Source organism: Streptomyces filipinensis (assembly GCF_014649495.1).
Taxonomy (GTDB): Bacteria; Actinomycetota; Actinomycetes; order Streptomycetales; family Streptomycetaceae; genus Streptomyces; species Streptomyces filipinensis.
On the sequence record NZ_BMTD01000002.1, the window covers coordinates 511,881 to 568,621 of the forward strand.

Consider the following 56,741-nt stretch of genomic DNA (forward strand, 5'->3'; position numbering starts at 1 on the left):
CGCCCCACGCCGACCGCACGACGGTCACAGGACTCGCCCACGCAGGGGGTTTGAAACGGCCGGGCGCGGGTGCGGGCCCCTGGTGCCTGCCGGCGCCCTCGTCCGTGCCCCGTCGGGGCGCTCGCGGCCGGCGTCGGCGGTGCGGCTCAGGCCCCGGTGCGAGCCCGGCGCGAGACCACCGCCCGCAGCACCCGCCGGCCCTCGATCGAGAGGTCCAGCGCGCGGCGCAGGCCGTGCGGACCGTGTTCGGCGACCAGCTCCAGTACCGCCGTCTGCCGGCGCAGCTCGGCCGCGACCAGCGGAGGCAGATCCGCCGTGTCACCGGCGCGCCCGGCGGCCAGGCCGTCCGCCGCCGCCGTGCCGTCCGCGGCGGGATCGAGCAGCCGGTGGATCCGCAGCGAGGCGACCGAGCAGGCGTCGGCCCAGGGCCGTACCGCCTCGGCGGTGCGCTCGGCCGGGGCCGCCTCCAGCATGCGCCGGGCGAGCAGCGCGACCTCGTCGTCCGGCTGCCCGGCGCCGAGGGCGGCCCGGGCCCTGTCCAGGCCCGCGCTCCAGTCGGAGCCGTCGGCGAGGCTCGCCCACAGGGGCCGGAGCAGATCGTCGTCGGCGCCGAGCAGAGGCAGGCACCGGTCCAAACAAGCCAGCCCGCTGGCAGCCAGTCCGCGTTCGTCGGCCTGCGCGATGCGTTCCACCAGGCTCATGAATGTCTCCCTCGCCAGGGCACCGACCGGTACGGAGCCCGCACTTCCCCTTACTGCGTGCTACGGCGCGGGAGTGTCACAGCGGGCGTTTTCAGCCAAGCCGGTCCGCCAGGCTCCGGAAGTCCGGCCAGGACAGTGCCGGCTTGCCCGGGTCCCACAGCTTCTGCACGGTGGCCCGCAGCGGCAACCGGATCCCGGCCGCGACCTGCGCCTCCGTCTGCGCGTTCGGGAAGTCGGACCACACAGCGAACGAGCCGCCGGGGATCTGCCCGTCGTAGCGCGCCGGTACGGCGGCCGTGCCGCGCAGCACGCGCGGGTTCCACTGCTCGTAGATCCGCTGCCCGGTGGGATACACGAAGGTCTGCGGCTGGCCGAGGACGTAGTAGAGGAACTCGTCGTTGTGGTTGAGCACCCTGCGCCCCGCGGCCAGGTACTCCAGGGGCGGCCGGGCGCCGATCTCCTTGCCGGTCCAGTAGGCGACCTGGAGGTCCTTGGCGGCCTGCACGGAGGTCCCGCGGTAGAAGCCGTCGTTCCAGGCCCGCACGGTCCTGCCGTGGGCGCGGACGGTGGCGGCGCGGTCGTTCAGCCAGCCGGTGGCGAGGTCGGCGACGGTGCCGCCGGAGCCGTACTTCCGCCGGGCGGCGGCGGCCAGCTGCGGATACGAGGCCTGCGGGTCCTTCACGGTCAGCGCCTGGTACTCGTCGCCGCCGAGGTGCCACTGGTCGCCGGTGAACAGCCCCGCGTACTCGTTCAGCAGATCGTCGACGATCCTGGCGGAGGCGGGCTTGGAGATGTCGATCGCGCCCTTGGTGGGGGTTCCGCTCGCGTTGCGCAGCTGAAGGTCGGGATGGGCGGCGAGGACGGCGCCCAGGTGCCCGGGCGAGTCGATCTCGGGGACGACGGTGATGTGCCGGCTGTTCGCCAGGGCGACGATCCGCTCCACCTGTGCCTTGCTCAGATGGTCCGGCGAGACGATCTCGGGGTGGGTGCCGGACTCGATGCGGAAGGCCTGGTCGTCGGAGAAGTGCAGCCCCAGTTCGTTGAACTTCAGGTCGCCGAGCTCCCGTATTCGGTCCTCGATCCAGGACTCGGAGTACGGTTTGCGCGCGATGTCCAGCATGAACCCGCGCACCGGCTTGGCGGGCGCGTCCCGTACGACCCCCTCGGGCGCCGTACCGCCGCCGTGGACCTCCTGCTTCAGCGTGCGGGTGCCGTAGAAGACACCGGCCTCACCGGGGCCGCTGATGTCCACCCGCCCGTCGCGGACGGTCATCGTGTACGACTCCTGGTTCCCGCCCCCGCCGAGCGTGAGCCGGACGTCCCCCGGCCGCACGTCGTCCTTCCGGCCGGCGTAGGTGAGCCCGAGCTCGCCGGCTATCAGCCGCCCCTCGTCGGCCAGACCCGCGGCGCCGATCACCACGCGGTCCGCCTTCCGCGGCTGCCAGCCCGGTCCCCGCTCCGGGGTGTGGGAGCGCACCGCGGGTATCGTGCGCGGCGCCGGGGACAGCGGATAGGTCCGGCCGGGCCGCGGACTCGCCGGGGGTGTGGCCGCCGAGCCGGAGTCGGTGCCGGCCACCCGGGCGGACGACGACTGCTGCTGCCGCGCACCCCCTGCCGGTTTCCCGCCGCCGCCCGACGAGGCCCACACGCCGACCCCCGTGCCGAGCGCCACGGTCCCGACGAACGCGGCGGCCACGACCGCCCGTTTGCGTATCACCTGCTGCGCCGACGTGCGGCGCCTGTGCTGGGTCACCGTGCCAACGTACGACCGATCCGGGCTTCCTTCGTCATCGAGGCGTTCCGAAACTCTCCCGTCCGGGTGAATTTCAGGCATCGCACGGACACACAGTGACCACTCTCGATAACCTGACGACACACCTTTCACAGCATCCCCTGCCACGCCACATGTGACGCGAGGACCCACGCTGCCCGCCCATCGCCTCCCGTATCTCCCCAAGCCTCTCGACGCCTTCAACACCGCCCCCGCCGACGAGGCCCGCGCTGTGCTGCTGCACTGCCTGAACAGCCGGCGCTGGTCCCACCGCATCGCGGACCACCGCCCCTACCCCGACCTGGACTCCCTCCTGGCCGCGGCGGACGAGGCGGCGTACGACCTGTCGCCGGCCGACCTTTCGGAGGCCCTCGCCGGGGAATCGCTCCCCGACCTGCCCGAGGACACCTACTCGGCGGCCCATATGGCCCTGAGCGCGGCCCACGCCGCCTACGAGGCGAGATTCGGGCACGCGTTCGTCATCTATCTGGGTGACGCCCACCCGGACGAGGCCATCGACCGCATCCTCGAAGCGATCCGCACACGATGGGCGAACGACCCGGAAGACGAACGGGTCGTGGCGGCGGAGCAACTCCGGCGCCTCGCAAGAAGCAGGCTGGGCACCTGCCTAAGGGGCGCGACCAGCCACAACGCACCCGCAGTCGGTAAATAACGGGACACACCGCCGCGTAGCCGTACGCCCCCTAACCCATCCGGTGCCAATTTGATCACACAAGGTAGGCCCCCCGTAAAGCACGGCGCAGCGCATGGCTACGATGCTGGGGGCCGGTGGACCGTACCCGGCCGGGCCCGACCGACAGTGAAGCCGGCGCGGCCCTAGTCCCCGCTCCCGGAGGGTTCTTCCGTGCCGGCTGGAACGCTGTACCGCGGCCGGGAAGGAATGTGGTCCTGGGTGGCTCACCGAGTCACCGGCGTCCTCATCTTCTTCTTCCTGTTCGTTCACGTGCTGGACACCGCTCTCGTGCGTGTCTCCCCCGAGGACTACGACAAGGTCGTAGCCACGTACAAGACGCCGATCGTCGCGCTGCTGGAGTACGGCCTCGTCGCCGCCATCCTCTTCCACGCGCTCAACGGCCTGCGCGTCATCGCCGTCGACTTCTGGTCGAAGGGCCCGCGCTACCAGAAGCAGATGTTCTGGACCGTGATGGGTGTCTGGATCGTGCTGATGCTCGGGGCCGTCTACCCGGTCCTCGGCCACGCCGCCCGCGTTCTCTTTGGGAGCTGACGCCGATGTCCACGACTGAAACCACCCCGTCCGGCGTCGGCCCCGTCGAGGGCGCCGCCTACGACGTCGACAACCCCGCCCCGCTGATCGAGGCGCCGCGCAAGCGCACCAAGAAGACCCCGAAGTCGACCCGGGGCAACTTCGAGCTGGCGGCCTGGCTGTTCATGCGCCTGTCCGGCATCGTGCTGGTCGTCCTGGTCCTCGGCCACCTGCTGATCCAGCTCGTGCTGGACGGCGGTGTCTCCAAGATCGGCTTCGCCTTCGTGGCCGGCCGCTGGGCCTCCCCCTGGTGGCAGGTCTGGGACCTGCTGATGCTGTGGCTCGCGATGCTGCACGGCGCCAACGGCCTGCGCACGGTCATCAACGACTACGCGGAGCGCGCGAGCTCCCGCATGTGGCTGAAGGCCCTGCTGTACACCGCCACGGTGTGGACCATCCTGCTGGGCACGCTGGTGATCTTCACCTTCGACCCGAACATCCGCTAGGCACGGGGCTGCGAGAATCATGAAGATCCACAAGTACGACACCGTCATCGTCGGCGCCGGTGGCGCGGGCATGCGCGCCGCCATCGAGGCGACGAAGCGCAGCCGCACCGCGGTGCTGACCAAGCTGTACCCCACCCGCTCCCACACGGGCGCCGCGCAGGGCGGCATGGCCGCCGCGCTCGCCAACGTGGAGGAGGACAACTGGGAGTGGCACACCTTCGACACGGTCAAGGGCGGTGACTACCTGGTCGACCAGGACGCCGCCGAGATCCTGGCGAAGGAGGCCATCGACGCCGTCCTCGACCTGGAGAAGATGGGCCTGCCGTTCAACCGCACCAAGGACGGCACCATCGACCAGCGCCGCTTCGGCGGTCACAGCCGCAACCACGGCGAGGCGCCGGTGCGCCGGTCCTGCTACGCCGCGGACCGCACCGGCCACATGATCCTCCAGACGCTGTACCAGAACTGCGTCAAGGAGGGCGTGGAGTTCTTCAACGAGTTCTACGTCCTGGACCAGCTGATCACCGAGGTCGACGGCGTCAAGCGCTCGGCCGGTGTCGTCGCCTACGAGCTGGCGACCGGCGAGATCCACGTCTTCCAGGCGAAGGCCGTCATCTACGCCTCCGGCGGCTGCGGCAAGTTCTTCAAGGTGACCTCCAACGCGCACACCCTCACCGGAGACGGCCAGGCCGCCGTCTACCGCCGGGGCCTGCCGCTGGAGGACATGGAGTTCTTCCAGTTCCACCCGACCGGCATCTGGCGCATGGGCATCCTGCTCACCGAGGGTGCCCGCGGTGAGGGCGGCATCCTGCGCAACAAGGACGGCGAGCGCTTCATGGAGAAGTACGCTCCCGTCATGAAGGACCTGGCGTCCCGTGACGTCGTGTCCCGCTCCATCTACACGGAGATCCGCGAGGGCCGCGGCTGTGGTCCCGAGGGCGACCACGTCTACCTCGACCTCACGCACCTGCCGCCGGAGCAGCTGGACGCCAAGCTCCCGGACATCACCGAGTTCGCGCGTACGTACCTCGGCATCGAGCCGTACACGGACCCGATCCCGATCCAGCCGACCGCGCACTACGCGATGGGCGGCATCCCGACGAACGTCGAGGGTGAGGTCCTGGCGGACAACACCACCGTCGTCCCGGGCCTGTACGCGGCCGGCGAGGTCGCCTGTGTCTCCGTGCACGGCGCCAACCGTCTCGGCACCAACTCGCTGCTGGACATCAACGTCTTCGGCCGCCGCGCGGGCATCGCCGCCGCCGAGTACTCGGCGAAGGCCGACTTCGTGGAGCTGCCGGAGAACCCGGAGACCCTCGTCGTCGAGCAGATCGAGCAGCTGCGCAACTCCACGGGCAACGAGCGCGTGGCCACGCTCCGTCGCGAGCTGCAGGAGACCATGGACGCCAACGTCATGGTGTTCCGCACCGAGCAGACGATCAAGACGGCCGTCGAGAAGATCGCCGAGCTGCGCGAGCGCTACAAGAACGTGGCGATCCAGGACAAGGGCAAGCGGTTCAACACGGACCTCCTGGAGGCGATCGAGCTGGGCAACCTGCTCGACCTGGCCGAGGTCATGGCGGTGTCCGCGCTGGCCCGCAAGGAGTCCCGCGGCGGTCACTACCGCGAGGACTACCCGAACCGCGACGACGTCAACTTCATGCGCCACACCATGGCGTACCGCGAGGTCGGCGCCGACGGCTCGGAAACCGTCCGTCTCGACTACAAGCCGGTCGTCCAGACCCGCTACCAGCCGATGGAGCGTAAGTACTGATGGCAACCCCCGTTCTGGACAAGGATGAGGCCGCCGGCCGGCCCGAGCCCGGCTTCGCCGACTCCCCCTACATCACGGTCACCTTCCGGATCCGCCGGTTCAACCCGGAGGTCTCGGCGGAGGCGGTCTGGGAAGACTTCCAGCTGGAGATCGACCCGAAGGAGCGTGTCCTCGACGGCCTCCACAAGATCAAGTGGGACGTCGACGGCACCCTCACCTTCCGCCGCTCGTGCGCGCACGGCATCTGCGGCTCGGACGCGATGCGGATCAACGGCAAGAACCGTCTTGCCTGCAAGACGCTGATCAAGGACATCAACCCCGAGAAGCCGATCACGGTCGAGCCCATCAAGGGCCTGACGGTCCTGAAGGACCTGGTCGTGGACATGGAGCCGTTCTTCCAGGCGTACCGGGACGTCATGCCGTTCCTGGTCACCAAGGAGACGAACGAGCCGACGCGCGAGCGTCTGCAGTCCGCCGAGGACCGCGAGCGCTTCGACGACACGACGAAGTGCATCCTCTGCGCCGCCTGCACCTCCTCCTGCCCGGTGTTCTGGAACGACGGCCAGTACTTCGGTCCGGCCGCGATCGTGAACGCCCACCGCTTCATCTTCGACAGCCGTGACGAGGCGGGCGAGCAGCGCCTGGAGATCCTCAACGACCGTGACGGCGTGTGGCGTTGCCGTACGACCTTCAACTGCACGGACGCCTGCCCGCGTGGCATCGAGGTCACCAAGGCGATCCAGGAAGTGAAGCGCGCGCTCATCACGCGCCGCTACTGATCTTCGCGGTCATCCGCAGCCGGCCCGAGGGCCCTGCTTCCGATCCTCCGGAAGCAGGGCCCTCGGGCGTTTTTGTCGGATTTCACCGACCCTCGGTTCTAATGTGACGACATGTCAGACGAAGAGTCGTACGAACTGCTCGGTTTCGACAACGTGCTGCTCCCCGTCGGCGCCCTCGGCGAGGCCCTCGACTTCTACCAGCGGGCCGGGTTCACCGTGGGGTTCCGGTTCGACGAGGCCGGGATCGCGCAGCTGAGGGTCGGCGGGGAGATGCCCGGGATCCTGTTGCGCGCCGAGGAGGCGCTGGGACACCGGACGCCGCCGTGGCCCTCGCCGCGCGTCTGGCTGGAGGTGCCGGACGCACGGGCGGCGGCGCGGGAGCTGGCCGCGGCCGGCATCGCACCGCTGGACGAGGTGTTCCGCGTGGCCACCGGCTGGACCGTGGAGTTCGCCGATCCGTGGGGCAACGTCCTCGGGTTCACGGACTACACCAAGCGCCCGGAGCTGGGCCGCCGTTACTGACCCCGCCCGCCCCCCTGCCGGGTTGAACACGTTCAAAAACAGGTCTACAGTCATCCCTGTCAGCGTTTTGAACGCGTTCAAGAAGGGGTGGGGCATGGACCGCACCGTCATCGCCTACGTCATCTACCTGGTCGTCAGCATCGGGCTGACCATCTGGGTGGCCCGCACGCTCAGCCGTAACGGCCGGGTCTTCCTCGCCGACGTACTGCGCGACGAAAAGCTCGCGGACGCCGTCAACCACCTCCTGGTCGTCGGCTTCTACCTGGTCAACCTCGGCTTCGTGGCGCTGTACCTGAGCGGGGACGAGACGATCGAGGACACCCGCGGGATCTTCGAGGCCCTGTCGACCAAGCTGGGCGTGGTCCTGCTGGTGCTCGGCGGGATGCACCTGGGCAACGTGTACGTGCTCAACCGGATCCGCCGGCGCGGGATCATGGAGCGCGAGCAGCTGCCGCCGGTCACCCCGCAGGAGTGGATCGCCCCGGCGGCCGGGGCGTGACCGCCGTGACCACTCCGCAGGACCGGGGCGCCACGCGCGCCCCGGTCCGCGGGCTGACCGTCCTGTACGACGCCGAGTGCGGCCTGTGCACGCACCTGCGCAACTGGCTCGTACGGCAGCCGCAGCTGGTGCCGCTGGAGCTGCTGCCGGCGGGCTCGGACCGGGCCCGGGCCCGCTTCCCCGGGCTCGACCACCGCGCCACCCTCGACGAGGTGACCGTCGTCGGCGACCTGGGTCAGGTCTACCGGGGCGCCCGCGCCTGGATCGTCGTCCTGTGGGCCCTGCGCGAGCACCGCCCCCTCGCCCACCGGCTGAGCACTCCGGCCGGCGCCCGGCTCGCCCGCGGCGCGGTGCTCGCGGCGGCGAAGTGGCGCGGGTCGCAGGGGGGCAGGTCGCAGGGGGGCGGGCATCAGACCTACCGCCGGTCGGACGGGTGGACGTACCACCCCAGCAGGGGCTGGAGCTACAGCCCGCCGCCCTGCTCGGACGGGTCCTGCGCCACCGGTTAGCTCCGCCACCGCACTCGTTAGGCTCTTCTACCGTGCCCGCGAAGAACGACGGCCCCGAGACGGCCGGCTCCCCCAGCAGCAAGTCCGAGCAGACCCGCGCGCTGATCCTGGAGACCGCCATGCGGTTGTTCCAGGAGCGCGGGTACGACAAGACCACCATGCGGGCCATCGCCCAGGAGGCCGGGGTCTCCGTCGGCAACGCCTACTACTACTTCGCGGGCAAGGAACACCTGATCCAGGGCTTCTACGACCGGCTCGCCGCCGAGCACCGGGCGGCGGTCCGCGAGGTTCTGGACCGGGAGACCGACCTGGAGGCGCGGCTCGCGGGCGTACTGACCGTGTGGCTCGACATCGCCCGGCCGTACCACGAGTTCGCCGTGCAGTTCTTCAAGAACGCCGCCGACCCCGACAGCCCGCTCAGCCCCTTCTCGCCGGAGAGCGAGCACGCCCGGGAGGAGGCCATCGGGGTGCACCGGGAGGTGCTGGCGGGCTCGAAGTCCAAGGTCGCCCCCGAACTGCGGGACATCCTCCCGGAATTGATGTGGCTCTCCCAGATGGGCCTGGTCCTGTACTGGATCTTCGACCGCACCGAGGACCGCGAGCGCAGCTACCGCCTGGCCCGCCGCGGCGCCCGGCTGACCGCCCGCGGAGTGGCGCTCGCCCGCTTCCGCGTGCTGCGCCCCCTGGTCCTGGAGGTCCATGAACTGTTCACGGACTTCCTGCCCGGCATGACGAGGGCACTGCCGGACCCGCGGACCAAGGGGCGGAAGAAGGAGGAGTGATCCGGGTCAGATCCACTGCAGGCGCCACAGGCGGAACACGCCCGTGCCGTCGTCCAGGTACTGGCCGCCGCCCACGTCCTCGGTGCTCACCACGTACGACTTGCGCTGCCACAGCGGGATCAGCGGGACGTCCCGGGCGATGTCCTGCTGGATGGCCTTGAAGTCGTTCGCGGCCCGGCTGCGGTCGGCGAACTGCTGGCTGTCCAGCACGAGATGGTCGACCAGCTTGTTGCTGTACCCGGTGGCCAGCGTGGACCCGGTGCCGACGAGCGGGCCGCCGAAGGTGTCGGGGTCGGGATAGTCGGGCACCCAGCCGACCGCCCACGCGTCCATCTTCCCGGCCGCCCAGCGCTTCTGGAAGTCGGTCCACTCGTACCCCCTGACGTCCACCTTGAACAGGCCGCCCGCCTCCAGCTGCCTCTTCAGCGCCGCGGCCTCCTGCTCACCGGCGCCCCGGTTCCTGCCGTAGCCGAGGGTGAAGCGCACCGGCAGGCTCACCCCCGCCTGGGTGAGCAGCTCTCGCGCCTGCTGCACGCTCTGCTTCGGGTAGTCGTCGAAGAAGGAGGTGGTGTGGCCGGTGATGCCGGTCGGGATCAGCGAGTACAGCGGGTCGACCGTGCCCTCGTAGACCGTCGCGGCCAGTTGCTCGCGGTCGACCAGCCAGGCCATCGCGCGCCGCACCCGCACATCGCGCAGCGGGGAGGCCGGACGGGTGTTGAGGTACAGGTTGCGGGTCTCGGCGCTGTCGGACTCGGTGACGCGCTGGCCGGGATCGCTCGGGTTCAGCTGGGAGAGCACGTGCGGCGGCAGGTCACGGGTGGCGACGTCGACGCGGCCCGACTTCCAGGCGCTGTCGAGTTTCGCCGAGTCGGCGTAGTAGCGCAGCTCGACGGGGCGGCCGGTGCCGCCGAGGTCGCCCTTGTAGCGCCCGTTGGGCCGCAGTTCGGCCTGCTCGCCCTTGGTGTACGACGCCAGCGTGTACGGGCCCGTGCCGTCGACCGCCGTACCGGTGCGCAGGGAGCCGGCCGGGTAGCTGTCCTTGTCCACGATCGACCCGGCGCCCGTGGCGACCTTCAGCGGGAAGGTGGCGTCCGGGGACGACAGATGGAAGGTGACGCTCGTCGCGCTGTCGGCGGTCACCGAGCCGAGCGTGGAGAACAGCGACGCCGGGCCGACCTCGGAGTTGATCTTCTTGACGCGGTCGAAGGAGTACTTCACGTCCTCGGCCGTCATCGCGCGCCCGCTCGGGAAGGTGATGCCGGAGCGCAGCGTGCACCGGTACGTGCGCAGGCCGCTGCCCTGGAAGGCGCAGCTCTGTGCCGCGTCCGGGACCGGCTCGACACCGCCCGGCTCGAACGTCAGCAGCGACTGGAAGACATTGCTGAACAGCGCCCAGGAACCGGCGTCGTAGGCACCGGCCGGGTCGAGGTCCGTGACGGCGTCCGTCGTACCGACCGTGATGGTCCTGTTCTTGTTCCCCTGCGACGGCAGCAGCTGCCAGCCGCCGATTCCCACGACCGCGAGCACGAGCAGTGTCACGAGAACGCGCATGCGAACAGATCGCATGGTGGTGCCCTCCCCAGGCCTTCAAAGGCCCTACCCCTGGCCAGCACTGTTTCGCCACCCCCTAGTGGCGCGGCTCACCTAATCACACCTGTTTCAGCGGGGGGAAGGGCTTTCTGACCAGATGTGCAAGAACTTACCGAGGCGTTGTTTCCGCCTGGTTTCACAGTGCCTTCACAGGCGTGGGAGCGGTTCCGTGGGGGTGCCGGGGAGGTCGGCTATGACGTGCGGCGCAGGGCTCGCAGTCCGCGCAACCCGATGACGCCGATGACCGTCCCCCATACGAAGGAGACGACCGCCAGCAGCAGGTGCACCCAGAAGTACGCGGTCGGGTGGCCGTGATCGAAGGCCAGACCGCTGGCGTCCTTGATCAAGTTCTTGACGAAAGTGACCCAGATGACCCAGGACCACACCCCGAAAACGAGCAGGAACCAGGAGACCGGGCGGCTGAGCTTCATGGCACCAGTATCACCGCCGGCTGTCCGGTTCCGTGCCGGGGGTGAGCTGCGTCATGGGACTCCAGGGCCGACAAAAGGTACGTTCTCGACCGTGTCCGCTCCGAAGAAGACCGGCCGGCGATTCCTGCTGGCCGCCCCCGCCGCCCTGCTGTCCCTGTCCGTCACCGCGCCCGCCGCCCTCGCCGCCCCCAGCCCGTCGGCGAGTCCGACGGCGACGCCCCCGGCCCGCATGTCCACCGTGGGCGGGGAGCGGCTCGGGCAGCCCGGCACGCAGGTGAACCTCGCCCCGGGTGTCCCCGTGCTGCCCAAGGACCTCACCGCCCGCTCCTGGATCGTCTCCGACGCGGAGTCCGGCGAGGTGCTCGCCGCGCACAACGCGCACTGGCGGCTGCCCCCGGCCAGCACCCTGAAGATGCTGTTCGCGGACACCCTGCTGCCCCGGTTCCCCAAGACCATGGAGCACAAGGTGGCGCCGGCCGACCTCGCGGGCGTGGGCGTCGGCTCCAGCGTGGTCGGGATAAAGGAGGGCCGCTCCTACACCGTCCGCGACCTGTGGCTCGGTGTCTTCCTGCGCTCGGGCAACGACGCCGTGCACGTGCTGTCCGCGATGAACGACGGGGTCGCGCAGACCGTCAGGGACATGCAGGACCACGCCGGCGAACTCCAGGCCCTGGACACCCACGTGATCTCCCCCGACGGCTACGACGAGCCGGGACAGGTGTCCTCGGCGTACGACCTGACGCTGTTCGCCCGGTCCGGGCTGCAGAAGAAGGACTTCCGCGACTACTGCTCGACCGTGAGCGCCAGGTTCGAGTCCGGTGAGATCCGCAACACCAACCGGCTGCTGAGCGGCGACACCGACGTGCCGGTCTACCAGGGCATCGCCGGGGTGAAGAACGGCAACACCACCGACGCGGGCGCCACGTTCACCGGCGTCGCCGAGCGCAACGGCAAGGTGTTGCTGGTCACGGTGATGAACCCGCAGAAGCACGAGCACAACGAGGTCTACAAGGAGAGCGCGAAGCTCCTGGACTGGGGCTTCCAGGCGGCCGGCAAGGTCACCCCGGTGGGCGAGCTGGTGCCGCCGAGGAACGCCGTGCCGAGCGCCGCGCCCAGCGCCTCCGCCGGACGCTCCGCGGAGGCCGGCGGCTCCGGGGCCAGGCCGGTGGCCGGTGCCACCTCCGGATCCGGCGGCGTCGGCACCGCCGCGGCCATCGCGGGCGGGGTGCTGGTACTGCTCGCGGGCGGGGCGTTCCTGATCAACCGCCGGTGGCCGCTGCCGGACCTGATGCGCCGCCGGTCGCGCCCGTGACCTCGACGGCCGCCGCCTCCTTGCCCTGCGTCGCCGTCCAGGAGGCGCAGAACAGGACGAGTTTCGACGTGAAGTTGATCCACAGCAGCAGCGCCACGGGGACACCGAACGCGCCGTACATGCTCTTCGCGGCCACTCCCTGGATGTAGCCGCTCAGCAGCAGCTTGAGCAGTTCGAAGCCGACCGCGCCGAGCAGCGCCGCCACCAGCAGGCGGCGGCGCGGCGGTTCGACCCCGGGCAGCAGGGTCAGGACGTAGAGCAGGACCAGGAAGTCGCCGAGCACGGCGACGGCGAACGCGGCGACCCGCAGCAGCGCGCTGCCCCAGCCGTGCTCGGCCAGGCCGAGATGGCGCGAGACCAGGCCGACGGCGGCCGAGGCGAGGGTGGACGCGGCGAGCGTGACCAGCAGGGCCCCGCCCAGGCCGAGCAGGATGCCGGCGTCCTTGGCCTTGAGCACCAGCGGGTTCTGCTGCTGGTCGGGCAACTCCCAGACCGCGCGCAGGCAGTCCCGCACCTGACCCACCCAGCCGATGCCGATGAACAGCAGCACGGCGCCCGCGATGACACCGACGGTGCCGGCGTTCTGGACCAGCGAGCTGAGGTCCAGCTGGTCGGAGACGACGCCGGGGAACTGCTCGGCGATCTTGGTCTGGACCGTCCTCTGCCGGTCCTCGCTGAGCGTGGCGGCGCTGACCGCGGCGGCCAGGGTCAGCAGCGGGAACAGCGCCACGAAGCTGACGAACGTCATGGCGGCGGCCAGCCGGGCCCACTTCACCCGGTCCAGCCGTTCGTAGCAGCGCCACGCGTGCGTGGTCATCAGGCGCGTGACGACCGGCCCGATGCCGGGGAGTCTCTTCAGCCAGTCCATGATCCGTCCCTGCCCCTGCCGGCACGCTCGTATGACATCCCACTAATGCCCCATTGTGTGGAGCGGGCGAATGTTCCGTAACTGACTACCCATAGTGGGGCGATACGGTCACCGACATCGCGCGCTGCGCCGCCGGCTGGACCCGCGCGGGGTGTTCGTCTCCGACCTCGCCCGCCGGCTCGGCCTCTAGCCCCCGCCCCAGAACTCCAGGAGCTGCTGTGAAGGACGCCTTCGGTCTCCCCCGGTCCCTGCTCGTCCTCGGCGGCACGTCCGGCATCGCGCTGGCCACCGCACGCCGGCTGATCGCCCGCCGCACCCGCACGGTGTGGCTCGCGGGCCGCCCCTCCCCGGCCCTGGAACAGGCCGCCGAGGATCTGCGCACGCTCGGCGCGGACGTGCGCACCGTCGCCTTCGACGCACTCGACACCGGGTCCCACGAGACCGTCCTCGGCAAGGTGTTCGCCGAGGGCGACATCGACCTGGTACTGCTCGCCTTCGGCCTCCCCGGCGACCAGGCCCACGACGAGCGCGATCCGGTGCGCGCCGTGCAGGTCGCCCAGACCAACTACACCGGAGCCGTCTCCGCCGGCCTGGTGGCCGCCCGGGCGCTGCAGACCCAGGGCCACGGCTCCCTGGTGGTCCTCTCCTCGGTCGCCGGCGAGCGGGCCCGCCGCGCCGACTTCATCTACGGCTCCAGCAAGGCCGGCCTCGACGCCTTCGCCCAGGGCCTCGGCGACGCCCTGCACGGCACGGGGGCGCATGTCATGGTCGTGCGGCCGGGGTACGTCCGCGGGGAGGGCCCTTTCACGACGACTCCGGAGGCGGTCGCCACGGCCATCGAACTGGGCCTGCGCCGCCGTTCGGAGGTGGTCTGGGTGCCGGGAGCGCTGCGGCTGGTGATGTCGGCCCTGCGGCACATGCCCAGGGCGCTGTTCCGACAGCTGCCGCTGTGAGGATCCCGGCGCTACGACACCGCGCTGCTTCGGCCCAGCCCCCGGAGCGCACCGGCCTGCGGCGGCACCACGGCCCCGCCGAACGCGTACTCCCGCAGCTTGCGCCACACCCCGTCGGCCCCCTGCTCGTACAGGGCGAAACCCGTGCACGGCCACTGCGCGTCGAAGCCGGCCAGCTCCTCGAACGCGCGGTCCATCGCCGCCTCTTCGATGCCGTGCGCGACGGTGACGTGCGGGTGGTACGGGAACTGCAGCTCCCGCGGCACCGGCCCGGACGCGTCCCGCACCCGCTGCTGCAGCCAGGTGCAGCCCTCGGCGCCCTGCACGACACGGACGTAGACCACCGGGGACAGCGGACGGAACGTGCCGGTGCCGGACAGCCGCATCGGGAACGGCCGGCCCACCGCGGCGACCTCGGTGAGGTGCGCCTCGACGGCCGGCAGCTCGGCCTCGTCGATCTCCGTCGGCGGCAACAGCGTGACGTGCGTGGGGATGCCGTGAGCCGCGGCGTCGCCGAAGCCCGCGCGCCGCTCCTGGAGCAGGCTGCCGTAGGGCTCCGGGACCGCGATCGACACGCCGATCGTTACGGTCCCCACGTCGTCTCCTGTCGTCGTGCCCGTGTTCCCGTGTCTGTTTTCTGCTCAGCCGTCGGTTTCTTCTCACCCGTCGGCTATCGACTGTACGGCCATGGCTGTCCTGTGGGCAGGCGCACTGGAAGTGATGTGCAGCGCTCTGTCCGGCCGGACGCGTGTGCGGTCGTACGCCTGGATACGCCCGGCGCCCGTCAGTGCTTCGCCGGCAGGAAACCCACCCGGTCGTAGGCCTGCGCGAGCGTCTCCGCGGCGACCGCGCGCGCCTTCTCCGCACCCTTGGCCAGGACCGAGTCGAGCGTCTCGGAGTCGTCCAGGTACTGCTGGGTGCGCTCGCGGAACGGCGTCACGAACTCGACCATGATCTCGGCGAGGTCGGTCTTCAGGGCGCCGTACATCTTGCCCTCGTAGTCCCGCTCCAGCTCGGCGACCGACCTGCCGGTGAGGGTCGAGTAGATGGTGAGCAGGTTGCTGACGCCCGGCTTGTTCTCCGCGTCGTAGCGGATCACGGTGTCGGTGTCGGTGACGGCGCTCTTGACCTTCTTGGCCGTGGTCTTCGGCTCGTCGAGCAGGTTGACCAGGCCCTTCGGCGTGGACGCCGACTTGCTCATCTTGATCGACGGGTCCTGGAGGTCGTAGATCTTCGCCGTCTCCTTCAGGATGTACGGCGACGGGATCACGAAGGTCTCACCGAAGCGGCCGTTGAAGCGCTCGGCCAGGTCGCGGGTCAGCTCGATGTGCTGGCGCTGGTCCTCGCCGACCGGCACCTCGTTCGCCTGGTACAGCAGGATGTCGGCGACCTGCAGGACCGGGTACGTGAACAGGCCGACGGAGGCGCGGTCGGCGCCCTGCTTGGCGGACTTGTCCTTGAACTGGGTCATGCGGCTCGCCTCGCCGAAGCCGGTGAGGCAGTTCATGATCCAGGCGAGCTGCGCGTGCTCGGGGACGTGGCTCTGGACGAAGAGCGTGCAGCGGTCCGGGTCCAGACCGGCGGCCAGCAGCTGGGCCGCGGCGAGCCGGGTGTTGGCGCGCAGCTCCTCCGGGTCCTGCGGGACCGTGATCGCGTGCAGGTCGACGACCATGTAGAACGCGTCGTGGGACTCCTGCAGGGCCACCCACTGACGGACGGCACCGAGGTAGTTGCCGAGGTGGAACGAGCCGGCGGTGGGCTGGATACCGGAGAGCACGCGGGGTCGGTCAGTCGCCATGCTTTTTATTGTCTCAGAGAGCTCGGGGGGTTCGGTGCGTGGGGAACTGCGGACCGTGGTGGGCTGGTCGCGCAGTTCCCCGCGCCCCTAGGCAGGTCTAGCCAAGGTCGATTTCAGGGTAGAGCGGGAACGCCGCCACCAGGTCCGTCGCCCGCTGGGCGATCTCCGTCGACACCTTCTCGTCCAGGACGTGGGCGGCCTTGCTCGGCGCGCCGGACTTCGTCGTGCCCGGCTCGGTGGTGGTCAGGACACGGTCGATGAGGCCGGCGACCTCGTCCATCTCGGCCGCGCCCAGGCCACGGGTGGTCAGGGCGGGGGTGCCGATGCGGATGCCGGAGGTGTACCAGGCGCCGTTCGGGTCGGCCGGGATGGCGTTGCGGTTGGTGACGATGCCGGAGTCCAGCAGGGCGGCCTCCGCCTGGCGGCCGGTGAGGCCGTAGGAGGTGGCGACGTCGATCAGGTTGAGGTGGTTGTCCGTGCCGCCGGTCACCAGGGTGGCGCCGCGCCGCATCAGGCCCTCGGCCAGGGCGCGGGAGTTGTCGACGATGCGCTGGGCGTAGTCCTGGAAGGCGGGCCGCCGCGCCTCGGCGAGGGCGACGGCCTTGGCGGCCATGACGTGCGGCAGCGGGCCGCCGAGGACCATCGGGCAGCCGCGGTCGACCTGGTCCTTGAGGGAGTCGTCGCACAGGACCATGCCGCCGCGCGGGCCGCGCAGCGACTTGTGGGTGGTGGTGGTGACGATCTGGGCGTGCGGGACCGGGTCGAAGTCGCCGGTGAGGACCTTGCCGGCGACGAGGCCCGCGAAGTGGGCCATGTCGACCATCAGGGTCGCCCCGACCTCGTCGGCGATCTCCCGCATGATGCGGAAGTTCACCAGACGGGGGTAGGCCGAGTAGCCGGCGACGATGATCAGCGGCTTGAACTCGCGGGCCTGGGCGCGCAGGGCCTCGTAGTCGATGAGGCCGGTGGCCGGGTCGGTGCCGTAGGAGCGCTGGTCGAACATCTTGCCGGAGATGTTCGGGCGGAAGCCGTGGGTGAGGTGACCGCCGGCGTCCAGGGACATGCCGAGCATGCGCTGGTTGCCGAAGGCCTGGCGCAGTTCGGCCCAGTCGGCCTCGGTCAGGTCGTTGACCTGGCGGGCGCCGGTCTTCTCCAGGAAGGGGACCTCGACCCGGTCGGCCAGGACGGCCCAGAAGGCGACGAGGTTGGCGTCGATGCCGGAGTGCGGCTGGACATAGGCGTGCCGGGCGCCGAAGAGCTCGCGGGCGTGTTCGGCGGCCAGCGACTCCACGGTGTCGACGTTGCGGCAGCCGGCGTAGAAGCGGCGGCCGATGGTGCCCTCGGCGTACTTGTCGCTGAACCAGTTACCCATCGCCAGGAGGGTGGCCGGGGAGGCGTAGTTCTCGGAGGCGATCAGCTTGAGCATCTCGCGCTGGTCGGCGACCTCCTGGCCGATGGCGTCGGCGACACGCGGCTCGACGGCACGGATGACGTCGAGGGCGGCACGGAAGGCCGTGGACTCGGTGGAGAGGGGCTGCTGCTCTGGCATGAGGACCTCCGGACGGCGTGCGTAACAGCGTTCACGTTCGGCCCAGGCGCACGGCACTCTTTTCCGCTCGGGCCGCTCCCCGATGGTCCGTCCCATCCCAGCGCGCCAGTCACGGCCCGCTGATCAGCCTACCGGGCACGCCGAAGAGCAGAGATCCCGCGTCCACCATGCGAGCGACGATAGGAAAGGGGGCACCCTCAGCACCCGGCACCGTCTGGAGATCCCGTGACGACTACGGAGACACTCATCGCCGCCGCCGACGCGCACAGCGCGCACACCTACCACCCGCTGCCCGTGGTCGTCGCCTCCGCGGACGGCGCCTGGATGACGGACGTGGAGGGGCGGCGCTACCTGGACCTCCTGGCCGGCTACTCGGCGCTCAACTTCGGCCACCGCAACCAGCGGCTGATCGAGGCGGCGAAGGCCCAGCTGGACCGGGTGACCCTGACGTCCCGCGCCTTCCTGCACGACAGGTTCGCGGCGTTCTGCCGGGAGCTGGCCGAGCTGTGCGGGATGGAGATGGTGCTGCCGATGAACACCGGCGTGGAGGCGGTGGAGAGCGCGGTGAAGACGGCCCGCAAGTGGGGGTACCGGGTGAAGGGGGTGCCCGCGGAGATGGCGAAGGTCGTGGTCGCGGGCGGCAACTTCCACGGGCGGACGACGACGGTCATCAGCTTCTCGACCGACCCGGAGGCCCGGGCCGACTTCGGGCCGTACACGCCGGGGTTCCAGATCGTGCCGTACGGCGATCTGACTGCGATGCGGGAGGCGCTGACGGAGAACACCGTCGCCGTGCTGCTGGAGCCGATCCAGGGCGAGAACGGGGTGATCGTGCCACCGGCGGGCTACCTCCCGGCCGTGCGGGAGCTGACCCGGGAGCGGAACGTGCTCTTCGTCGCCGACGAGATCCAGTCGGGGCTGGGCCGGACCGGGCGGACCTTCGCGTGTGAGCACGAGGGGGTGGTGCCGGACATGTACGTACTGGGCAAGGCGCTGGGCGGCGGGATCGTGCCGGTGTCGGCGGTGGTGTCGAGCGCGGAGGTGCTCGGGGTGTTCCGGCCGGGCGAGCACGGGTCGACGTTCGGCGGGAACCCGCTGGCCTGTGCGGTGGCGCTGGAGGTGATCGCGATGCTGCGGACGGGCGAGTTCCAGTCCCGGGCGGCCCTGCTGGGCGAGCGGATGCACCGGGCGCTCGCGGCGCTGCCGGCCACGGGCACGGTGACGGCGGTGCGCGGGCGCGGGCTGTGGGCGGGCGTGGACATCGCGCCGCGGGTCGGTACCGGCCGGCAGGTGTCGGAGCGGCTGGTGGACCGCGGGGTGCTGGTGAAGGACACCCACGGCCACACGGTGCGGATCGCTCCGCCGCTGGTGATCGGCGAGGAGGACCTGGACTGGGGGCTGGAGCAGCTGCGGGCGGTGCTGGCCGGCTGAGAAGGGTGGTCTACCCGCTGAGAAGGGTGCTCTACGGGCTGAGAAGGGTGCTCTAGAGGATCACATGGGGCAGGAAGCGGGCGTACTCGTCGGTGATCAGGCCGGAGGACTCGCGGATGCCGAGACCGGCCGGCTCGTCCTGGACGACCCAGGCGCCGAGGACGACGTGGTTGCCGTCGAAGGCGGGGAGCGGGGCGAGCTGCTGGTAGCAGCAGGGCTCGTCGCGGACCGCGGCCGGGGCGCCTGGCTGGTGCACGGTGACGCCCTCGCCCTCGCGGCCGAGCAGGGGCTTGGCGACGTAGCCGGATGCGGAGGCCAGCTCGCGGGGGCCGTCGAGGTAGGCGGGGAGGAGGTGGGGGTGACCGGGGTAGAGCTCCCACAGGACGGCCAGCAGCGCCTTGTTGCTGAGCAGCATCTTCCAGGCGGGTTCGATCCACAGGGTGCTGCCGGTGCCGCCGCCGTTGTCCAGGGTGTCCAGGACGTGCCCGGCGAAGGCGTCGGTGGTGAGCCATTCCCAGGGGTAGAGCTTGAAGATGCTGCGGATGAACCGGAGCCGGTTGTCGACGAAGCGGCCGGAGAGGGTGTCCCAGCCGATCTCCTCCATGGCCAGCCAGTCGGTGTCGAGGCCGGCCTGTTCGGCGGTCTCCTTGAGATAGGCGACCGTCATCAGGTCCTCGCCGAGCTCGTCGGCCGAGGAGTGCGCGAAGTGCAGGGGGCTGCCGGGCGGGAGCAGCGCGGCCTGGGTCCGCCACGCCTCGACGAGGCGTTCGTGCAGGGAGTTCCACTGGTCGGCGCCGGGGAAGCGGTCCTCCATCCAGAACCACTGGGGGGAGGCGGCCTCCACCAGCGAGGTCGGGGTGTCGGCGTTGTACTCCAGGAGCTTGGCCGGGCCGGTGCCGTCGTAGCGCAGGTCGAACCGGCCGTAGACGGAGGGGAGTTCGGCGCGGCGGTGCCAGGCTTCGGTGACCGCGGCGGCGAGGCGCGGATCGGTGATGCCGAGGTCGGCGAGGCGGTCCTCGGCGACGATGTGCTCGGCCGCCGCGAGGCACATGCGGTGCAGTTCCCCGACGGTCTCCTCCAGCGACTCGACCTCGTCCAGGGTGAAGACGTAGTAGGCGCTCTCGTCCCAGTAGGGGCGCAGCGAGCCGTCGGGGTGGCGGGTGAGGGGGTAGACGAGGCCCTGTTCCTCGACGGTCTGCTGCCAGCCGGGGCGCGGGGTGGTGGTACGGCGTTCCATGGGGCGTGTTCCGGTCAGCCGCCGGAGCTGCCGTGGCCGCCGCCGAAGCCGCCGCGGTGGACTCCGTGGCCGCCGGAGGAGCCGCCGGAGCTCTTGTGGGGCTTGGTGAAGGAGCCGCCGCTCACCCAGGAGCCCTTCTTCTTGCCGCCGTAGTACCAGCCGCCGTTCACCGGGGTCTTGCGGGACGTGGTCGTGCAGTTCTTGTCGGAGACGACCTTGTAGCCCTTGGCGAGGGTGTAGCTGTCGCGGTCCACGCAGCGCTTGTCCGGGGCGGACGAGCAGGCGGTGAGGGCGGTGGCCAGCAGGCCCATGCCGCCGAGGACGACCGTGCCGGAGCGGAACCGCCTGGATGCCGTGGGCTGTGCGGTGGCCATGGTCGCGCGTCTCCCCTGTGCGTCGTGCTGTCGGGCGTCGTGTCCGGCGTCGTGTTTCGCCGGGCTGCCGGCCAGCCTAGAGATCGGTGAGACCGGCCGTACAGGCGGCCCGGGACTTTGCCGCTCGCCTAGAGTCCCTTTGTGTTCTTTGGAATGGTGTGCGCCCTCGGCGCAGCGGTCTGCTTCGGCACCGCGACGGTGTTGCAGGCGGTGGCCGCACGGGCCGCGAGCGCGGACAGGGGTGGCGGCGGGGACGCGGCGTTGTTGCTGCGGGCGCTGCGTCAGTGGCGGTACATCGCCGGACTGGCGCTGGACGGGCTGGGATTCCTGTTCCAGATCGCCGCGCTGCGGTCCCTGCCGATCTATGCGGTCGGCGCGGCCCTGGCGTCGAGCCTGGCGGTGACGGCGGTGGTGGCGGCACGCCTGCTGCGGGTGCGGCTGAGCGGCACGGAGTGGACGGCGGTCGCCGTCGTGTGCGCCGGGCTCGCGATGCTGGGGCTGGCGTCCGGGGCGGAGGGCAGGGAGGGCGGCTCGGACGCGTTGCGGTACGCCATGCTCGCCGTGGCGGTCGGGATACTGCTGCTCGCCTTCGCGGGCGGGCGGCTGTCGGGGGCGAGCCGGGCGCTGGTGCTGGGGCTCGGAGCCGGGTTCGGGTTCGGGGTGGTGGAGGTGACGGTCCGGCTGATCGACAGCCTGGCCCCGGCGGACCTGCTGACCAATCCGGCGACCTACGCGCTGCTGATCGGCGGCGGCGCCGCGTTCATGCTGCTCACCTCGGCCCTGCAGCGGGGGTCCGTGACGACCGCCACCGCCGGCATGGTGATCGGCGAGACGATCGGACCGGCCGCGGTGGGGGTGGTCTGGCTCGGGGACCGCACCCGGGAGGGGCTGACCTGGCTGGCGGTGCTGGGGTTCGCGGTGGCCGTGGCGGGCGCGCTGGCGCTCGCGCGCTTCGGGGAGGCGCCGGCGGAGGAGGCGCCGGGCGCCTGACGGGGGCAGCGGCGATGCGGCCCGCGAGGCGGGTCGTGTGCGGCGGGTCGTGTACGGCGGGTCGCGCGGTTCCTCGCGCCCCTCGCTCGACCGGCCGCACCCCACGCTCCACCCGCCGCACGCCGCGATCCACCGCAGCGGCGCGCGACCACGACCGCGGTGCCCGGCGATGCCGAACCCCCCGCGACAGCGCACGACCACGACCACGGTCCCCGACCACGCCGAACCCACCGCGACCCCTACGGCAGGACCCGGCACAACGCGTCCAGGGCTCCCGCCCAGGCACTGTCCGGAGGGGTCGCGTACCCCACGACCAAGGCGTCCAACGGCTCGGCGAGGGCCTGCGGGTGGCGGTGGAGGGACAGGCCGTGCAGGGCCAGGCCCTGCCAGGCCGCGGCCTGGACCACCGACTGTTCCATGCCCGCCGGCAGGCGCAGCACCGCGTGCAGACCGGCGGCGATCCCGGTGACCGTCACCTCGGGCGCGCGGGCGGTCACGGACGTGGCGAGGGCGTCGCGGCGGCGGCGGTAGCGCAGTCGGGAGGAGCGGACGTGACGGTCGTACGCTCCGGAGGTGATGAACTCGGCGAGGGTGAGCTGTTCGAGCACCCCGACGGTGTCGGTGCCGCCCTTGGCCGAGGCCGCCTCCTCCGCCACCGCCGGGGGCAGCACCATCCAGCCCAGCCGCAGCCCGGGGGCCAGGGACTTGCTGGCGGTGCCGAAGTAGATCACACGGTCGGGGTCGAGGCCCTGGAGGGCGCCGACGGGCTGACGGTCGTAGCGGAACTCGCCGTCGTAGTCGTCCTCCAGGACCAGCGCGCCGGTGCGCCGCGCCCAGTCGACGACGGCGGCCCGCCGGTCGGGGTGCAGGGGCGTGCCCATGGGGAACTGGTGGGCGGGTGTCAGCAGCACCGCGCCGGCGTCGCCCGACGCCCGGGTGTCGGTGCCGAGTTCGTCGTACGGGAGGGCGGGGGTGGCGTGGCCGGACCGCTGCAGCAGGCCCCGGTAGGCGTCGAGGCCGTACGACTCGACCGCCACCGTGCGCACCCCGCGGGCCGCGAGGACCGTCCCGGCGATGCGCAGGGCGTGCGCGAAGCCGGAGGTGATCAGCACGCTCTCCGGGTCGGTGCGGACACCGCGCACGCGCGCGAGGTACCCGGCCAGGGCGGTGCGCAGTTCGGGCAGGCCGCGCGGGTCGCCGTAGCCGAGGGCCTGGTACGGGGCGGTGGTGAGGGCGCGGCGGGCGGCCTTGAGCCACTCGGTGCGCGGGAAGGCGGCGAGGTCGGGGGCGCCGGGCAGGAGGCTGTACTCCGGACGGGCGGGTTCCCGGTGCCGTGGCCCCGCGTTCCTGCCCGGGGGCGAGCTGGCCGCCAGCTCCGCCACCCGGGTGCCGGAGCCCTGCCGGGCGGTCAGCCAGCCCTCCGCCACGAGGTCGGCGTAGGCCTCGGCGACGGTGTTGCGGGCGATGCCGAGGTCGGCGGCGAGGGACCGGGACGAGGGCAGCCGGGTGCCGGCGGCGAGGCGGCCGCTGCGGACGGCGTCCCGCAGGGCGTCGGTCAGGCCCCGGCGCAGGCCGCCCGCGCCGGTCGGTTCGAGGTGCAGGTCGACGCCCAGAGTGGCCCAGGATTCCACCATGGAAATGGACCATACTCCTGGGCTGCCTCGCTCCTAGGGTCGAGGGCATGAGCACAGACACCCGCACCGGCAAGGCCGTGGAGTACGCGGCCGAGCACACTCCCCGTATGCGCTGGGCCCAGCACGCGCCCGAGGTCTACAAGGCGATGATCCGGCTCGACGCGGCGGCCAGGCAGGGCCTGGACCCCGCGTTGTACGAGCTGGTGAAGATCCGCGCCTCACAGCTCAACCACTGCGCGCTCTGCCTCGACATGCACACCAAGGACGCGCTGGCGGCCGGCGAGAGCGTCCAGCGGATCGTTCAGCTCAGCGCCTGGGAGGAGTCGCGGCACTTCTACACCGAGAAGGAGCTGGCGGCGCTCGAGCTGACCGAGGCGATCACCGTCCTGACCGACGGCTTCGTCCCGGACGAGGTGTACGAGAAGGCCGCCGAGTACTTCGAGGAGGCCGAGCTGGCCCAGCTGATCGCCGGGATCGCGGTGATCAACGCCTGGAACCGGTTCGGTGTGGCCACCCGCGCGGTGCCCGGCCACTACCAGGCGGGGCAGCACGCGTGAGCCGTACGCAGCTGCTGGACCGTGCGGTCGGCCAGGCGATGTCCGCGCTCAGCGCGGCGGCGAAGAAGGGGCTCGGCAATCCGGTCCTCGCCGAGCTGGTCATGATCCGCGCCTCGCAGATCAACCACTGCGCCTTCTGTCTCGACATGCACCTCAAGGTGGCCCGCGGGAACGGGGAGTCGGAGGAGCGTGTCCAGCTCCTCAACGCCTGGGAGGAGGCCGAGGACCTCTACAGCGAACGGGAGCGGGCCGCGCTGGCGCTGACCGAGGCGGTCACCGTGCTGACGGAGGGCTTCGTGCCGGACGAGGTGTACGAGAGCGCCGCCAAGGTCTTCGACGAGTCCGAACTCGCCCATCTCATCGGCCTGATCACCGCCATCAACGGCTGGAACCGGCTCATGGTCAGCCGTCGTGTCCCTCCGGGGGGTCACCAGCCGTGAGCGAGCCTGGAGGGCACCGGTTCATGAGCAAGGCAGACATCTTCCGCGCGCTGCATCTGCGGCGTGCCCAGGGCGATCCGCTGGTCCTGCCCGGTCCCTGGGACGCGGCCAGTGCGCGCGTCTTCGCGGAGGCGGGGTTCCCGGCGCTGGCCACGCCGAGCGCAGGGGTGGCGGCCTCGCTCGGGTACGCGGACGGGTCGACCCCGGCCGACGAGATGTTCGCCGCGGTCGCCCGGATCACGCGGGCGGTGGACGTGCCGGTCTCGGCGGACGTCGAGGGCGGGTACGGGCTCGCGCCGAAGGAGCTGGTGGAGCGGCTGCTGGAGGCGGGTGCCGTCGGGTGCAACCTTGAGGACTCCGACGGGGGTGTCCTCAAGGACCCGCGCGAGCAGGCCGACTTCCTCGCCGAGGTGCGTACGGCCGCCGCGGACGCGTTGTTCGTCAACGCCCGCATCGACACCTTCGTGCACGGCGACCGGGATCCCGAACGGGCCATGGAGCGGGCCGCGTTGTACGTGGCGGCGGGCGCGGACTGCGTCTACCCGATCCTCGCCCCGGCGGACGTGCTGCCGCTGCTGCGGGCCGGGATCCAGGGACCGGTCAACATCAACGCCCGCCTGGACGGCGAGGGCCCCTCGCCCGCCGAACTCGGCGCACTCGGGGCCACCCGCGTCACGTTCGCGTCGGGACTGCAGAGGAAGGCGACGGCCGCGCTGCGCGAGATCGCCGACGGTCTCCTGCGGTAAGGCGGTTCAGGACAGCCACCGCTTCCACACGGAGGGGTGGCTGTCGACCCACTTCTTCGCCGCGTCCTCGGGCGACAGCTTCTGGTCGGCGATCATCAGGGAGACCTCGTTCTGGTCCTCGGTCGTCCACTTGAACTTCTTCAGGAAGGCCGCCGCCTTGCCGCCCGACTTCGCGAAGCCGGCGTTGAGGTACTTCTGCAGCGAGGTGCGCGGGTAGGCGCAGGCGACCTTCGCCGCGTCCGCGTCGCAGCCGTCCTGGTACGGCGGCAGCTTCACCTCGGTCATGGGGACCTTCTTGAACAGCCACTGGGGTGCGTACCAGTAGGTCAGGAAGGGCTTCTTCTCCTTGGCGAACTGTTTCATCTGGGTGATCTGCGCCGCCTCGGAACCGGCGAAGACGACCTGGTAGTCCAGCTTCAGGTTGTGCACCAGGGCCTTGTCGTTCGTGACGTACGACGGGGAGCCGTCCATCAGCTGGCCCTTGCCGCCGCTCTCCGCGGTGCGGAAGAGGGAGGCGTACTTGTTGAGGTTCTTCCAGTCCGTGATGTCCGGGTGCTGTTCGGCGAGGTACGTCGGCACGAACCAGCCGATGTGACCGGTCACGCCCAGGTCTCCGCCCCGCGCGATCGTCTTCTTGTCCTCGACGTACCGCTTCTCCTGGTCCGGGTGGCCCCAGTCCTCCAGGATCGCGTCGACGCGGCCCTGGCTGAGCGCGTCCCAGGCGGGCACCTCGTCGACCTGGACGGTGTCCACGCGGTAGCCCAGCTTGTGTTCCAGCAGGTACTGGGCGACGGCCACGTTGGACTGGGCGCCCACCCAGGACTGCACGGACAGGGTGACCGTCTTCGAGCCGCGGGCGTTGGCGAACGGGCTGGCCTGCTTGGTCATGTCGGCGGCGCCGCAGCCGGTGAGCAGCGACACGGTGGCCGCTCCGGTGGCGATCAGCGCCGTCCTGCGCTTCAGCTTCCTCATGTCACGCTCCCTTCGTCGTGCGTCGCTGTGTGGGCTGGGTCACCCGGTCGAGCATCAGGCCGAGGCAGACGATCGCCGCACCGGCCACCAGACCGGTCGCCAGGTCGCCCTGGGCGAGGCCGAAGGCGACGTTGTAGCCGAGCGCGCCGCCGCCGACCAGGCCGCCGATGATGACGACGGCGAGCACCAGGACCACGCCCTGGTTGACGGCGAGCAGCAACGAGCGCCTGGCGAGCGGGAGCTGGATCTGCCACAGCTGCTGGCGGCCGGTCGCGCCGAGCGAGCGCGCCGACTCCAGCGCGGCCGGGTCGACCTGGCGCAGGCCCTGCGCGGTGATCCGGACGACGGCCGGGAGGGCGTAGACGACGGCCGCGGCGACGGCGGGGGCGCGGCCGACGCCGAACAGGGCGACGACCGGGATCAGGTACACGAACTGCGGCATGGTCTGGAACACGTCCAGGACCGGGCGCAGGGCGCGTTCGACGCGTTCGCTGCGGGCGGCGGCGATACCGGTCGCCAGCCCGAGGACCAGCGTGACGGCGACCGCGGCCAGCACCTGGGAGAGCGTGTCGAGGGCCGGGCCCCACACCCCGAGCACCCCGATCGCGGCCATGGCGAGTACGGCGGTCAGGGCGGTGCGCCAGGTGCCGATCGACCAGGCCAGGGCGGCGACGATCAGCAGCACCGACCACCAGGGCAGCCACTGCAGGCCACCGCGGACGGGGTCCAGGATCCAGGTGGTGAAGTGGCCCGCCCAGTCGGCCGTGCCGCCGATGACGGGGACGCCGGAGTAGAGGTGGTTGGTCATCCAGTCGACGGCGTGGTTGACCGGTGCGGCGATGTCCAGGGTCCAGCCGGTGGGCCAGTCGAGGCGGCCGAGGAGCCGGGCGGCCAGGGCGACGGCCGCGGTGACGGCGAGGGCGTAGGGCCAGCCGATGGCACGGGTGCGGGTGTCCCCGGTGCCGGCTCCGGCGGCTGCGGTCACCCGGTCCAGCACGATCGCCAGCAGCACGATCGGGATGCCGGCGGCGAGGGCCTGGCCCACGTCGACCGAGGCGAGCGCCTGGTAGACGCGGTCGCCGAGGCCGCCGGCCCCGATGACCGCGGCGATGACGGCCATGGACAGCGCCATCATGATCGTCTGGTTGAGGCCGAGGAGGAGTTCTCCCCTGGCCAGCGGGATCCGGGCGGTCAGCAACCGCTGGCGGCGGGTCGCGCCGAGCGACTCCACGGCCTCCAGGACTTCGGGGTCGGCGCCGCGCAGACCGAGTGCGGTGAGGCGGGCCATCGGCGGGGCGGCGTACACGACGGTGGCGAGTACGGCCGCGGGGACGCCGATGCCGAAGACCAGGACGACGGGGAGGAGGTAGGCGAAGGCCGGGAGCACCTGCATGGTGTCCAGAACCGGGCGCAGGGCGCGGTCGAGCCGGTCGGAGAGGCCGGCGGCGAGGCCGAGGACCGCGCCGACGAGCGCCGAGGCGAGGACCGCCACGACCATGAGCGCGAGGGTCTGCATGGTCGGGACCCACATGCCCAGTGCTCCGCAGGCCAGGAAGGCGATCGCCGTGCCGGCGGCCAGGCGGACGCCGGCCACGCGCCAGGCGACCAGGGCGCCGAGGACGGTGACGCCGGTCCAGCCGGCGGCGAGCAGGGTGACGTAGACGGCTCGTACGGACAGGACGACCGCGTTGCTGACGTAGCCGAAGAAGTACAGGAACAGGGGGTGGCTGTCCCGGTTGTCGATGACCCAGTTGCTGGCCGTGGCGAGGGGTTTGTCGAGGCTGACGGTCAGCGCGTGGGGCCAGGCGGCGCCGGGCCAGTGGGTGGCGGCCCAGGGGGCCAGGACCGCGGCGAAGAGGGCGAGCAGGAGGAGTTTGCCCGCGGCTCGGCTCTTCAGGACGCGGGGTGTGCCGGTACCGGAGGTCGGGAGACTGAGCGTTGCCATCACACGGCCTCCGGGGTGGTGGGGGCGGCGTCCTCCGGGCTGGTGCGGGGGGCGGGCGGGTTCGCTCGCCGGGGCTTGCCGGGTGCCGCTTCGGGGGCATCGTCGGCGTCCACGGCCGCGGCGGGGGTGAGGGTGGTGACGCCGGCCACCACGTCCAGCAGCTGCTCGTGGTCCACGACGCCCAGGCACCTGCCCTCGTCCATCACCCGGGCCGGCGCGCCCGCGCGTGCCACGGCCTCGATGGCCTCGGCGACCGTGGCCTGCGGGCTGACCGCGGGTCCGTTCGCCGTGTCGTCCGCGGCGGCGGGGCGCATGGCCGTGCGGCAGGTCATCACCTGCTCGCGCGGCACGTCCCGGACGAACTCGCGGACGTAGTCGTCGGCCGGGGACCCGACGATCTCCTCGGGGGTGCCGAGCTGGACCACGCGGCCGTCGCGCATCAGCGCGATGCGGTCGCCGAGCTTCAGTGCCTCGGTGAGGTCGTGGGTGATGAAGACCATCGTGCGGCCCTCCTCGCGGTGCAGGCGGACCACCTCGTCCTGCATGTCGCGCCGGATGAGCGGGTCGAGGGCGCTGAACGGCTCGTCGAACAGCAGCACTTCGGGGTCCACGGCCAGCGCACGGGCCAGTCCCACGCGCTGCCGCTGGCCGCCCGACAGCTGGCCGGGACGGCGCTGTTCCATGCCTTCGAGGCCGACCTTGGCGACGACCTCGGCGGCCCGCTCGCGCCGTTCGGACTTGCCGACGCCCTGGATCTCCAGGCCGTAGGCCACGTTGTCGAGGACGGTGCGGTGCGGGAGCAGGCCGAAGTGCTGGAAGACCATGGCGGCCCGGTGGCGGCGCAGTTCGCGCAGGCGGCCCTTGTCCATCGCGCGGACGTCCTCGCCGTCGATGGCTATGGTGCCGGCGGTCGGTTCGATGAGGCGGGTGAGGCAGCGGACCAGCGTGGACTTGCCGGAGCCCGACAGGCCCATGACCACGAAGACCTCACCCTTGCGGACGTCGAAGGAGACGTCCCGGACGGCCGCCGTACACCCCGTGCGGGCGCGCAGGTCGGCCGGCTCCAGCGTGCTCAGCTCCGGGTCGGCGGGAATCCGCTCCGGCTTGGGGCCGAAGACCTTCCACAGGCCGGAGACCGAGAAGACGGGCTCGGTCGTGGTGGGCGGCTTGCGTGTGGGAACCGTGAACGCCATCAGGCGTCACCTCCGATCAGATCGACGGCCTTCTCCCCGACCATGAGCACCCCGATCATCGGGTTCACGGCGGGCATCGTGGGGAACACCGAGGCATCGGCGATGCGGATGCCCTCCAGACCACGGATCCTCAGCTCCGGGTCCACGACGGCCAGTTCGTCGTCGGCGGCGCCCATCCTGCAGGTGCCGGCCGGGTGGTAGACGGTGTGCGCGACCTTGCGGGCGTACTCGCTCAGCTCGGCGTCGCCGAGTACCTCGGGGCCGGGGCAGACCTCGCGCTTGAGCCAGCCGGCGAGCGGCTCCGCCTTCGCTATCTCACGGGCGATGCGGATGCCGTCGACGAGGGTCTGGCCGTCGTAGTCGTCCTCGTCGGTGAAGTACCTGAAGTCCAGGGCGGGCTTCACGGACGGGTCGGCGCTGGTCAGGTACAGCCGGCCGCGGCTCTTCGGCTTGGGGATGTTCGGGGTCATGGACACCCCGAACTCCGGCCGCTCGTAGCCCAGGCGCTCGGGGTTGTCCGTGAACGGGATCTGGTAGAAGTGGAACATCAGGTCCGGCCCCGGGTTCTGCGGGTCGCGGCGCACGAACAGGCCCGCGTCGGAGTCCATCGCGGAGTTCTCCGGGATCGGGCCGTGCGTCTCCCAGACGATGACCGACTCGGGGTGGTCCAGCAGGTTCTCGCCGACGCCCGGCAGGTCGTGCACGACGGGGATGCCGAGGGCCTGGAGGTCCTCGCGTGGTCCGATGCCCGAGTGCATCAGCAGGCGCGGGGTGTCGACGGCGCCCGCGCACAGCACGACCTCGCCCCGGGCGCGGATCAGGAGCTCCTCGCCGTCCTTGGTGCGCACGTGGACGCCCTCGGCGCGGGTGCCGTTCAGCTCCAGCCGGTACGCCCAGGTCTCCAGCAGGATGGTCAGGTTGGGCCGCTCGTCCATCACGGGGTGCAGGTACGCCACCGACGCCGAGGACCGCTTGTTGTCCTCGGGGTGGTAGGCGAGGTCGAAGAAGCCGACGCCCTCGGTGAACGGCTTGCGGTTGAAGCCCTCGACGCGGGGTACCCCGAGTGCCGACTGAGCGGCGTCGACGAAGTCGCGGGCGATGGCGTTCCGGTCCTTCTCGTCGACGGAGACGATGTTGTTCTTCAGGCGGGCGAAGTAGGCCTCCATGGGGACGGCGCCCCAGCCCTTGGCGCCGGCCTCCTCCCACTCGTCCCAGTCGGAGGGCAGCGGCTTGAAGGAGATGAGGGTGTTGTGGGAGGAGCAGCCGCCGAGGACGCGGGCGCGGCTGTGCCGGATGTGGGAGTTGCCGCGTGGCTGCTCCACCGTGGGGTAGTCGTAGTCGAGTTCGCCGCCGAGCAGGCCCATCCAGCGGCGCAGGGTGAGGACGTCGTCGCGGCCGACGTCGCTCGGGCCGCCCTCGATCACGGCGACGGTGACGTCCGGGTTCTCGGTGAGGCGGGAGGCGATGACGGAGCCCGCGGTGCCGCCGCCGATGACGACGTAGTCGTAGGTGTGGGGGGTGTGGGACATGGGGGGTACTACTCCAGGGTGTCGAAACCACGGCGTGGGGAGACCACGGCGTGGGACAGAGGCGGTCCTGACGCCGGCGAGGGAGGTGCTCAGCCGGCGAACCAGCGCACCGGTTCGGGCGCGAGGTTCTGGTAGACGTGCTTGGTCTCGCGGTACTCGGCGAGTCCCGCGGGTCCCAGCTCGCGGCCGGTGCCGCTCTTGCCGAAGCCGCCCCACTCCGCCTGCGGCAGGTAGGGGTGGAAGTCGTTGATCCAGACGGTGCCGTGGCGCAGCCGGCCGGCGACACGGCGGGCCCTGCCGGGGTCGGTGGTCCACACAGCACCGGCGAGGCCGTACTCGGTGTCGTTGGCGAGGAACACCGCCTCCTCCTCCGTGCGGAAGGTCTCGACGGTGAGGACCGGGCCGAACACCTCCTCGCGCACGACGGTCATCTCGCGGTGGCAGGCGTCGAGGACGGTCGGCTCGTAGAAGTAGCCGGACTCGGGGCGCTCGGGTGACGGCTCGGGCCGCTTGCCGCCGCAGCGCAGTACGGCGCCCTCGTCGAGCGCGGTGGCGACGTGCGCCTCGATCTTGGCGCGCTGCTGCTCGGAGACGAGCGGGCCGCACTCGACGCCGTCCGCCGTGCCGCGCCCGAGCCGGATCTTCCGTGCCCGGCGGGCGAGTTCCGTGACGAAGCGGTCCCGCACGGACTCCTCGATGATGAGCCGGGAGCCGGCCGAGCAGACCTGGCCGCTGTGGATGAAGGCGGCGTTGAGGGCCTGGTCGACGGCGGTATCGAAGCCCTCCTCGGTGGCGCAGGCGTCGGCGAAGACCACGTTGGGGTTCTTGCCGCCGAGTTCGAGGGCGACCTTCTTCACGGTCGGCGCGGCGGCCTGGGCCACCTTGGTGCCGCTGACCAGGCCGCCGGTGAAGGAGACCAGGTCGACGTCGGGGTGCTCGGCGAACCGGGCGCCGACGGTGTGGCCGGGGCCGGTGACGATGTTGGCCACTCCGGCGGGCAGCCCGGCCTCGGCCAGCAGGTCGATCAGCGCGATGGTGGTCATCGGGGTGATCTCGCTGGGCTTGATCACGAAGGTGTTGCCGGCGGCGAGAGCCGGGGCGATCTTCCAGCTGGCCTGGAGGAGGGGGTAGTTCCAGGGGGTGATCAGCGCACAGACGCCGACCGGCTCGTGGACGACGACGCTGTGGATGTCGGGCGAGCCGGCGTCGACCACCCGGCCCGGAGCCTCGGCGGCGACCAGGTCGGCGAAGTAGCGGAAGGCGTCGGCGACACAGTCGATGTCGACGCGGCCCTCCTCGACGGTCTTGCCCGCGTCCCGGCTCTCCAGCAGGCCCAGTTCCTCGCGGTCGCGTACGAGGAGGTCGGCGACGCGGCGCAGCAGCGCGGCGCGCTCGGCGACCGGGGTGCCGGGCCAGGGGCCGTGGTCGAAGGCCTGCCGCGCGGCGGCCACCGCACGCTCGGCATCCTTCTCGTCGCCCTCGGCGACCACGGCGAACGGCCGGGCGTCCGCGGGGTCGAGGATCTCGCGGGTCGCGCCGGAGACCGCTGCCAGCCACTCGCCTCCCGCGTGGATGGTCGCCTGGACCTGTCGTTCCGTTCTGTCCGCCATGATCGGTATTGCCTTCCGTTCCTGATCCGTGCCCCTGTGTCACACACGTGCCACCCTCGGGGACCGGCACCGCCTGCCCCGACCCGGTGGAGGGCATGCGTGATTCACGGCCGAAAGTGCGCGGCGTCACGAAAACGACAGGAGAAAAGCAAGCAAATCGGACATAGTAGTGCGGGGCGCTGCGCGGCCGTCCCGGTGAGGGGCTAGCCGGCGCCGGAGGACCGGGCGATCAGCTCCCGGACGCAGTCACGCAGCCAGGCGTGCGCGGGGTCGGCGTCATGGCGGGGATGCCAGGCGAAACCGACCGCGACCGCCGGGAGCGGCAGCGGGATCTCGAAGGTGACCAGGCCGAGGATGGCGGCCAGCGGGCGCCCCCAGTGGCTGATCAGTCCGATCAGATCGGTCTCACGCACCACGAAGAGCGAGGCGGGGTAGGTGCCGACACTGCCCACCACCTGGCGCTTCAGGCCCAGCTCGGCCAGCGCCTCGTCGATCGGCCCGTGCTGCTTGCCGCGCCGGGAGACGATCAGGTGACCGGCCTCCCCGGCGAACCGCTCGGGCGTCAGCTCCCCGCCGAGCAGGGGGTGCCCGGCCCGGACGACGCCCAGCATGCGTTCCTCGTAGACCGTCTCCACATGCACCTCGGGCGCCGTCGCGTCGATCACCCCGACCTCCAGGTCGGCGGTGCCCTGGCGCAGGAACGGCGCGTCCACGTGGCTCTCGGACAGAAAGCGCAGGCGGATGCCGGGGGCCTCACGGGCGGCGCGGGCGAAGAGGGCGGCGCCGTGGGTGGCGGCCATCGAGTCGTGGGCGAGGATCGTGAACGTGCGCCGCACCGTGCGCAGATCGGCGTCGCGGCCCGGCGCGAACAGGGCCCGGGCCCGCTCCACCACCGCGCCCACCTCGGCCCGCACCGCCAGCGCGTGCGGGGTGGGCACCATCTGGCGTCCGGCGCGCACCAGGATGGGATCGCCGAGCGCCTTGCGGATCCGGCCGAGCGTGCGGCTCATGGCGGGCTCCGACAGATGCAGCCGGTGCGCGGCGCCCTGCACGCTCTGCTCCTCCAGCAGCACGTCCAGCGCGACCAGCAGATTCAGGTCCAGCCCGGTGGATTGCGTCATGTGCAGGTATCCCTTGCGAAGGTTGCACTGGAAAGCAGGTCACCGGTGAGCCTACGGTGAGAGCACGTCAGAGCGCACCGCGGAAGCCGCCGCGCATCCGCGCATCCCACGCCTCCGCGCACCACCCGCGCCCGCGTCCGGCACGCACCCGTGCCAGACGCCCCGGGTGGGAGCGCAGCCGCCATCCACCGCCTAGCTCCCGGGAGGAGCCGTGCCCCCGCACGCCCTGAAACGCCCCACCCTGCTCGCCCTGTGCGCCTGCGTCCTGGTCGCCCAGAGCATGGTCGCCGCCATCAACCTCCTCATCCCGCAGCTGAGTTCCTCGTCCCTGCACCCCTCCCACACCGAGGTCCTGTGGACGGTCGACGCCTACGTCATCGTCTTCGCGGGCCTGCTCATCCCGGCCGGCGCGCTCGGTGACCGCTACGGCCGCAAGGGCGCCCTGCTCACCGGGCTCGCCCTGTTCGCGGCGGGCGCCGCCACCAGCGCGCTCGCCTCCGCCCCGGCCGCGCTGATAGCCGGCCGGGGCCTGTCCGGGGCCGGGGCCGCGCTGATCACCCCGGCCACCCTGTCGATCCTGATGCAGCTGTCCGCGCCCGAGCACCGGGCCCGCTCGATGGGTGCCTGGACGCTGTCGCTCGGACTGGGCGGCGCGGCGGGCAACCTGGGCGGCGGGCTGGCCGGCCAGTTCCTCAGCTGGCGTGCGCTGTTCGCGGTCATGGTCCCGCTCGCGGCCGTCCTCGCCGTGGCCGCCGCGGTCACCGTCCCGCGCACCGAACGCTCCACCCGCAGCAACCCCGACCCGCTCGGCACCCTGCTGCTCACCGCCGGCCTGGTCGCGGTCCTGTTCGGCATCATCGAGGGCCCGACCTACGGCTGGACCTCGGTCCGCATCCTCGGCGCCTTCACGGCGGGCGCGCTGCTGATCGCCGCCTTCACCGGGCACGGCCTGCGCGCGTCCGCGCCGCTGTTCGACCCGCGTGTCTTCGCCTCCGCGCGCCTGCGGGCGGCCTCGCTGGGCACGGCCACCGGCTTCTTCGGCCTGTTCTCGCTCTTCTTCGTCAACTCGCAGTACCTGCAGGACGTGAAGGGCTTCGGCGCCGCCCTCACCGGCGTCGCGATCATGCCGCTGGCCCTCGGGATGGCCCTCGCGCAGAAGCTGGCCACCCGCTGGGCCGACCACCCCCGCGCGGTCATCGGCGCCGGTCTCACCCTGATCGGCCTCGGCCTGCTGGGCGCGTCGACGGCGGACGCGGGCACCCCCTACGCGCTGTTCGTCTGCTGGCTGCTGCTCATCTCGGCCGGCGCCGGACTGTCCATGCCGGCCCTGACCCTCGGCGTGGTCACCTCGCTCCCGGCCCATCAGGCGGGCCTGGGCTCGGGCCTCGGCACGACGGCCCGGGAGACCGGTGCCGCCCTGGGCGTGGCCGTCACCGGCACGGTCCTGTCCGCCCACAACGACCTGCTCCACGGGATGGGCCCGGCCCTGCGCACGGTGGGAGTGGTGGTGCTGGTGGCGACGGCGCTGGTGGTGGCGGGGTATGGCTCGATCGCCCGACGGGTGCCGCACTACGCAGCGGACGGCACCGCGACCCCCTAGGGGCGCGGGGAACCGCGCGACCAGCCACGAGGGACCCGCACACGGCGAACGCTCGGCACCCCCACGCAGGGATGCCGAGCGTTCGGCGTGTCCACGGGACTCTCAGATGAGGCCCAGCGAGCGAACCGCCTCGCGCTCCTCCTCAAGCTCCTTGACGGAGGCGTCGATGCGGGCGCGGGAGAACTCGTTGATGTCCAGGCCCTGGACGATCTCGTACTTGCCGTCCTTGGTGGTGACCGGGAAGGAGGAGATCAGGCCCTCCGGAACGCCGTAGGAGCCGTCCGACGGGATACCCATGGAGGTCCAGTCGCCCTCGGCGGTGCCGTTGACCCAGGTGTGGACGTGGTCGATCGCGGCGTTGGCGGCGGAGGCGGCCGACGAGGCACCGCGGGCCTCGATGATCGCGGCACCGCGCTTGGCGACGGTCGGGATGAAGTCCTCGGCCAGCCACTTCTCGTCGTTCACGGTCTCGGCGGCGTTCTTGCCGGCGACCGTGGCGTGGAAGATGTCGGGGTACTGGGTGGCGGAGTGGTTGCCCCAGATGGTCAGGCGCTTGATGTCGGCGACCGTGGTGCCCGTCTTCTTCGCGAGCTGGGTCAGCGCGCGGTTGTGGTCCAGACGGGTCATCGCGGTGAAGCGCTCGGCCGGGACGTCCGGCGCGGCGGCCTGGGCGATGAGGGCGTTGGTGTTGGCCGGGTTGCCGACGACGAGGACCTTGATGTCGTCCGCGGCGTGGTCGTTGATGGCCTTGCCCTGCGGCTTGAAGATGCCGCCGTTGGCCGAGAGGAGGTCGCCGCGCTCCATGCCCTTGGTCCGCGGGCGGGCGCCCACCAGCAGGGCTACGTTGGCGCCGTCGAAGGCGACGTTCGGGTCGTCGGAGATGTCGATGCCCTGCAGCAGCGGGAAGGCGCAGTCGTCCAGCTCCATGGCCGTGCCCTCGGCGGCCTTCAGCGCCGGGGTGATCTCCAGGAGGCGCAGCTTGACCGGCACGTCCGCGCCGAGCAGCTGGCCGGAGGCGATGCGGAAGAGCAGGGCGTAACCGATCTGGCCGGCCGCGCCGGTGACGGTGACGTTCACGGGAGTGCGGGTCATGGCGTTCTCCGTATGACAGCTGGCGGTGGGGCGTCCCTGCCCCGGGCGGATGATCGATCTCTTGGCGTCAAGAGAGATCCACCGGTCAGGCTATCGCGCATCCGGCATGCGAGACGTCGCGGGCCGTGTGGCTCAGCCCACAAGTCGGACACCTCGAACACGATGGCGGCCGCCCCGTCCGGGAGAGGGGGAGAGGACGGAGCGGCCGCCAGGCGGGGGTACCGGTCGCCGGACTCCCGTGGGGGGTACTCCTCGCGTGCCCAGGATCCGCCCGGCCATGCGCCCGCACCCGGAATTTCGCCCTCCCCCTTTCCGGGCTCCGCCTACTTCGTGCAGCCCGTCCGTCCGGAGGCGAGGGTCGCGCACGCCTTGGCCGCTGCCGCGTTCTTCACGGCGACCATCGGGGTGTAGGCGATGGTGTCGCCGACGGTGGTGGTCTCGCCGGTCTGCCGGGCCTTGCCCGCGGTGATCTGGACCCTGTCGCCCTGGGCGGCGCCGGTGATCCGGCCCCAGGCGGTGCCGCAGGCCTTGCTGTAGCGGACCTCCAGGGTGGTGGTGCCGATGGTGACGGTCCGCGCGGTGGTGACCAGGTCGCCGCTGCACCCCATGGCCTCGGCGTCCTTGCCGTCGCAGGCGGAGCCGGCGCACTTGACCCCGGGCGGCGTGCTCACGTGCGAGGTGGCGCTCGGGGACGGTCGCTTGGCGGCGGTCCCGTGCTTCGCCCCGCGATCGGTGAGGAAGAAAACGGCGCCGATGACGACGAGCACGCCGACGAGCCCGGCGACGAACATGATCACCCGCTGCCGCCCGGCGCCCCCCGGGGCAGGGGCGCCGCCGCCGGGCCGTGGAGCCGGCGGCTGCGGCTGCAGCTCGTCGTACGGGTTCGGCGTGTTCCGGGTCCAGCCGCTGCCACCGGGCGGGGCGGCGGGCCGGGAACCGTTCGCGTCAGCCGCGCCGGCCCCCGCGCCGGCCCCGCTGCCGGGGCGGACGCTCGCCCGGGACGGCCCCTGGTACCCGGCGAGGTTCCAGGAGTTGCCACCGGAGCTCCCGGCACGCCCGGTCCCGTCCCGGTCGGCCGCACCGCGTCCCACCCTGTCCTGGACGTCGGCGCCGGAGCCGGCGTCCGAAGCGTCCCGGTCGACCGGCCCACGCCCCGCACCGTCCCCGTCGACCGGCCCACGCCCCCCGCCGTCCCCGTCGACCGGCCCACGCCCCCCGCCGTCCCCGTCGGCCGGACCGCGCCCCGTACCCTCGCGGGCGTCCGCGTCGGGGGCCGTCGGCTGCGGGGGGATCGTCGGGGAGACGCCGGCCGGACCGGCGATGCCCAGGGCCGGACCGGTGATGCCCGTGACCGGACGCGCGCGGTCGGCCTTGCGGCCGGAGGGACCGCCGGTCGCCTCCGCCGCCCCGAAGTCACCGAGCGCGGCGCGCGCCTGGGAGATGCGGATCGCCTCCATGGTGCGGTCGTGCCGCATCTCCGCCCGGCTCCAGGCGCGTTCGGCCAGCTCCCACATCGTGGTCAGGTGCACCGGGTTGGTGCCGGTGACCTCGGCGAGCGCGACGACCGCGCCCTTGGGCGCGAGCAGCCGGCCGCCCAGGTAACGCTCCCAGGACGTCTTGCTGTACCCGGTGCGGTCGGCGAGTGCCGCGACACTCAGGCCGCTGCGGTCCACGAGCCGTCGTACCTGGCTGGTGAACTCCTTGATCTGCGGGTCCAGTTCCTCGGGCAGGTCTTTCCAGCGAGGCATCTCTTCCCCCCTCTTCCCCCCGGTTCAGTGCTCTTGTTTCCCGGCGCCCGGCCCCCCGGCCCGTCCCGCGTTCCGGTACCCGTGCTGGCTACCCACAGGGATGCGCTGCCTAAGGATCCCAGTTCCCGGAGTGGGGGCGCACGGGAGCATGCGCGGCCGCGGTCATGCGCCCAGCGCCACGGGGTCTTCGTAACGTATCCCGAACTGTCAACACATCGACACGGGAACACCATATGGGGCGGCGCGCGCGGACACCGTAGCGGAACGGTCACTTCCGTGCCACAGCGCATGGACAGGCGTTGAACAGGCGGTTCACGGGCGGAAGGCTGAATGGCAGCGGCGGCTCGTCCCTCCTCGGGGGAGGGGACGAGCCGCCGTCCTGGGGTGCCCGGGGGCCTACTGGTTGAGGGTGAAGTGCAGGGTGTCCTTCAGGAACGGGATCTGCAGCCACGGGTCGGGCTGGGCCATCATCGCCAGCAGGGCGATCGCGAGGCCCAGCACGCCGTAGGTGGCGATGTCCGTGAAGCGGGAGCGTACGGCGAGCATGCCGACGCTGGGCAATATCCAGCGCATGACCGCACCGGCCAGCAGGGCGGCGCCGATCAGCAGGGTGCCGAAGCGGAACACGTCCAGCGCGGTCAGCAGCAGGCCGAGCGCGACCGCGCCGAGCACGACGAGCATGGGCCACTGCCGCGCCGGGGCCGGGGCGCCGCCGGGCCGCGCCCGGCCGCCGCCCTCGGGCCGCGCGGTGTCCCTCGTGATCCGCGGGAAGCGCCGCGTGGCGCGCCGCGGCGACCCCTGCGCATCCGGGGCGCTGATCGCGTCGCGCACGGTCGGCTCACCGCCGTGCGCCTGCTCAGCCGGCACTGCGCTCCGCCGCCTCGACCACGTTGACCAGCAGCTGCGCCCGGGTCATCGGGCCCACGCCGCCGGGGTTCGGGGAGATCCAGCCGGCCACCTCGACGACGTCCGGGTGCACATCGCCGAGGATCTTGCCCTCGGCGTTGCGGGAGACACCGACGTCCAGCACGGCGGCGCCCGGCTTGACGTCCTCGGCGCGGATCAGGTGCGGGGAGCCGGCGGCCGCGATGACGATGTCGGCCCGCTTCAGGTGGGCGGACAGATCGCGGGTGCCGGTGTGGCACTGGGTCACGGTGGCGTTCTCGCTGCGCCGGGTGAGCAGCAGCGGCATCGGCCGGCCGATGGTGACACCCCGGCCGACGACCACGACCTCGGCGCCCTTGATCTCCACGCCGTGGGCCCGCAGCAGGGAGAGGATGCCGTTGGGGGTGCAGGGCAGCGGCGCGGGCTCGTTCAGCACCAGCCGGCCGAGGTTCATCGGGTGCAGCCCGTCGGCGTCCTTGGCCGGATCCATCAGCTCCAGGATGCGGTTCTCGTCGATGCCCTTGGGCAGCGGCAGCTGGACGATGTAGCCGGTGCAGGCCGGGTCCTCGTTCAGCTCCCGTACGACCGCCTCGATCTCCTCCTGGGTCGCTGTCGCCGGCAACTCGCGCTGGATGGAGGCGATGCCGACCTGCGCGCAGTCGCGGTGCTTGCCGGCGACGTACTTCTGGCTGCCGGGGTCGTCCCCGACGAGGATCGTGCCGAGGCCGGGCGTGACGCCCCGCTCCCTCAGCGCCGCCACGCGGGCGGTCAGATCGGACTTGATCGCGGCTGCGGTGGCCTTGCCATCGAGAATCTGGGCGGTCATGCACCCATCCTCGCGGATGACCCGGCCCCGGTTCCAATCCGGGTGTCCCGGCGCCGTGCCGCCCCTTCGGCAGACTTGTCGGCAGATGATCGACGATGTTGCACTTGCACAACACCTGGGGCATCCGGCTGGACAAGCCACTATCCGGTCAAGAACGATGAGCAGCACAGTGCAGCGGGCAGCTCAACGGGGGGACGGACCGCATCTGTAGAAACTCTCCTCCGTGCAGTGCCGCGCCTCGTCCCCAGCACTCGATCAACGGAGGAAACACCGCCATGAGCTTCGGCGACCCGAACAACCCCTACGGCGCCCCGCAGGGCCAGCAGCCCGGCTACGGCTACCCGCAGGCGCCGCCCGTCCAGCAGCAGTACGGCGCCGGCGTCCCGATGACCGCCATGCCGGGCAACGTCAGCGCGGCCCGGGTGATGCTCTGGGTGATCGTCGGACTGCAGGTCCTCGGCGTGGCGATCTTCGCTTTCGCAGCCGTGGCCATCGACAAGGTGAAGAAGGACAACTCCATTCCGGCGCTGTCCAACTACCCGGTGGGCGTGCTGTGGGCCTTCGCGGTGCTCGCGCTGGCCTGGCTGGTGTGGGCGGCCGTGCTGGCCTCGAAGTTCACCAGCGGCGGCAACGGCCTGCGCGTCACGACGCTGGTCTTCGGCATCATCACCGCGGTGCTCGCCCTGTACCCGTTCACGATCCTGGGCATCATCCACCTGGTGCTCGCCATCCTGATCGCCTGCTTCGTGGGTGGCTCCAACGGCAAGGCGTGGTTCAACCGCGCGCGCTACTGAACCCGCCCGCGCGACGGAACAGTTCGCGCCAATTCAACGCCGAGGGCCGTGTCTCACCCGTCCAGGGGGAGGCACGGCCCTGGTGTCTCCCCCTAGTCTGACTCGGGTAGCCGTACCCGGCCGGGGTGGCCGCAAGGCACGGGGAGCCGCACCTTGTACAGCATCATCGTCGTACCTCCGCCGACCCCGGAGGACCGGCAGGACCGCACCCAGATCCGGCTCGCCCCCGGTGAACGCCTGAGTTTCGGGCGGGCGCCGGACAACGACCTGAGAATCCCGCACGACGGGGTCTCGCGCCGGGCGGGCGAGCTGTGCGCCCAGGGCGCGTTCTGGATACTGAGCAATCTGTCCGGACGGCACACGTACGTGGTGGAGAACCCGGAGGGGGCCGGCGAGCACATCAAGGTCGGGCCGGGCCGGCTCGGCGCACCCGTCCCGTTCGAGTTCTCGCGGATCGTGCTGCCCGCCGCCGGGGACCTGCTGATGATCGAGGTGTGGGCACCGCGCCACGACTACCTGCGCGACGGCGCCGGTCCGGACGGCGACACCACCGCCCCGGCCTTCTCCGTCGACCGCACCAAGCGCTACTTCGCCGTCCTGGCCGCCCTGTGCGAGCCGCGGCTGCGCGACGACCCGCACGCCCCGCTGCCCACCGTCGACCAGGTCGTCGACCGACTGCGCCCCGCCTGGCCGGCCGCCTCGCGCACCTCCGTGCAGTGGAACATCGACTACCTCGCGGTGAAGCTGCGGCTCAAGCCCGGCCCGGAGACCGCGGACACCGGCCCCCGCCTCAACGGCAAGAAGGAGTCCCTGGTCTCCCTTGCGCTCCGCTTCGACCTGGTACGGGAGGACGACCTGGTCGTCCTGTCCGGCTCCGGGTCCGGGTGCGGGTCCGTGAGCCGGGCGGCCCGGTGACCGAGCCGTACGCCGTGCCGGTGCCCAGGGGGTACCGGGTCGGCGTCTGGGAGGTGCGCGAGCCGATCGCGACGGGTGCCTTCGGCAGCGTGTACGCGGGGCGGCGGGTCGGCGACGGCGCAGACAACTCCGGCTCCGGCGGTGCGGGGGCGAGGAGCTCCCCGGCCCGTGAACTCCCGCGCACGGCCGCCCTGAAGTTCCTGCCCACCGGCACGGGGACCCCCCGCCAGCTGACGCACCTGCGTGAACTCATCGAGCGCGAGGTCGACCTGTACCGCCGGCTGAGACGGCCCCGGCTGATCCGGATGTACGAGAGTCTCGTCGTGGACGACCCGGCCCGGCCCGGCCTCGACGGCGCCACCGTCCTCGTGCTGGAGCGCGCCGAAGGCTCCCTGTCCGCCCTGCTCGCCGCCTCGCCCCGCCCGGACGCCGGCCCCGCCCTGCTCGCCCAGATCTGCGAGGGCCTGGCCCAGCTGCACCGGGCGGGCTGGGTGCACGGTGATCTGAAACCGGCCAATGTGCTGCTGATGGCGGACGGTTCGGCGCGGCTCGCCGACTTCAACATGGCCGCGGAACTGGAGGGCACCCACGCGTACACCCCGGCCTTCTCCACCCCTGACTACACCCCGCCCGAGCTGCTGTGGGCGGAGATCGGCGAACGCGGCCGGCGCATCCGGCCGTCCGCCGACGTCTGGGCGTTCGGTGTCCTCGCCCACCTCGTCCTCACCGACTCCTTCCCGCTGTCCGGCGCCACTCCCACGGCCCGCCGCGACGCGGCCGCCGCCTACGCCCGCGGCACCGACGAACTGCGCCTGTCACCCGAACTCGCGCAGGCGTGGCGGGACATCATCCGTGACTGCCTGGCCCGTACCCACTCCGCGCGCATCACCACCGGGGCGCTGCTGCGCCGCGTCGAGGCGGCCGCCGGCACGGGCCGCGCGCCGCGCCCACTCCGGCTGTTCCCGCGCCGCGGACGCCGACGGACGGTGATCGCCTCGGCCGCGGCGGCCACCGTCGCCGTGGCGGCCCTCGGTTACGGCGTCAGCACCTGGGCCACGGACCGGAACGACGACGCCCGCGCCACCGCCTCCGCTCGGTACGGCGCCTCGGAACTGCGGACCGACCAGGGCGTGCCGGTCGCCTACCGCCGGCTCATCGTGGACTCCGCCCACGCCTGCGCCCGGTCCGACGTCACGCCCGCGCTCATCGCGGCGATGCTGAAGTCCGAGAGCGACTTCGACCCGGACCTCTTCGACCCCGGCAGGCAGGAGTACGGCATCGCCCGCTGGACCCCGGCCGTCCTGCGCTGGTGGATGCGCGACGACGGCGTCCCCGCGTCCGCGACGCCCACCCCGCCGCTGTCCCCCTCCGTGTCCATTCCGGCCATGGGCCGCTACCTGTGCTTCATCGACTCCCATCTGAAGGACGGGCTGCCCGGCGACAAGCGGGTGCTCACCGCGGCCGGCTACCGGACGTCGTACAAGAAGGTGAACGACACGGGCGGAGTTCCCCCGAAGTACCGCGACTACTGCGCCCGTGTCGCCCACTACCTCAAGGAGTACACGCCCACGGGAAAGAAGTGACCCTGAGACTTCCGAGGTACCGGCGGACGGGCGCCGCGGGCACGGTGGAACCACTCCGCCACGGCGTCACGGCGGAGCGACCGACCGTTTCGTTCACATGGGGGAACACGTGAACATCGCCAAGCCCGCCGCGCTGCTCCTCGCGGCCACCGCCCTGCTCGCCGGCTCCACGGTGGCGGCCACCGCCGCGGCCCCGGACGGAACCCGGGTAACCGGCGTCCAGGCCACGGCCGACCAGGTGCTCGCGGGGCACCCGAAGCCCCTGAAGGTCACCGCCGACGAGATCCGCTACGACGGCCTGACCCTGACCGAGGCGCCGCGGGGGAAGGCAGCCGCCAAGGACCTCGACTGCGCCTACGGCCACCTGTGCATGATCGTCAAGGGCACCAAGTTCGACTTCTACAAGTGCCAGACCTGGGCCGTCCACAACTGGACCGGGGACGGCCCGTTCACCAACAACCAGACGCCCGGCACGGTCGCCCGGTTCTACAACCAGGACGGCAGCGTCCGCTGGACCTCGACGGCGTACCAGGCCGGCACCGCCACCTGGGACCCGATCTGGTCCCTGCGCCCCTGCTGACCTGACAGCGCCGACGGCCTCCGGCTCCCTCGGGGGAGAGCCGGAGGCCGTCGGCGGCATGCGGCGGTGCTCAGTGGAAGAAGTGACGCGTGCCCGTGAAGTACATGGTCACGCCCGCCTTCTTCGCGGCCTCGACGACCAGCTCGTCACGGATCGAGCCGCCCGGCTGGACGATCGCCCGCACACCCGCGTCGATCAGGATCCCGGGGCCGTCGGGGAAGGGGAAGAAGGCGTCGGAGGCGGCGAAGGAGCCACGCGCGCGCTCCTCACCGGCCCGCTCGACGGCCAGCTTGCAGGAGTCGACGCGGTTGACCTGGCCCATGCCGACGCCGACGGAGGCGCCGTCCTTGGCGAGCAGGATCGCGTTGGACTTCACGGCACGGCAGGCCTTCCAGGCGAAGGCGAGCTCGCCGAGCTCCTCGGGGGAGAGCGCCTCGCCGCTGGCCAGCGTCCAGCTCGCGGGGTCGTCGCCGTCGGCCTGGAGCCGGTCGGTGACCTGGAGCAGGACACCGCCGTCGATCTGCTTGGCCTCGACCCGGTTGCAGGGCGCGTCCGGCGCCTTCAGCACACGGAGGTTCTTCTTCTTGGTGAGGGCCTCCAGGGCCCCCTCCTCGTAGTCCGGGGCCACGATGACCTCGGTGAAGATCTCCGCGACCTGCTCGGCCATCTCCTTGCTGACCGGCCGGTTGACGGCGATCACGCCGCCGTACGCGGACACCGGGTCGCAGGCGTGCGCCTTGCGGTGCGCCTCGGCGACGTCCGAACCGACCGCGATGCCGCAGGGGTTGGCGTGCTTGATGATCGCGACGCAGGGCTCGTCGTGGTCGTACGCGGCACGGCGGGCGGCGTCCGTGTCCGTGTAGTTGTTGTACGACATCTCCTTGCCGTGCAGCTGCTCGGCCTCGGCGAGACCGCCCGTGCCGTCGACGTAGAGGGCGGCGTCCTGGTGCGGGTTCTCGCCGTAGCGCAGGGTGTTCTTGCGCTCGTAGGTGGCGCCGAGGAAGTCCGCGAAGCCCGACTCGTCCACGGGGGCGTAGGAGGAGGCGAACCAGGAGGCGACGGCCACGTCGTAGGCGGCGGTGTGCTGGAAGGCCTCGGCGGCCAGCCGCCTGCGGGCGGCGAGGTCGAAGCCGCCGTCCTGCACGGCCGCGAGGACGTCGGCGTACCGCCCGGGGCTGGTGACCACGGCGACCGACGGGTGGTTCTTGGCGGCGGCGCGGACCATGGACGGCCCGCCGATGTCGATCTGCTCCACGCACTCGTCGTCCGAGGCGCCGGAGGCGACGGTCTCGCGGAACGGGTAGAGGTTGACGACGACCAGGTCGAACGGCTCCACGCCCAGCTGGGCGAGCTGCTCGCGGTGGCTGTCCAGCCGCAGGTCGGCGAGGATGCCCGCGTGCACCTTGGGGTGCAGGGTCTTGACCCGGCCGTCCAGGCACTCGGGGAAGCCGGTCAGCTCCTCGACCTTGGTGACGGGGACACCGGCGGCGGCGATGCGGCCTGCCGTGGACCCGGTGGAGACCAGCTCCACACCGGCCTCGTGCAGCCCGCGCGCGAGGTCCTCCAGGCCGGTCTTGTCGTAGACGCTGACGAGCGCCCGGCGAATGGGCCGCTTGGTGCTCTCGGCGGTGGCGGTCACTGGATAACTACCTTTCGTCCCTCAATGCGATAGCCGTTGCGGGCGAGCCGCCCCACGACCTCGACGAGCAGCCTTCGCTCGACTTCCTTGATGCGCTCGTGCAGCGCGCTCTCGTCGTCCTCGTCCCGGACCTCGACCACGCCCTGGGCGATGATCGGGCCGGTGTCGACTCCGTCGTCGACGAAGTGGACGGTGCAGCCGGTGACCTTGGCGCCGTACGCGAGCGCGTCGCGGACGCCGTGGGCTCCGGGAAAACTGGGCAGCAGGGCCGGGTGGGTGTTGACGAACCTGCCGCCGAAGCGCGCGAGGAACTCCTTGCCCACGATCTTCATGAACCCGGCGGAGATCACGAGGTCGGGCTCGTAGGCGGCCACCGCCTCGGCGAGGGCGGCGTCCCACTCCTCGCGGCCCGCGTGGTCCTTGACCTTGCACACGAAGGTCGGCAGCCCGGCCCGCTCGGCGCGGGCGAGCCCCTCGATGCCGGCGCGGTCGGCCCCTACGGCGACGATCCGGGCGCCGTACCGCTCGGCTCCGGTGCGCTCGATCTCGTCCAGGAGCGCCTGCAGGTTGGTGCCGGATCCGGAGACCAGCACGACGAGGCGCTTGACCGCGGGGCCAGCGGGGGTGGCGGCCACGATGGGGCCCTTTCTCGGGGTGACGATGTGTCCGGCCGGTGGTTGTACGTTCGTACGAATGCTTCGCACCCCGTGATACGGGGAAGTCTACGAAGCGGCCGACCGTCAGCAACGATACCGGCAGTCGGGAAGGCCCCCACGGGACGGGGGAGTGGCCGGAAGGTAGCGTTCGCAGGGAATCACGAAGGGGCAGCCTCGGGAACGCGGTCGTCGTGCGGTGCGTTGTCGGGGTGGAAGCTCATGTCGGACAGCCGTATTGCACCCAGGGGAAGACGCTCTTTTGATGCCCGATCGCAGCCCGCGACTCCTCACGTTCCCTCCGCGCCCGGCTCAGCGAGGCGAGCGTCGCACCGTGCTGCTCCGGGAGCGGCCGGCCTCGCCCCCCGAGGCCCCGCAGGACGGTCAGGGCGCCCGGGGCGACGGCGACGCGCGAGGCGGCGGGCAGCAGGACGACAACCCGTTCGCGCCACCGCCCGAGGGCACCCCGGACCGGCCCTGGCAGCCCCGCCACCCCGAGGGCTCCGCTCACCACGGCGGCTCTCCCTGGGGCAGCCAGTGGAGCGACCGCCAGCCCGGCCGCTCCCCCGGCGGCTTCGGCGAGCGGCCCGGCGGCGGCCCCCAGGGCCCCGGCGGCGGACCAGCCGGCGGCATGCGCTGGGACCCGACCGACCCCGTCCAGCGCCGCGCTCGCTACGCCCTCCTGTCCGGCATGTGGGCCGTCTTCTTCGCCCTGTTCAGCTGGCCGTACGTGGCCCTGCTGCTGGGTGTCCTGGCGCTGTACTGGGGCGTCAGCGCGCTGCGCGGCAAGCCGCACCGGCCGGCCCCGGACACCCCGGCGCCGCCGCCCGGCACCGGCCGCACTCCGACGACGGCGGCCATCGGCGGCCTGGTCACGGCGTCCCTGGCCCTGGTCCTGGTCGCCTCGACGTTCACGGTCCAGCTGGTCTACCGCGACTACTACACCTGCGTCAGCGACGCCCTCACCCACGAGGCCAAGCAGTCCTGCGACAAGCTGCTGCCGCAGGAGCTGCGCGGGGTTCTGGGGACCGGTAACAGCTGAGGCCCGGGCCGTGGGGTCAGCGGGGCGCCGGCGGCGGTTCCGTGCCGTCCGGGTCGGGGTCCGGCTGGTCTGCGGGCACGTCCGTCCTGGGTTCCGGGGAAAGCGGCCAGGCCGGCGGGGTCGGAGCGGAACCGGGCCGTGGCCCGGGGACGTCCGAGGCGTCACGCGGGGCGGCGGGCTCCCGCGGGGCCGTCCAGTGTGAGGCGCGCGTGAGGTCGTCGTGCCAGCCGGGGCCGAACGGGTCCTCGGCCGGGAGGATCTCATACGGGTCCTCCTCCGCGGCACCGGTCGCATGGGGCACGTTCTCCGGCCGCGCGAGGATCCTGCCCGAACCCGCCTCCCCGGCCTGGGCCGCGTCCTGGCCCCGGGCTCTCGCGGCCTCCTCGCGGCTCCGCCCCTCCTCCTCATCCCGCCCCTCGCCCGGGGCCTCGGCGGTACCCTCGGCCTCGGCGGGATCCGTGGCCTGCGCCGGTTCCCCAGCGGCCTCCCCCTGCCCCGCCCCGCTCCCGTAGCCACCCGTCCCGGTGTCCGCCGGGGCCCCCTTGCCGTCCCGCCCCGCCCCCGCGCCCTGCGCCGGGATCTCCCCGCCCCGCGTACGCCCGTGCCACAGCCGCCACGCCCGTACGACCAGCGCCACCGGCATCCCGAACACCGCCGTCCACGCCCCCACCGCTCCCCCGGTCTGCCACCACACCGGCCCGAAACGGGCCAGCGCGGCCACGCCCAGGGGACCGCCCGCCAGCTCGGCGAGCAGGGCGAAGGCCACCGCGCACACCGTCGCGGTCAGCAGCATCACCCCGGCGGTACGGGCGAGGGGCCACCGAGCCGTGGCCGCTCCCCCCGGCTCCGGCTGCCCCACGGCACCCCGCGCCACGAACCACCCCGCCATCACCCCGGCCGCCACCGGCACCAGCCCCGCCAGCCAGTTCGGCAGCGTGCCGGCGCCCGGGTCGGGCACCGCGGCCAGCAACGGGAAGGGCGGCAGCAGCGGCGCCGGATCGGAGGCGAACGGGGTCACCCCGTGCCCGGTGCCGAGCAGGAAACCGGGACCGAGGGCGTAGGACGCGGCCCAGAGCGCCGCGTTGGGGATCAGCGCGATACCGAGCAGCAGCACCGCGAACCGTCCCGTCCAGCCCTCGGTCAGCCGTAGGAAGGATGCCTGCGCCGCCTCTCCGTGCCACACCAGCGACACCCCGAGCACCAGCGCCCCGCCGCCGAAGAGCACCGCCGTGGCGGCACCGGTGGCCCGTACGGCCGTACCCACCCGGGCGCGTGCGTCCGCACCGAACACCACCCGTTGCACCGGCCCCGGCAACACCGTCAGCGCACGCAGCACCGGTTCGCGCGGACGGCCGTACGCCGACCACACCCCGGCCGCCGCCGAGCCCGCCGCGACCAGGGGCAGACAGGCCGTCACCCAGGGCCACGCGGGCCGCAGTTCACCGCCTGAGCAGTACAGCGCGATCGCGCCGCCGACACCCAGATAGCCGAGGACGACCCCGGTCCACACCGTGCGCGCCGGTACGGGCGGCGGTCCGTCGGCGTCCTCGGGTGCGTCCACCGCGTCCCTGGCCGCCCGGTACACCCGCCACACGGGCAGCGCGAGCAGCAGCAACGGGGTCACGCCCACCGGCATGGGCGTACCGGAGAGCGTGTCGGTGCGGACCAGTTCGACGCCGTGCGCCAGCAGCCACAGCCCGGCGGCGACGTGCAGCGCTCCGGCCGGACCGCTGTCGGGGTACGGCGAGCTGACCCACAGCACCATCAGCAGCGCGGCGTACGAGGCGAATCCGAGTCCGGCCGCCACGGCGCCGGCCAGCAGACTCGCGGCCAGTCCGGGCTCACGGTCCCGCATCCGGGTCAGCAGGGGGGCCAGCGACGGTCGGCGAGCGGTCATCAGAGTCACCACGCCATGCTGCCAATGCCACCCGCTTTCCCCACGCAACAGGCGAACTTCCGCTGTGTCGCCCAATATACGTTTATGTTCTTTTTCGCACGGAAGGGCGCATGGTGACGACGACGCAGAACCCGGCCGGCCCGCTGCCGCCGCCGAACGAACGCCGACGGCTGCGTGAGTCCCGGTCGCTGACGAATGCTCAGGTCGCCGCGCGGATCGGCGTCAGCCGCTCGACGCTGCGCGCGTGGGAGTCCGGCCGGCGCGTCCCGCACGGACGCGAGGGCGAGGCGTACGCCCGGCTGCTGCGGGCGCTCGCCGCACCGGCGGCGGCCGAGGACACGTCGACGGCCGAGGCGCCCCGGGAGCAGCCGACCGCCGCCGCCCCTGCCCTCGCCCCCGCCGGACACACGGCCGTGGGCTCCCCCGCCCCCCTGACGCCGGCTCAGGCCTTCGACGCGCTGTACGCGTTCTGCGCCCCGGCCCTCGTACGCCAGACGTACCTGCTCACCGGGCGCCGGGAGCTGGCCCGCGAGTCCGTGGAGCGGGCCTTCCAGCTGGCCTGGCAGCGCTGGCCCGAGGTGGCCCTGGACCGGGATCCGGGCGGCTGGGTGCGGGCGGTGGCGTACGACTGCGCTCTCTCGCCCTGGCACCGCTTCCGGCCCCGGTACCGGCACCCGGAGCCGCCGCCCGCCGATCCGGCCGACCGTGCGCTGCTGAGCGCCCTGCTGAAGCTCCCGCCGTCGTACCGGCGCACGCTCGTCCTCTACGACGGGGTGGGCCTCGACCTGCCCGAGACGGCGGCGGAGACGGAGGCCAGCACGCCGGCGGCCGCGAGCCGGCTGACCCACGCGCGGGCGGCGGTGGCCGCGCGGCTGCCGGCCCTGTCCGACCCCGCGGAACTGCATCGCCGGCTGCTCGAACTGGGCTCGGCGGAGCAGGTGCGTGCGGCGAAGCCGCCGGTGGTGCGGACCGGTACCGAACGGCGGAACGTGTTCTGGACCCGGGCGGCGATCGCGTTCACCGTGACGATCGTCGGCGCGACGACGCTCACGCTGCGGACGGCACCGACGCACTACGAGGCCCCGATCGCTCCGGCCCAGGCGGTGGAGGGGGTGCCGTCGGCGGGGGTGATGGGCCCGCTGTCGCCGGACCAGCAGGCGTTGCGGGCGAAGCTGCGGGCCGCCGCGAGGGGTCCGGAACGGCTGGTGCCGGAACCCGGGTGAACCGGCCCTCCTCGCGGGAGGCGCTCCCTCAGCGCGTCCGGCGCGAACGGCGGTAGGCCCGCCCCGGCGAACGGGACGGGCCTACCGGCGCTCAGCTGACGTGCCTCAGCCGGCCAGGACCTCGCGGGCGAGCTTGGCCGTCTCGGTCGGCGTCTTGCCGACCTTGACGCCCGCGGCCTCCAGGGCCTCCTTCTTGGCCTGCGCGGTGCCGGAGGAGCCGGAGACGATGGCGCCGGCGTGGCCCATGGTCTTGCCCTCGGGCGCGGTGAAGCCCGCGACGTAGCCGACGACCGGCTTGGTCACGTTCTCCTTGATGAACGCCGCGGCACGCTCCTCGGCGTCACCACCGATCTCACCGATCATCACGATGAGGTCGGTCTCCGGGTCGTTCTGGAACGCGGCGAGCGCGTCGATGTGCGTCGTACCGATGATCGGGTCACCACCGATGCCGACGGCGGTGGAGAAGCCGATGTCACGCAGCTCGTACATCATCTGGTACGTCAGCGTGCCGGACTTCGACACCAGGCCGATGCGGCCCGGCTTGGTGATGTCGCCCGGGATGATGCCGACGTTCGACTGGCCCGGGGTGATGATGCCGGGGCAGTTCGGGCCGATGATGCGGGTCTTGTTGCCCTTCTTGCCGGCGTACGCCCAGAAGGACGCCGTGTCGTGCACGGCGATGCCCTCGGTGATCACGACGGCCAGCGCGATCTCGGCGTCGATCGCCTCGACGACCGCGTCCTTGGTGAACTTCTCCGGCACGAAGATGACGGAGACGTTGGCGCCGGTCTTCTCGATGGCCTCCTTGACGGTACCGAAGACCGGTACCTCGGTGCCGTCGAAGTCCACGGTGGTGCCCGCCTTGCGCGGGTTCACGCCGCCCACGACGTTGGTGCCGTCACCGAGCATGAGCTTGGTGTGCTTCATGCCCGTGGCGCCGGTCATGCCCTGGACGATGACCTTGCTGTCCTTGTTGAGCCAGATAGCCATGGTGTGTTGTGTCCTCGTCCTGAGTGCTTACTTGGCGGCGTGGGCCAGCTCGGCGGCCTTGTCGGCCGCGCCGTCCATGGTGTCGACGCGCTGCACCAGCGGGTGGTTGGCGTCGGTGAGGATCTGTCGGCCCAGCTCGGCGTTGTTGCCGTCGAGGCGGACGACGAGCGGCTTCGAGACGTTCTCGCCGCGGTCCTCCAGGAGCTTCAGGGCCTGCACGATGCCGTTGGCGACCTCGTCGCAGGCGGTGATGCCACCGAAGACGTTCACGAAGACGGACTTGACGTCCGGGTCGCCCAGGATGATCTCCAGGCCGTTCGCCATCACCTGGGCGGAGGCGCCACCGCCGATGTCCAGGAAGTTGGCGGGCTTGACGCCACCGTGCTGCTCACCGGCGTACGCGACGACGTCCAGGGTGCTCATGACGAGACCCGCGCCGTTGCCGATGATGCCGACCTCGCCCTCGAGCTTGACGTAGTTGAGGCCCTTCGCCTTGGCGGCGGCCTCAAGCGGGTTGGCCGCGTCCTTGTCGTGGAGCTCCTCGTACTCGGGGTGGCGGAACTCGGCGTTCTCGTCGAGCGACACCTTGCCGTCGAGGGCGATGACCTCGCCGGAGGCGACCTTCGCGAGCGGGTTGACCTCGACGAGGAGGGCGTCCGACTTGATGAAGGTGTCCCACAGCTTGATCAGGACGTTGACGACCTTGTCCGCGACCTCGGCCGGGAACTTGGCGGCCGCGACGATCTCGCGGGCCTTGGCCTCGTCCACACCGTCGATCGGGTCGATCGGCGTCTTGGCGACGGCCTCCGGACGGGTGGCGGCCACCTCCTCGATCTCCATGCCGCCCTCGACGGAGGCGATGGAGAGGAAGGTGCGGTTCGCACGGTCGAGGAGGAAGGAGACGTAGTACTCCTCGAGGATCTCCGGAGCGGTCTCGGCGATCATGACCTTGTGGACCGTGTGGCCCTTGATGTCCATGCCGAGGATGTCCGTCGCCCGGGCGACGGCCTCGTCCGCGGAGGCGGCCAGCTTGACGCCACCGGCCTTGCCGCGGCCACCGACCTTCACCTGCGCCTTGACGACGGACTTGCCGCCCAGACGCTCGGTGATCGCGCGCGCCGCCTCAGGCGTGTCGATGACTTCACCGGCCAGCACCGGTACATCGTGCTTGGCGAAGAGGTCCCTCGCCTGGTACTCGAACAGGTCCACGCGCTTCCGTCCCTATCAGTGATCTCGCGGTTCGTTGGATGCGTGGGCGTGCCGCGAAGGGCAACGTGACGTCCGCTTGTCACAAGGGAGGCGCACACGGTGTCCGAGCGCGCGGCATGTCCGTCTCGCAGGTTATCGCCGCTTGCGGGGGCTCCCTAAATCGAGGGTCACACACGAGCGGTGATACCTGTCACATGATGCCGGGTTTCCTGACACGCCGTGCCGCACTCGCAGTGAAGTGCGAGGCCTCACCGGGCTGGGGTTGACCCGGTGAGGCCTCTGGACGACCCCGGGGGTTCCGGGGCCGGGGCGGGTGGTCCCCACCCCGATGGGGTCCACCCGCCCGGGCCGCGGGGCCCCGCCCGGACGAACCGACGGCATTCGGCCGCCCGGGTCAGGACACCCGCGGAGCGGTGGGGCCTCGGCCCTGCTCGCCGGAGGCCTGGACGGCCCGCGGAGCCCGGACGTCCTGGAACGCCCTGGACGCAGAGGCCGTGGGCGTCGCGGGCGTCGTCGAGGTCGTGGAGGTACCGGGGCACGGCGGTACGGCCGTACGGATGACCGGCGCCGCCTGCGGGGCGCCGGCCCTGCCGCCTAGCCGGGGAAGACGGGGATGTCCCGGTGCCGTTCCCGGGTGCGGGGCGCCTCGGCGTACGCGGTGGCGCAGGGCCCGAGCCACAGAGGTGCCCGGTGGTCGAGGGTGATCGCATGAGCGTCACCAGGGCGGGACGCCGCACCGTCGGCCGCCTGCTTGCCGAGCACGCCGGCCGGGTCCCCGCTCGGCGCGGGACAGCCGGGGGCTCCCACGGCGGCGATGCCGTCGTACGCCGGGGTGTGCGCCGCGCGCCGGGGCACGGGGGCGGTCTGCGGGCCGTGCGGGGCGACCTGCGGGCCGTGCGGGGCGACCTGCGCCGGTGCGCCGTCTGCACCGCGGGCCTGGGCGCGGGCGCGGTGGTGGTACTCGATCCGGCCCGGCGCCGCCGCACCGCCGTACCGCTGCGGGCGGGGTGCCATGGCCTGCGGCTGCGGCGCCGGAGGCGCGGGGGCGGCCGGGGCCGCGGTGCCGTCGTCCGGTTCCTGGGTGAGGGGCGGCAGGTGCGGGGAGGGTGCCGAGGACCGGGGCTTCCCGACGGCTCGGGCGCCGGGGGCGTCCTTGAGGGATCGGGAAACCGTGGTCATCACGTCGCGTACCGGAGCGACGGCCTGTGCGCCGATTCGCCGCACCGGGGGGACGACCCGTTCTCCGGCCCCGTGCACGGGAGCGGCGATCGACGTCACCTTGGCCGGCACCGGGAACCCGTCCGCCGCGTGCGCCTGTTCACCGCAGAGGAAGCCCAGCGTGAACAGTCCGCCGACCAGCAGCGCCAGCTGGAGCACACGCCGCCCACCCGCCGTGCGCAGCACGCGCACGGTGGCACCAAGGAGGGCTGCTGGGAGGGTCAAGGAGCTGAACATCCTCGGCTCGGCAGGACACGGGCTCCGCCGATCCTTGCACGGCACGTCCGAGGCAGCGCAACCCCGCGGTTACCGATGGGTAGTCATGTCCCTTTTCTCTCCCCCTCCCTCCCCCTTCCCTTTCCCGCCCGGCGTCACGCGGTGTCCGGAAGGGGCAGCGGCCGCTTTTCGAGCGCCGCGGCCATGACCTCGGGGAACAGGTCGGGTGTGCAGGCGAAGGCCGGCGCACCCAGCGTGGCGAGCGCCGCCGCGTGCTCCCGGTCGTAGGCGGGCGCGCCCTCGTCCGACAGCGCGAGCAGCGCCACGAACTGCACCCCGGACGCCTTCATCGCCGCCACCCGCTTGAGCATCTCGTCGCGGATACCGCCCTCGTAGAGGTCGCTGATCAGCACGACCACCGTCTCGGCCGGCCGGCTGATCTGTGACTGGCAGTAGGCGAGCGCCCGGTTGATGTCCGTCCCACCGCCGAGCTGGGTGCCGAAGAGGACGTCGACCGGGTCGTCCAGCTGGTCGGTGAGGTCGACCACCGCCGTGTCGAAGACGACCAGCCGGGTGCTGATCGACCGCATCGAGGCGAGCACCGCGCCGAACACCGACGCGTAGACGACCGAGGCGGCCATCGACCCGGACTGGTCGATGCACAGGACGACCTCCTTCTTCACCGACCGCGCGGCCCGCCCGTATCCGACGAGGCGTTCCGGCACCACCGTGCGGTACTCGGGCAGGTAGTGCTTGAGGTTGGCCGCGATGGTGCGGTTCCAGTCGATGTCGTGGTGGCGTGGCCGGCTGATCCGCGCGCTGCGGTCGAGGGCGCCGGTGAGGGTGGCCCGGGTACGGTTCGCGAGCCGCTTCTCCAGGTCCTCGACGACCTTCCGCACGACCGCGCGTGCCGTCTCCTTCGTCGTCTCCGGCATCGCCTTGTTCAGCGACAGCAGCGTGCCGACGAGATGCACGTCCGCCTCCACCGCCTCCAGCATCTCCGGCTCCAGCAGCAGGGAGGCGAGCCCGAGCCGGTCGATGGCGTCACGCTGCATGACCTGAACGACGGAGGACGGGAAGTACGTGCGGATGTCGCCGAGCCAGCGCGCCACGGACGGTGCCGAGGCGCCGAGGCCCGCCGAGCGGTCGCGTCCCGCCTGCGGCTTGTCCCCCTTGCCGTACAGCGCGGCGAGCGTGCCGTCCATCGCCGCGTCCCGGCCGGACAGGGCGCATCCGGTGCCGTCGGCCTGGTCGCCGCCGAGCACCAGCCGCCAGCGCCGCAGCCTCTCCCGCGCCGGATCGTCGAGATCCACCGGCATCGACCCGGTCGTCATGCGCCCACCCCCGCAAGGCTGTTGTCATCACTCGTGCCACACCGGGTGGCAACACACCCGACCGAGCCGGGCCGGACCGGATCACGCTCGGCCGGGTCACTCTGCGCCAGGTCACTTTCGGCCGGGGCACGCCTGGCCGGGTCACACTCGGCCCGGTCACGTCCGGGCGGGTCGCATTCGGCCGGGTCACGTCCGGGCGGGTCGCATTCGGCCGGGTCGTCCAGGCCGAGCAGCAGCCGCAGCACCGGCAGAACCGCGTCGGCGCGCGCGGTGTCGGCCTCGGGGGCGAAGCCGGGCGTCACGGCTCCGTGAGCGGCCCGGCCCGCCGCCCGGTCTCCGGGGCCCCGCCGGACCAGCTCGCCGAGCGTTCTGCGCACCCCGGGCTCATACGCCGCGAACGTGCGGCGCAGCAGCGGCAGTACGTCCGTGAACGCCTCCGCCGGCACCCCGGTCAGCCAGCTGTCCACCAGCCCGAGCAGCCGCTCGTCGTGCACCAGCAGCAGCCCGCCCCCGCCGCCGACGAAGCCTTCGATCCAGGCGGCGGCGTCGGCGGGCGGCGTCCCCGGCGACAGCGCGAGCCCCATCAGCCGCGCCGCCTCCTCGGACCGCAGCTCCCCCTCGTCCAGCAACAACCGCACGGCCCGCCCCCGCAACACACCGGCCACGCTGTCTCGCGTCGACAGGGTCCGCAGCACGGCCCGCCATCGGTCCCGCAGATCGCCGCGGCCGGCTGCGCCGACGGCACGGCCAGTCGCGGCCGGGCCGTGGCCGTGGGCGGAGGAAGCCGAACCGCTGGGGTCGGTTCCGGTGGGCACACCGGCACCGGCAGCGGCACCGGTCAGGGTCTCGGTCAGCAACCCCACCGCCGTGTGCACGGCGTCCACATGGCCGCGCATCTCCTCCGCGGCATCGCTGTCGAGCGCGGCGCACGCCGGAGGCAGGCCGACGAAGATGCGTTCGGCGAGGCCCGCCGCGACGCCGGCCAGCGCTTCCGTGTCGGTGCCGCGCACGTCGCCGTAGCGCAGGGAGCGGACCAGGGCGGGCAGGGCCTGGGCGAGATGGCCGACGTCCGCGTCGAGCGCCGCCCGGTCGGCGAGCACCCTCATGACCACGGGCAGGGCGCCGGGCAGACCGGCCAGCAGGCACTGCTCGGCCAGCGCGGTGACGTCGGCCAGCGTGCGCGCGGCCGTCGCGTCCGCCGCGGCCTTGGCCTGCGCCGCCGCCAGCACGGTCGTCCCCCACCCGCCCGCCTCGGCGACCCGCACCGACAGCTCCGGCTCCCAGCGCAGCCGCCAGGTCTCCCGGAACGTGCCCGTGCTCCCCCGTGACCGCGCGGGCTCGCCCCAGCCGACGCCGAGCAGCCGCAGCCGGTGCAGCAGCCTGCTGCGGCCGGCGTCGGTGTCGCCCCGCAGGTCCAGCTCCAGTTCGCGTTCCATCGCCTCCGGCTTGAGCCGCAGCGCACGCTGCTGCCGAGCCAGGTCGCGCTGCAGCGGCACCGCCGGCGCCGACTCCGGGACCTCGCCGAGGACGTCCCCGACCACCAGCCGGTCGTGCACCAGCGCCAGCGGCACGTCCGAGCCGTCGCCCATCACCGCGCGCACGGCGTCGGTGGTCTCGGTCAGTCCGGGCAGCGGGCGGCCGCGCAGCGCCGCCAGGGTCTCGGCGAGCCGGACGGCCTCGATGACATGGGCCGAGGAGACGATCCGGTCCTCCTCGCGCAGCAGCCGCGCCACCTTGGTCAGCCATCGCTCGACCGGCCGGTCGGGGGCATGGAACAGATGGCCGTACCACCCCGGCGAGTCGATGCCCGCCCCGTACCCGCTGGACCGGGCGAGCCTGCGGTGTGTCCAGGGCACCCAGGTCAGGTCGGCCTTGACCTTGGGCAGCCCCTTCAGCAGGGCGCGGTCGGCGGCGACGGTGGTCTTCGCCCGCAGCGCGGGCACGTGCCA

At 72.2% G+C, this 56,741-nt stretch carries 52 protein-coding genes and 1 riboswitch (1 of these 53 only partly in view); of the genes, 23 read left to right on the plus strand and 29 right to left on the minus strand.

Features of this window, described 5'->3' with window-relative positions; genetic code table 11:
* Positions 1-146: 146 nt before the first annotated feature.
* Both IE244_RS07330 and IE244_RS07335 read right to left on the minus strand, forming a co-directional pair.
* Positions 147-701 (minus strand): hypothetical protein, encoded by a 555-nt coding sequence (locus tag IE244_RS07330; RefSeq protein ID WP_191871795.1) that lies wholly within the window; start codon positions 699-701, stop codon positions 147-149.
* A gap of 91 nt (positions 702-792) precedes the next feature.
* Positions 793-2,454, minus strand: a complete 1,662-nt coding sequence (locus tag IE244_RS07335; protein WP_229853991.1) for a beta-N-acetylhexosaminidase — start codon at positions 2,452-2,454, stop codon at positions 793-795.
* A gap of 154 nt (positions 2,455-2,608) precedes the next feature.
* On the opposite strand from IE244_RS07335, the gene IE244_RS07340 reads away from it, so the two are divergent.
* The 9 genes from IE244_RS07340 (at position 2,609) to IE244_RS07380 (ending at position 9,068) form a co-directional block, all read left to right on the plus strand.
* Entirely contained in the window at positions 2,609-3,145 is a 537-nt protein-coding gene (locus tag IE244_RS07340; protein WP_191871797.1) for a 2-oxo-4-hydroxy-4-carboxy-5-ureidoimidazoline decarboxylase, read from the plus strand.
* Between the two features lie 192 nt (positions 3,146-3,337).
* Positions 3,338-3,718: a succinate dehydrogenase, cytochrome b556 subunit gene (sdhC, locus tag IE244_RS07345; RefSeq protein ID WP_037685290.1), complete on the plus strand. Its 381-nt coding sequence runs from the start codon at positions 3,338-3,340 to the stop codon at positions 3,716-3,718.
* Positions 3,719-3,723: 5 nt separating this feature from the next.
* Positions 3,724-4,203 (plus strand): succinate dehydrogenase hydrophobic membrane anchor subunit, encoded by a 480-nt coding sequence (locus IE244_RS07350; protein ID WP_191871798.1) that lies wholly within the window; start codon positions 3,724-3,726, stop codon positions 4,201-4,203.
* A 19-nt stretch (positions 4,204-4,222) separates the two neighbouring features.
* Positions 4,223-5,977: a succinate dehydrogenase flavoprotein subunit gene (gene sdhA, locus IE244_RS07355; RefSeq protein WP_191871799.1), complete on the plus strand. Its 1,755-nt coding sequence runs from the start codon at positions 4,223-4,225 to the stop codon at positions 5,975-5,977.
* A complete protein-coding gene (locus IE244_RS07360; protein ID WP_031164117.1) occupies positions 5,977-6,756 on the plus strand; it encodes a succinate dehydrogenase iron-sulfur subunit in 780 nt (259 codons plus the stop codon). The genes sdhA and IE244_RS07360 overlap by 1 nt, the downstream gene beginning before the upstream one ends.
* 111 nt (positions 6,757-6,867) lie before the next feature.
* Positions 6,868-7,278 carry a VOC family protein gene (locus IE244_RS07365; RefSeq protein WP_191871800.1) on the plus strand — a complete coding sequence of 137 codons (411 nt, stop codon included), beginning with the start codon at positions 6,868-6,870 and terminating at the stop codon, positions 7,276-7,278.
* Positions 7,279-7,372: 94 nt separating this feature from the next.
* Complete coding sequence (locus IE244_RS07370; protein ID WP_191871801.1) at positions 7,373-7,777, plus strand: hypothetical protein; 405 nt, start codon at positions 7,373-7,375, stop codon at positions 7,775-7,777.
* 5 nt (positions 7,778-7,782) lie between these two features.
* A complete protein-coding gene (locus tag IE244_RS07375) occupies positions 7,783-8,286 on the plus strand; it encodes a thiol-disulfide oxidoreductase DCC family protein (protein WP_191871802.1) in 504 nt (167 codons plus the stop codon).
* Between the two features lie 32 nt (positions 8,287-8,318).
* Entirely contained in the window at positions 8,319-9,068 is a 750-nt protein-coding gene (locus IE244_RS07380; RefSeq protein ID WP_191871803.1) for a TetR/AcrR family transcriptional regulator, read from the plus strand.
* 6 nt (positions 9,069-9,074) lie between these two features.
* Here the strand turns inward: IE244_RS07380 and IE244_RS07385 are convergent, their stop codons facing one another.
* A complete protein-coding gene (locus IE244_RS07385; RefSeq protein ID WP_191871804.1) occupies positions 9,075-10,634 on the minus strand; it encodes an ABC transporter substrate-binding protein in 1,560 nt (519 codons plus the stop codon).
* Between the two features lie 215 nt (positions 10,635-10,849).
* The gene (locus IE244_RS07390) at positions 10,850-11,089 is read right to left on the minus strand and encodes an SCO4848 family membrane protein (RefSeq protein WP_031164129.1); all 240 of its coding nucleotides are present in this window, start codon (positions 11,087-11,089) and stop codon (positions 10,850-10,852) included.
* A gap of 91 nt (positions 11,090-11,180) precedes the next feature.
* Between IE244_RS07390 and IE244_RS07395 the strand changes: the two genes are divergently transcribed.
* Complete coding sequence (locus IE244_RS07395) at positions 11,181-12,401, plus strand: D-alanyl-D-alanine carboxypeptidase family protein (RefSeq protein ID WP_373305717.1); 1,221 nt, start codon at positions 11,181-11,183, stop codon at positions 12,399-12,401.
* Here the strand turns inward: IE244_RS07395 and IE244_RS07400 are convergent.
* Positions 12,349-13,269 carry a YihY/virulence factor BrkB family protein gene (locus IE244_RS07400; protein ID WP_191871806.1) on the minus strand — a complete coding sequence of 307 codons (921 nt, stop codon included), beginning with the start codon at positions 13,267-13,269 and terminating at the stop codon, positions 12,349-12,351. The two genes, IE244_RS07395 and IE244_RS07400, sit on opposite strands and share 53 nt — an antisense overlap.
* Positions 13,270-13,487: 218 nt before the next feature.
* Between IE244_RS07400 and dprE2 the strand changes: the two genes are divergently transcribed.
* Positions 13,488-14,222, plus strand: coding sequence for a decaprenylphospho-beta-D-erythro-pentofuranosid-2-ulose 2-reductase (dprE2, locus tag IE244_RS07405; RefSeq protein ID WP_191871807.1), 735 nt, complete (start codon positions 13,488-13,490; stop codon positions 14,220-14,222).
* Positions 14,223-14,233: 11 nt separating this feature from the next.
* Here dprE2 and IE244_RS07410 read toward each other — a convergent pair whose 3' ends face one another.
* The 3 genes from IE244_RS07410 to IE244_RS07420 form a co-directional block, all read right to left on the minus strand.
* Complete coding sequence (locus IE244_RS07410) at positions 14,234-14,818, minus strand: 2'-5' RNA ligase family protein (protein ID WP_191871808.1); 585 nt, start codon at positions 14,816-14,818, stop codon at positions 14,234-14,236.
* A gap of 188 nt (positions 14,819-15,006) precedes the next feature.
* Positions 15,007-16,020, minus strand: coding sequence for a tryptophan--tRNA ligase (gene trpS / locus IE244_RS07415; RefSeq protein WP_191871809.1), 1,014 nt, complete (start codon positions 16,018-16,020; stop codon positions 15,007-15,009).
* A gap of 97 nt (positions 16,021-16,117) precedes the next feature.
* A complete protein-coding gene (locus IE244_RS07420) occupies positions 16,118-17,569 on the minus strand; it encodes a glycine hydroxymethyltransferase (RefSeq protein ID WP_191871810.1) in 1,452 nt (483 codons plus the stop codon).
* 33 nt (positions 17,570-17,602) lie between these two features.
* Positions 17,603-17,692: riboswitch (ZMP/ZTP riboswitch) on the minus strand.
* 102 nt (positions 17,693-17,794) lie between these two features.
* Here IE244_RS07420 and rocD point away from each other — a divergent pair.
* Positions 17,795-19,000, plus strand: a complete 1,206-nt coding sequence (rocD, locus tag IE244_RS07425; protein ID WP_191871811.1) for an ornithine--oxo-acid transaminase — start codon at positions 17,795-17,797, stop codon at positions 18,998-19,000.
* A 52-nt stretch (positions 19,001-19,052) separates the two neighbouring features.
* On the opposite strand, the gene IE244_RS07430 is transcribed toward rocD, so the two are convergent.
* Together IE244_RS07430 and IE244_RS07435 are read right to left on the minus strand one after the other, a co-directional pair.
* On the minus strand, positions 19,053-20,237 hold the full coding sequence (locus tag IE244_RS07430) for a glutathionylspermidine synthase family protein (RefSeq protein WP_191871812.1): 1,185 nt from the start codon (positions 20,235-20,237) through the stop codon (positions 19,053-19,055).
* A gap of 14 nt (positions 20,238-20,251) precedes the next feature.
* Positions 20,252-20,611 (minus strand): hypothetical protein, encoded by a 360-nt coding sequence (locus IE244_RS07435; protein WP_191871813.1) that lies wholly within the window; start codon positions 20,609-20,611, stop codon positions 20,252-20,254.
* A gap of 153 nt (positions 20,612-20,764) precedes the next feature.
* Here IE244_RS07435 and IE244_RS07440 point away from each other — a divergent pair, with 153 nt between their 5' ends.
* A complete protein-coding gene (locus IE244_RS07440; protein WP_191872154.1) occupies positions 20,765-21,601 on the plus strand; it encodes a DMT family protein in 837 nt (278 codons plus the stop codon).
* A 239-nt stretch (positions 21,602-21,840) separates the two neighbouring features.
* Here IE244_RS07440 and pdxR read toward each other — a convergent pair whose 3' ends face one another.
* On the minus strand, positions 21,841-23,235 hold the full coding sequence (gene pdxR / locus IE244_RS07445) for a MocR-like pyridoxine biosynthesis transcription factor PdxR (protein WP_191871814.1): 1,395 nt from the start codon (positions 23,233-23,235) through the stop codon (positions 21,841-21,843).
* Positions 23,236-23,282: 47 nt separating this feature from the next.
* Here pdxR and IE244_RS07450 point away from each other — a divergent pair, with 47 nt between their 5' ends.
* From IE244_RS07450 to IE244_RS07460, 3 genes are read left to right on the plus strand one after another with little or no spacing between them, the layout of a single operon-like run.
* On the plus strand, positions 23,283-23,792 hold the full coding sequence (locus tag IE244_RS07450; RefSeq protein ID WP_191871815.1) for a carboxymuconolactone decarboxylase family protein: 510 nt from the start codon (positions 23,283-23,285) through the stop codon (positions 23,790-23,792).
* Positions 23,789-24,232, plus strand: coding sequence for a carboxymuconolactone decarboxylase family protein (locus IE244_RS07455; RefSeq protein WP_229853992.1), 444 nt, complete (start codon positions 23,789-23,791; stop codon positions 24,230-24,232). Before IE244_RS07450 ends, IE244_RS07455 begins: the two co-directional genes overlap by 4 nt.
* 23 nt (positions 24,233-24,255) lie before the next feature.
* Positions 24,256-24,978 (plus strand): isocitrate lyase/PEP mutase family protein, encoded by a 723-nt coding sequence (locus IE244_RS07460; RefSeq protein WP_191871816.1) that lies wholly within the window; start codon positions 24,256-24,258, stop codon positions 24,976-24,978.
* Between the two features lie 6 nt (positions 24,979-24,984).
* On the opposite strand, the gene IE244_RS07465 is transcribed toward IE244_RS07460, so the two are convergent.
* From IE244_RS07465 to IE244_RS07490, 6 genes are all read right to left on the minus strand, one after another.
* The gene (locus IE244_RS07465; RefSeq protein ID WP_191871817.1) at positions 24,985-25,950 is read right to left on the minus strand and encodes an ABC transporter substrate-binding protein; all 966 of its coding nucleotides are present in this window, start codon (positions 25,948-25,950) and stop codon (positions 24,985-24,987) included.
* 1 nt (position 25,951) lies between these two features.
* Positions 25,952-27,895: an ABC transporter permease gene (locus IE244_RS07470; RefSeq protein ID WP_191871818.1), complete on the minus strand. Its 1,944-nt coding sequence runs from the start codon at positions 27,893-27,895 to the stop codon at positions 25,952-25,954.
* Positions 27,895-29,088, minus strand: a complete 1,194-nt coding sequence (locus IE244_RS07475; protein WP_191871819.1) for a quaternary amine ABC transporter ATP-binding protein — start codon at positions 29,086-29,088, stop codon at positions 27,895-27,897. Before IE244_RS07475 ends, IE244_RS07470 begins: the two co-directional genes overlap by 1 nt.
* Positions 29,088-30,617, minus strand: a complete 1,530-nt coding sequence (locus IE244_RS07480; protein WP_031164170.1) for a GMC family oxidoreductase — start codon at positions 30,615-30,617, stop codon at positions 29,088-29,090. The genes IE244_RS07475 and IE244_RS07480 overlap by 1 nt, the downstream gene beginning before the upstream one ends.
* Before the next feature lie 89 nt (positions 30,618-30,706).
* Positions 30,707-32,227, minus strand: a complete 1,521-nt coding sequence (locus IE244_RS07485; RefSeq protein ID WP_191871820.1) for an aldehyde dehydrogenase family protein — start codon at positions 32,225-32,227, stop codon at positions 30,707-30,709.
* Between the two features lie 203 nt (positions 32,228-32,430).
* Positions 32,431-33,348 carry a LysR family transcriptional regulator gene (locus tag IE244_RS07490; protein WP_191871821.1) on the minus strand — a complete coding sequence of 306 codons (918 nt, stop codon included), beginning with the start codon at positions 33,346-33,348 and terminating at the stop codon, positions 32,431-32,433.
* A 211-nt stretch (positions 33,349-33,559) separates the two neighbouring features.
* Here IE244_RS07490 and IE244_RS07495 point away from each other — a divergent pair, with 211 nt between their 5' ends.
* A complete protein-coding gene (locus IE244_RS07495; RefSeq protein WP_191871822.1) occupies positions 33,560-34,948 on the plus strand; it encodes an MFS transporter in 1,389 nt (462 codons plus the stop codon).
* 102 nt (positions 34,949-35,050) lie between these two features.
* On the opposite strand, the gene IE244_RS07500 is transcribed toward IE244_RS07495, so the two are convergent.
* From IE244_RS07500 to IE244_RS07515, 4 genes are all read right to left on the minus strand, one after another.
* Entirely contained in the window at positions 35,051-36,040 is a 990-nt protein-coding gene (locus IE244_RS07500) for a malate dehydrogenase (protein WP_191871823.1), read from the minus strand.
* A gap of 323 nt (positions 36,041-36,363) precedes the next feature.
* On the minus strand, positions 36,364-37,788 hold the full coding sequence (locus IE244_RS07505; RefSeq protein WP_191871824.1) for an XRE family transcriptional regulator: 1,425 nt from the start codon (positions 37,786-37,788) through the stop codon (positions 36,364-36,366).
* Between the two features lie 396 nt (positions 37,789-38,184).
* A complete protein-coding gene (locus IE244_RS07510) occupies positions 38,185-38,655 on the minus strand; it encodes a DUF3017 domain-containing protein (protein WP_191871825.1) in 471 nt (156 codons plus the stop codon).
* On the minus strand, positions 38,645-39,499 hold the full coding sequence (locus IE244_RS07515) for a bifunctional methylenetetrahydrofolate dehydrogenase/methenyltetrahydrofolate cyclohydrolase (RefSeq protein WP_031164186.1): 855 nt from the start codon (positions 39,497-39,499) through the stop codon (positions 38,645-38,647). The genes IE244_RS07510 and IE244_RS07515 overlap by 11 nt, the downstream gene beginning before the upstream one ends.
* 275 nt (positions 39,500-39,774) lie before the next feature.
* Here IE244_RS07515 and IE244_RS07520 point away from each other — a divergent pair, with 275 nt between their 5' ends.
* From IE244_RS07520 to IE244_RS07535, 4 genes are all read left to right on the plus strand, one after another.
* A complete protein-coding gene (locus tag IE244_RS07520) occupies positions 39,775-40,293 on the plus strand; it encodes a hypothetical protein (protein WP_031164188.1) in 519 nt (172 codons plus the stop codon).
* Positions 40,294-40,446: 153 nt separating this feature from the next.
* On the plus strand, positions 40,447-41,208 hold the full coding sequence (locus IE244_RS07525; protein ID WP_191871826.1) for an FHA domain-containing protein: 762 nt from the start codon (positions 40,447-40,449) through the stop codon (positions 41,206-41,208).
* Positions 41,205-42,791 carry a serine/threonine protein kinase gene (locus IE244_RS07530; RefSeq protein WP_191871827.1) on the plus strand — a complete coding sequence of 529 codons (1,587 nt, stop codon included), beginning with the start codon at positions 41,205-41,207 and terminating at the stop codon, positions 42,789-42,791. The genes IE244_RS07525 and IE244_RS07530 overlap by 4 nt, the downstream gene beginning before the upstream one ends.
* 109 nt (positions 42,792-42,900) lie before the next feature.
* On the plus strand, positions 42,901-43,371 hold the full coding sequence (locus tag IE244_RS07535; protein ID WP_191872158.1) for a hypothetical protein: 471 nt from the start codon (positions 42,901-42,903) through the stop codon (positions 43,369-43,371).
* A gap of 70 nt (positions 43,372-43,441) precedes the next feature.
* Here IE244_RS07535 and purH read toward each other — a convergent pair whose 3' ends face one another.
* Positions 43,442-45,010 (minus strand): bifunctional phosphoribosylaminoimidazolecarboxamide formyltransferase/IMP cyclohydrolase, encoded by a 1,569-nt coding sequence (gene purH / locus IE244_RS07540; protein WP_191871828.1) that lies wholly within the window; start codon positions 45,008-45,010, stop codon positions 43,442-43,444.
* Positions 45,007-45,645: a phosphoribosylglycinamide formyltransferase gene (gene purN, locus IE244_RS07545; protein ID WP_191871829.1), complete on the minus strand. Its 639-nt coding sequence runs from the start codon at positions 45,643-45,645 to the stop codon at positions 45,007-45,009. The genes purH and purN overlap by 4 nt, the downstream gene beginning before the upstream one ends.
* Before the next feature lie 283 nt (positions 45,646-45,928).
* Between purN and IE244_RS07550 the strand changes: the two genes are divergently transcribed.
* Positions 45,929-46,705 (plus strand): hypothetical protein, encoded by a 777-nt coding sequence (locus tag IE244_RS07550; protein WP_191871830.1) that lies wholly within the window; start codon positions 45,929-45,931, stop codon positions 46,703-46,705.
* A gap of 16 nt (positions 46,706-46,721) precedes the next feature.
* Here the strand turns inward: IE244_RS07550 and IE244_RS07555 are convergent, their stop codons facing one another.
* Positions 46,722-48,602, minus strand: a complete 1,881-nt coding sequence (locus IE244_RS07555; protein ID WP_191871831.1) for a cell division protein PerM — start codon at positions 48,600-48,602, stop codon at positions 46,722-46,724.
* Between the two features lie 110 nt (positions 48,603-48,712).
* On the opposite strand from IE244_RS07555, the gene IE244_RS07560 reads away from it, so the two are divergent.
* Positions 48,713-49,825 (plus strand): helix-turn-helix domain-containing protein, encoded by a 1,113-nt coding sequence (locus IE244_RS07560; RefSeq protein ID WP_191871832.1) that lies wholly within the window; start codon positions 48,713-48,715, stop codon positions 49,823-49,825.
* A 105-nt stretch (positions 49,826-49,930) separates the two neighbouring features.
* On the opposite strand, the gene sucD is transcribed toward IE244_RS07560, so the two are convergent.
* The 5 genes from sucD to IE244_RS07585 all read right to left on the minus strand — a co-directional run.
* A complete protein-coding gene (gene sucD / locus IE244_RS07565) occupies positions 49,931-50,815 on the minus strand; it encodes a succinate--CoA ligase subunit alpha (protein WP_191871833.1) in 885 nt (294 codons plus the stop codon).
* Positions 50,816-50,842: 27 nt separating this feature from the next.
* Complete coding sequence (gene sucC / locus IE244_RS07570; protein ID WP_031171765.1) at positions 50,843-52,024, minus strand: ADP-forming succinate--CoA ligase subunit beta; 1,182 nt, start codon at positions 52,022-52,024, stop codon at positions 50,843-50,845.
* Between the two features lie 594 nt (positions 52,025-52,618).
* Complete coding sequence (locus IE244_RS07575) at positions 52,619-53,467, minus strand: hypothetical protein (protein WP_191871834.1); 849 nt, start codon at positions 53,465-53,467, stop codon at positions 52,619-52,621.
* Between the two features lie 146 nt (positions 53,468-53,613).
* On the minus strand, positions 53,614-54,792 hold the full coding sequence (locus tag IE244_RS07580) for a vWA domain-containing protein (protein ID WP_191871835.1): 1,179 nt from the start codon (positions 54,790-54,792) through the stop codon (positions 53,614-53,616).
* Positions 54,789-56,741, minus strand: the 3' portion of a protein-coding gene (locus tag IE244_RS07585) for a DUF5682 family protein (protein ID WP_229853994.1). Its footprint extends 813 nt past the window's final position; only the last 1,953 of its 2,766 coding nucleotides appear in the window; the start codon falls outside the window, past its right edge; it ends in the stop codon at positions 54,789-54,791. The genes IE244_RS07580 and IE244_RS07585 overlap by 4 nt, the downstream gene beginning before the upstream one ends.

Excerpts from the sequence above, each read along its gene's own strand:
- IE244_RS07330 (WP_191871795.1), bottom strand. The coding sequence starts at position 701 with ATGAGCCTGGTGGAACGCATCGCGCAGGCCGACGAACGCGGACTGGCT.
- IE244_RS07350 (WP_191871798.1), top strand. The coding sequence starts at position 3,724 with ATGTCCACGACTGAAACCACCCCGTCCGGCGTCGGCCCCGTCGAGGGC.
- sdhA (WP_191871799.1), top strand. The coding sequence starts at position 4,223 with ATGAAGATCCACAAGTACGACACCGTCATCGTCGGCGCCGGTGGCGCG.
- IE244_RS07360 (WP_031164117.1), top strand. The coding sequence starts at position 5,977 with ATGGCAACCCCCGTTCTGGACAAGGATGAGGCCGCCGGCCGGCCCGAG.
- IE244_RS07365 (WP_191871800.1), top strand. The coding sequence starts at position 6,868 with ATGTCAGACGAAGAGTCGTACGAACTGCTCGGTTTCGACAACGTGCTG.
- IE244_RS07370 (WP_191871801.1), top strand. The coding sequence starts at position 7,373 with ATGGACCGCACCGTCATCGCCTACGTCATCTACCTGGTCGTCAGCATC.
- IE244_RS07385 (WP_191871804.1), bottom strand. The coding sequence starts at position 10,634 with ATGCGATCTGTTCGCATGCGCGTTCTCGTGACACTGCTCGTGCTCGCG.
- IE244_RS07390 (WP_031164129.1), bottom strand. The coding sequence starts at position 11,089 with ATGAAGCTCAGCCGCCCGGTCTCCTGGTTCCTGCTCGTTTTCGGGGTG.
- IE244_RS07400 (WP_191871806.1), bottom strand. The coding sequence starts at position 13,269 with ATGGACTGGCTGAAGAGACTCCCCGGCATCGGGCCGGTCGTCACGCGC.
- trpS (WP_191871809.1), bottom strand. The coding sequence starts at position 16,020 with ATGGCGACTGACCGACCCCGCGTGCTCTCCGGTATCCAGCCCACCGCC.
- IE244_RS07420 (WP_191871810.1), bottom strand. The coding sequence starts at position 17,569 with ATGCCAGAGCAGCAGCCCCTCTCCACCGAGTCCACGGCCTTCCGTGCC.
- IE244_RS07430 (WP_191871812.1), bottom strand. The coding sequence starts at position 20,237 with ATGGAACGCCGTACCACCACCCCGCGCCCCGGCTGGCAGCAGACCGTC.
- IE244_RS07435 (WP_191871813.1), bottom strand. The coding sequence starts at position 20,611 with ATGGCCACCGCACAGCCCACGGCATCCAGGCGGTTCCGCTCCGGCACG.
- IE244_RS07440 (WP_191872154.1), top strand. The coding sequence starts at position 20,765 with ATGGTGTGCGCCCTCGGCGCAGCGGTCTGCTTCGGCACCGCGACGGTG.
- pdxR (WP_191871814.1), bottom strand. The coding sequence starts at position 23,235 with ATGGTGGAATCCTGGGCCACTCTGGGCGTCGACCTGCACCTCGAACCG.
- IE244_RS07450 (WP_191871815.1), top strand. The coding sequence starts at position 23,283 with ATGAGCACAGACACCCGCACCGGCAAGGCCGTGGAGTACGCGGCCGAG.
- IE244_RS07460 (WP_191871816.1), top strand. The coding sequence starts at position 24,256 with ATGAGCAAGGCAGACATCTTCCGCGCGCTGCATCTGCGGCGTGCCCAG.
- IE244_RS07465 (WP_191871817.1), bottom strand. The coding sequence starts at position 25,950 with ATGAGGAAGCTGAAGCGCAGGACGGCGCTGATCGCCACCGGAGCGGCC.
- IE244_RS07470 (WP_191871818.1), bottom strand. The coding sequence starts at position 27,895 with ATGGCAACGCTCAGTCTCCCGACCTCCGGTACCGGCACACCCCGCGTC.
- IE244_RS07475 (WP_191871819.1), bottom strand. The coding sequence starts at position 29,088 with ATGGCGTTCACGGTTCCCACACGCAAGCCGCCCACCACGACCGAGCCC.
- IE244_RS07480 (WP_031164170.1), bottom strand. The coding sequence starts at position 30,617 with ATGTCCCACACCCCCCACACCTACGACTACGTCGTCATCGGCGGCGGC.
- IE244_RS07485 (WP_191871820.1), bottom strand. The coding sequence starts at position 32,227 with ATGGCGGACAGAACGGAACGACAGGTCCAGGCGACCATCCACGCGGGA.
- IE244_RS07490 (WP_191871821.1), bottom strand. The coding sequence starts at position 33,348 with ATGACGCAATCCACCGGGCTGGACCTGAATCTGCTGGTCGCGCTGGAC.
- IE244_RS07500 (WP_191871823.1), bottom strand. The coding sequence starts at position 36,040 with ATGACCCGCACTCCCGTGAACGTCACCGTCACCGGCGCGGCCGGCCAG.
- IE244_RS07505 (WP_191871824.1), bottom strand. The coding sequence starts at position 37,788 with ATGCCTCGCTGGAAAGACCTGCCCGAGGAACTGGACCCGCAGATCAAG.
- IE244_RS07515 (WP_031164186.1), bottom strand. The coding sequence starts at position 39,499 with ATGACCGCCCAGATTCTCGATGGCAAGGCCACCGCAGCCGCGATCAAG.
- IE244_RS07520 (WP_031164188.1), top strand. The coding sequence starts at position 39,775 with ATGAGCTTCGGCGACCCGAACAACCCCTACGGCGCCCCGCAGGGCCAG.
- IE244_RS07550 (WP_191871830.1), top strand. The coding sequence starts at position 45,929 with ATGCCCGATCGCAGCCCGCGACTCCTCACGTTCCCTCCGCGCCCGGCT.
- IE244_RS07555 (WP_191871831.1), bottom strand. The coding sequence starts at position 48,602 with ATGACCGCTCGCCGACCGTCGCTGGCCCCCCTGCTGACCCGGATGCGG.
- IE244_RS07560 (WP_191871832.1), top strand. The coding sequence starts at position 48,713 with ATGGTGACGACGACGCAGAACCCGGCCGGCCCGCTGCCGCCGCCGAAC.
- sucD (WP_191871833.1), bottom strand. The coding sequence starts at position 50,815 with ATGGCTATCTGGCTCAACAAGGACAGCAAGGTCATCGTCCAGGGCATG.
- IE244_RS07580 (WP_191871835.1), bottom strand. The coding sequence starts at position 54,792 with ATGACGACCGGGTCGATGCCGGTGGATCTCGACGATCCGGCGCGGGAG.